At 66.5% G+C, this 56,998-nt stretch carries 51 protein-coding genes and 1 other RNA gene (1 of these 52 cut by a window edge); 31 read left to right on the forward strand and 21 right to left on the reverse strand.

Annotated features, from left to right (window positions below):
* Positions 1–221 precede the first annotated feature (221 nt).
* Both hemL and thiE read right to left on the reverse strand, forming a co-directional pair.
* Positions 222–1,511, reverse strand: a complete 1,290-nt coding sequence (gene hemL / locus CR919_RS15630; protein WP_099820801.1) for a glutamate-1-semialdehyde 2,1-aminomutase — start codon at positions 1,509–1,511, stop codon at positions 222–224.
* Positions 1,512–1,526: 15 nt separating this feature from the next.
* A complete protein-coding gene (gene thiE, locus CR919_RS15635) occupies positions 1,527–2,162 on the reverse strand; it encodes a thiamine phosphate synthase (protein ID WP_099820802.1) in 636 nt (211 codons plus the stop codon).
* 34 nt (positions 2,163–2,196) lie between these two features.
* Here thiE and CR919_RS15640 point away from each other — a divergent pair, with 34 nt between their 5' ends.
* Positions 2,197–2,421 carry a rubredoxin gene (locus CR919_RS15640; protein WP_099820803.1) on the forward strand — a complete coding sequence of 75 codons (225 nt, stop codon included), beginning with the start codon at positions 2,197–2,199 and terminating at the stop codon, positions 2,419–2,421.
* Positions 2,422–2,480: 59 nt separating this feature from the next.
* On the opposite strand, the gene CR919_RS15645 is transcribed toward CR919_RS15640, so the two are convergent.
* From CR919_RS15645 to CR919_RS15680, 8 genes are all read right to left on the reverse strand, one after another.
* Positions 2,481–3,326, reverse strand: a complete 846-nt coding sequence (locus CR919_RS15645) for a SirB1 family protein (RefSeq protein WP_099820804.1) — start codon at positions 3,324–3,326, stop codon at positions 2,481–2,483.
* A 317-nt stretch (positions 3,327–3,643) separates the two neighbouring features.
* Positions 3,644–4,090 (reverse strand): DUF192 domain-containing protein, encoded by a 447-nt coding sequence (locus tag CR919_RS15650; RefSeq protein ID WP_099820805.1) that lies wholly within the window; start codon positions 4,088–4,090, stop codon positions 3,644–3,646.
* Positions 4,091–4,110: 20 nt separating this feature from the next.
* The gene (gene rpiA / locus CR919_RS15655; protein WP_099820806.1) at positions 4,111–4,758 is read right to left on the reverse strand and encodes a ribose-5-phosphate isomerase RpiA; all 648 of its coding nucleotides are present in this window, start codon (positions 4,756–4,758) and stop codon (positions 4,111–4,113) included.
* A gap of 24 nt (positions 4,759–4,782) precedes the next feature.
* A complete protein-coding gene (locus tag CR919_RS15660) occupies positions 4,783–5,262 on the reverse strand; it encodes an EVE domain-containing protein (RefSeq protein ID WP_089236678.1) in 480 nt (159 codons plus the stop codon).
* On the reverse strand, positions 5,259–5,852 hold the full coding sequence (locus CR919_RS15665) for a 5-formyltetrahydrofolate cyclo-ligase (protein WP_099820807.1): 594 nt from the start codon (positions 5,850–5,852) through the stop codon (positions 5,259–5,261). Before CR919_RS15665 ends, CR919_RS15660 begins: the two co-directional genes overlap by 4 nt.
* 83 nt (positions 5,853–5,935) lie before the next feature.
* A non-coding RNA gene (ssrS, locus tag CR919_RS15670) (6S RNA) lies at positions 5,936–6,121 on the reverse strand.
* Positions 6,122–6,218: 97 nt separating this feature from the next.
* A complete protein-coding gene (locus CR919_RS15675; protein ID WP_025874199.1) occupies positions 6,219–6,515 on the reverse strand; it encodes a cell division protein ZapA in 297 nt (98 codons plus the stop codon).
* Positions 6,512–6,733, reverse strand: a complete 222-nt coding sequence (locus CR919_RS15680) for a TIGR02449 family protein (RefSeq protein WP_025874200.1) — start codon at positions 6,731–6,733, stop codon at positions 6,512–6,514. The genes CR919_RS15675 and CR919_RS15680 overlap by 4 nt, the downstream gene beginning before the upstream one ends.
* A gap of 153 nt (positions 6,734–6,886) precedes the next feature.
* On the opposite strand from CR919_RS15680, the gene CR919_RS15685 reads away from it, so the two are divergent.
* Both CR919_RS15685 and CR919_RS15690 read left to right on the forward strand, forming a co-directional pair.
* Positions 6,887–7,435 (forward strand): YecA family protein, encoded by a 549-nt coding sequence (locus tag CR919_RS15685; RefSeq protein WP_089236676.1) that lies wholly within the window; start codon positions 6,887–6,889, stop codon positions 7,433–7,435.
* Complete coding sequence (locus CR919_RS15690) at positions 7,435–8,763, forward strand: aminopeptidase P N-terminal domain-containing protein (RefSeq protein WP_165787278.1); 1,329 nt, start codon at positions 7,435–7,437, stop codon at positions 8,761–8,763. The genes CR919_RS15685 and CR919_RS15690 overlap by 1 nt, the downstream gene beginning before the upstream one ends.
* A gap of 543 nt (positions 8,764–9,306) precedes the next feature.
* Here CR919_RS15690 and pepQ read toward each other — a convergent pair.
* From pepQ to rph, 7 genes are all read right to left on the reverse strand, one after another.
* Positions 9,307–10,638, reverse strand: coding sequence for a Xaa-Pro dipeptidase (gene pepQ, locus CR919_RS15695; RefSeq protein ID WP_099820808.1), 1,332 nt, complete (start codon positions 10,636–10,638; stop codon positions 9,307–9,309).
* A 75-nt stretch (positions 10,639–10,713) separates the two neighbouring features.
* Positions 10,714–11,088 carry a PilZ domain-containing protein gene (locus tag CR919_RS15700; RefSeq protein ID WP_099820809.1) on the reverse strand — a complete coding sequence of 125 codons (375 nt, stop codon included), beginning with the start codon at positions 11,086–11,088 and terminating at the stop codon, positions 10,714–10,716.
* On the reverse strand, positions 11,085–13,361 hold the full coding sequence (locus CR919_RS15705) for a DUF1631 family protein (protein WP_099820810.1): 2,277 nt from the start codon (positions 13,359–13,361) through the stop codon (positions 11,085–11,087). The genes CR919_RS15700 and CR919_RS15705 overlap by 4 nt, the downstream gene beginning before the upstream one ends.
* Before the next feature lie 120 nt (positions 13,362–13,481).
* Complete coding sequence (hemW, locus tag CR919_RS15710; RefSeq protein WP_165787281.1) at positions 13,482–14,708, reverse strand: radical SAM family heme chaperone HemW; 1,227 nt, start codon at positions 14,706–14,708, stop codon at positions 13,482–13,484.
* Between the two features lie 58 nt (positions 14,709–14,766).
* The gene (gene rdgB, locus CR919_RS15715; protein WP_099820811.1) at positions 14,767–15,363 is read right to left on the reverse strand and encodes an RdgB/HAM1 family non-canonical purine NTP pyrophosphatase; all 597 of its coding nucleotides are present in this window, start codon (positions 15,361–15,363) and stop codon (positions 14,767–14,769) included.
* Positions 15,363–15,749 carry a VOC family protein gene (locus tag CR919_RS15720; RefSeq protein ID WP_099820812.1) on the reverse strand — a complete coding sequence of 129 codons (387 nt, stop codon included), beginning with the start codon at positions 15,747–15,749 and terminating at the stop codon, positions 15,363–15,365. Before CR919_RS15720 ends, rdgB begins: the two co-directional genes overlap by 1 nt.
* The gene (rph, locus tag CR919_RS15725; RefSeq protein WP_025874210.1) at positions 15,746–16,471 is read right to left on the reverse strand and encodes a ribonuclease PH; all 726 of its coding nucleotides are present in this window, start codon (positions 16,469–16,471) and stop codon (positions 15,746–15,748) included. Before rph ends, CR919_RS15720 begins: the two co-directional genes overlap by 4 nt.
* 122 nt (positions 16,472–16,593) lie before the next feature.
* Between rph and CR919_RS15730 the strand changes: the two genes are divergently transcribed.
* The 6 genes from CR919_RS15730 to recG all read left to right on the forward strand — a co-directional run bounded on the left by CR919_RS15730 (position 16,594) and on the right by recG (position 23,492).
* Complete coding sequence (locus CR919_RS15730; RefSeq protein ID WP_099820813.1) at positions 16,594–17,454, forward strand: YicC/YloC family endoribonuclease; 861 nt, start codon at positions 16,594–16,596, stop codon at positions 17,452–17,454.
* The gene (gene gmk, locus CR919_RS15735) at positions 17,451–18,113 is read left to right on the forward strand and encodes a guanylate kinase (RefSeq protein WP_033831917.1); all 663 of its coding nucleotides are present in this window, start codon (positions 17,451–17,453) and stop codon (positions 18,111–18,113) included. The genes CR919_RS15730 and gmk overlap by 4 nt, the downstream gene beginning before the upstream one ends.
* Positions 18,114–18,223: 110 nt before the next feature.
* Positions 18,224–18,523, forward strand: coding sequence for a DNA-directed RNA polymerase subunit omega (gene rpoZ, locus CR919_RS15740; protein ID WP_005410877.1), 300 nt, complete (start codon positions 18,224–18,226; stop codon positions 18,521–18,523).
* Between the two features lie 106 nt (positions 18,524–18,629).
* On the forward strand, positions 18,630–20,792 hold the full coding sequence (locus CR919_RS15745) for a bifunctional (p)ppGpp synthetase/guanosine-3',5'-bis(diphosphate) 3'-pyrophosphohydrolase (protein ID WP_025874213.1): 2,163 nt from the start codon (positions 18,630–18,632) through the stop codon (positions 20,790–20,792).
* Positions 20,793–20,986: 194 nt separating this feature from the next.
* The gene (locus CR919_RS15750) at positions 20,987–21,373 is read left to right on the forward strand and encodes a RidA family protein (protein WP_025874214.1); all 387 of its coding nucleotides are present in this window, start codon (positions 20,987–20,989) and stop codon (positions 21,371–21,373) included.
* Positions 21,374–21,380: 7 nt separating this feature from the next.
* Complete coding sequence (recG, locus tag CR919_RS15755; RefSeq protein WP_099820814.1) at positions 21,381–23,492, forward strand: ATP-dependent DNA helicase RecG; 2,112 nt, start codon at positions 21,381–21,383, stop codon at positions 23,490–23,492.
* A 183-nt stretch (positions 23,493–23,675) separates the two neighbouring features.
* On the opposite strand, the gene CR919_RS15760 is transcribed toward recG, so the two are convergent.
* Complete coding sequence (locus tag CR919_RS15760; RefSeq protein ID WP_099820815.1) at positions 23,676–24,086, reverse strand: hypothetical protein; 411 nt, start codon at positions 24,084–24,086, stop codon at positions 23,676–23,678.
* Positions 24,087–24,836: 750 nt separating this feature from the next.
* On the opposite strand from CR919_RS15760, the gene CR919_RS15765 reads away from it, so the two are divergent.
* From CR919_RS15765 to CR919_RS15780, 4 genes are all read left to right on the forward strand, one after another.
* On the forward strand, positions 24,837–25,775 hold the full coding sequence (locus tag CR919_RS15765) for a nucleoside hydrolase (RefSeq protein ID WP_099820816.1): 939 nt from the start codon (positions 24,837–24,839) through the stop codon (positions 25,773–25,775).
* 87 nt (positions 25,776–25,862) lie between these two features.
* Positions 25,863–26,105: a type B 50S ribosomal protein L31 gene (locus tag CR919_RS15770; RefSeq protein ID WP_010484049.1), complete on the forward strand. Its 243-nt coding sequence runs from the start codon at positions 25,863–25,865 to the stop codon at positions 26,103–26,105.
* A 296-nt stretch (positions 26,106–26,401) separates the two neighbouring features.
* Entirely contained in the window at positions 26,402–27,679 is a 1,278-nt protein-coding gene (locus CR919_RS15775; RefSeq protein ID WP_033831906.1) for a citrate synthase, read from the forward strand.
* Between the two features lie 267 nt (positions 27,680–27,946).
* On the forward strand, positions 27,947–29,041 hold the full coding sequence (locus CR919_RS15780; RefSeq protein ID WP_099820817.1) for a hypothetical protein: 1,095 nt from the start codon (positions 27,947–27,949) through the stop codon (positions 29,039–29,041).
* Between the two features lie 237 nt (positions 29,042–29,278).
* On the opposite strand, the gene CR919_RS15785 is transcribed toward CR919_RS15780, so the two are convergent.
* Complete coding sequence (locus CR919_RS15785) at positions 29,279–30,052, reverse strand: helix-turn-helix transcriptional regulator (protein WP_099820818.1); 774 nt, start codon at positions 30,050–30,052, stop codon at positions 29,279–29,281.
* A 93-nt stretch (positions 30,053–30,145) separates the two neighbouring features.
* On the opposite strand from CR919_RS15785, the gene CR919_RS15790 reads away from it, so the two are divergent.
* The 8 genes from CR919_RS15790 (at position 30,146) to CR919_RS15825 (ending at position 42,693) form a co-directional block, all read left to right on the forward strand.
* Entirely contained in the window at positions 30,146–30,913 is a 768-nt protein-coding gene (locus CR919_RS15790) for an alpha/beta hydrolase (RefSeq protein WP_099820819.1), read from the forward strand.
* A gap of 109 nt (positions 30,914–31,022) precedes the next feature.
* Complete coding sequence (locus CR919_RS15795; RefSeq protein WP_099820899.1) at positions 31,023–31,388, forward strand: NirD/YgiW/YdeI family stress tolerance protein; 366 nt, start codon at positions 31,023–31,025, stop codon at positions 31,386–31,388.
* 292 nt (positions 31,389–31,680) lie between these two features.
* Positions 31,681–32,187, forward strand: coding sequence for a CS1 type fimbrial major subunit (locus CR919_RS15800; protein WP_099820820.1), 507 nt, complete (start codon positions 31,681–31,683; stop codon positions 32,185–32,187).
* A 51-nt stretch (positions 32,188–32,238) separates the two neighbouring features.
* Positions 32,239–34,962, forward strand: a complete 2,724-nt coding sequence (locus CR919_RS15805) for a TcfC E-set like domain-containing protein (RefSeq protein WP_099820821.1) — start codon at positions 32,239–32,241, stop codon at positions 34,960–34,962.
* Between the two features lie 221 nt (positions 34,963–35,183).
* Positions 35,184–36,092 carry a CfaE/CblD family pilus tip adhesin gene (locus CR919_RS21440; protein WP_343124862.1) on the forward strand — a complete coding sequence of 303 codons (909 nt, stop codon included), beginning with the start codon at positions 35,184–35,186 and terminating at the stop codon, positions 36,090–36,092.
* Between the two features lie 17 nt (positions 36,093–36,109).
* Complete coding sequence (locus CR919_RS15815; protein ID WP_099820822.1) at positions 36,110–36,817, forward strand: pilus assembly protein; 708 nt, start codon at positions 36,110–36,112, stop codon at positions 36,815–36,817.
* Between the two features lie 62 nt (positions 36,818–36,879).
* Entirely contained in the window at positions 36,880–41,886 is a 5,007-nt protein-coding gene (locus tag CR919_RS15820) for an ESPR-type extended signal peptide-containing protein (protein WP_099820823.1), read from the forward strand.
* Positions 41,887–41,955: 69 nt separating this feature from the next.
* Positions 41,956–42,693 (forward strand): hypothetical protein, encoded by a 738-nt coding sequence (locus CR919_RS15825; protein ID WP_099820824.1) that lies wholly within the window; start codon positions 41,956–41,958, stop codon positions 42,691–42,693.
* Between the two features lie 76 nt (positions 42,694–42,769).
* Here the strand turns inward: CR919_RS15825 and CR919_RS15830 are convergent, their stop codons facing one another.
* Complete coding sequence (locus CR919_RS15830; RefSeq protein ID WP_099820825.1) at positions 42,770–43,414, reverse strand: hypothetical protein; 645 nt, start codon at positions 43,412–43,414, stop codon at positions 42,770–42,772.
* A gap of 234 nt (positions 43,415–43,648) precedes the next feature.
* A complete protein-coding gene (locus CR919_RS15835; RefSeq protein WP_099820826.1) occupies positions 43,649–46,075 on the reverse strand; it encodes a penicillin-binding protein 1A in 2,427 nt (808 codons plus the stop codon).
* 217 nt (positions 46,076–46,292) lie between these two features.
* Between CR919_RS15835 and CR919_RS15840 the strand changes: the two genes are divergently transcribed.
* From CR919_RS15840 to CR919_RS15885, 10 genes are all read left to right on the forward strand, one after another.
* On the forward strand, positions 46,293–47,351 hold the full coding sequence (locus CR919_RS15840; protein ID WP_032951624.1) for a pilus assembly protein PilM: 1,059 nt from the start codon (positions 46,293–46,295) through the stop codon (positions 47,349–47,351).
* On the forward strand, positions 47,351–48,247 hold the full coding sequence (locus CR919_RS15845; RefSeq protein WP_099820827.1) for a PilN domain-containing protein: 897 nt from the start codon (positions 47,351–47,353) through the stop codon (positions 48,245–48,247). Before CR919_RS15840 ends, CR919_RS15845 begins: the two co-directional genes overlap by 1 nt.
* Positions 48,244–48,900 carry a type 4a pilus biogenesis protein PilO gene (gene pilO / locus CR919_RS15850; RefSeq protein ID WP_099820828.1) on the forward strand — a complete coding sequence of 219 codons (657 nt, stop codon included), beginning with the start codon at positions 48,244–48,246 and terminating at the stop codon, positions 48,898–48,900. Before CR919_RS15845 ends, pilO begins: the two co-directional genes overlap by 4 nt.
* Positions 48,897–49,433 carry a pilus assembly protein PilP gene (locus CR919_RS15855; RefSeq protein ID WP_170919634.1) on the forward strand — a complete coding sequence of 179 codons (537 nt, stop codon included), beginning with the start codon at positions 48,897–48,899 and terminating at the stop codon, positions 49,431–49,433. The genes pilO and CR919_RS15855 overlap by 4 nt, the downstream gene beginning before the upstream one ends.
* Positions 49,434–49,454: 21 nt before the next feature.
* Positions 49,455–51,440 (forward strand): type IV pilus secretin PilQ family protein, encoded by a 1,986-nt coding sequence (locus CR919_RS15860; RefSeq protein ID WP_099820829.1) that lies wholly within the window; start codon positions 49,455–49,457, stop codon positions 51,438–51,440.
* Positions 51,441–51,770: 330 nt separating this feature from the next.
* Complete coding sequence (locus CR919_RS15865; protein ID WP_099820830.1) at positions 51,771–52,796, forward strand: MoxR family ATPase; 1,026 nt, start codon at positions 51,771–51,773, stop codon at positions 52,794–52,796.
* Between the two features lie 8 nt (positions 52,797–52,804).
* Positions 52,805–53,734 (forward strand): DUF58 domain-containing protein, encoded by a 930-nt coding sequence (locus CR919_RS15870; protein WP_099820831.1) that lies wholly within the window; start codon positions 52,805–52,807, stop codon positions 53,732–53,734.
* Positions 53,731–54,180 carry a DUF4381 domain-containing protein gene (locus tag CR919_RS15875; RefSeq protein ID WP_099820832.1) on the forward strand — a complete coding sequence of 150 codons (450 nt, stop codon included), beginning with the start codon at positions 53,731–53,733 and terminating at the stop codon, positions 54,178–54,180. Before CR919_RS15870 ends, CR919_RS15875 begins: the two co-directional genes overlap by 4 nt.
* Positions 54,177–55,181: a VWA domain-containing protein gene (locus tag CR919_RS15880; protein WP_099820833.1), complete on the forward strand. Its 1,005-nt coding sequence runs from the start codon at positions 54,177–54,179 to the stop codon at positions 55,179–55,181. Before CR919_RS15875 ends, CR919_RS15880 begins: the two co-directional genes overlap by 4 nt.
* Positions 55,178–56,998: the 5' portion of a tetratricopeptide repeat protein gene (locus tag CR919_RS15885; RefSeq protein ID WP_243380251.1), read on the forward strand. Its footprint extends 39 nt past the window's final position; the window shows 1,821 of its 1,860 coding nt (coding positions 1–1,821); its start codon is at positions 55,178–55,180; its stop codon lies off the right edge, out of view. Before CR919_RS15880 ends, CR919_RS15885 begins: the two co-directional genes overlap by 4 nt.

A 56,998-nucleotide genomic window follows, 5' to 3' on the forward strand; every position in this document is an offset into this window, starting at 1 on the left:
AGAAAGCTGGCCAAGATCGCCTGGGGCGTCTTCAAGAGCGGTCGGGACTTTGATCCATCCATGCTGAAAGTGGGTCAAGCCTGCTTCCAGCAGGCTTGACCACAAACATAGGATCTCGGCTCTACAGGTGGAACGCCGCACGCAGCCTGGTAGATCCACGCCATGCGTGGATGCCGTGCCACCGCAATGCCAACCAAGGTTGGCATCTACCGGGCGTGGGCTCAGCCCTTGGCCGCCTTGAACGCCACGCGCGCCGCTGCCAGCGTCGCTTCGATCACCGCATCATCGTGGGCGCTGGACAGGAAGCCGGCTTCGTACGCCGACGGTGCCAGGAACACGCCCTGGTCCAGCATCGCGTGGAAGAAGCGGTTGAACGCCGGGATGTCGCAGGCCGTGGCTTGGGCATAGGTCTCCACCTTTTCGCTGGTGAAGAACAGCCCGAACATCGCGCCCACCTGGGTGGTGGTCACCGCCACGCCAGCATCGGCGGCGGCCGCTTCCAGGCCCGCACACAGGCGTGCGGCGCGCGCGCTCAGATCGTCGTGGAAACCCGGCTGTTGGATCAGCTCCAGCATGGCCAGGCCGGCGGCCATCGCCACCGGATTGCCGCTGAGCGTGCCGGCCTGGTAGATCGGGCCAGCGGGGGCGATCTGCTGCATCAGCTCGCGACGGCCACCGTAGGCACCCACCGGCATGCCGCCACCGATGATCTTGCCGAAGGTGGTCAGGTCCGGGGTGATGCCGTAGTACGCCTGCGCACCGCCCAGGGCAACGCGGAAACCGGTCATCACTTCGTCGAAGATCAGCAGGGCGCCGTACTGCGTGCACAGCGCGCGCAGGTGCTGCAGGTAGCCCTCGCGCGGCGGAATGCAGTTGGCGTTGCCCACCACCGGTTCGATGATCAGGCCGGCGACCTCGCTGCCGCGTGCCTCGAACAGGGCGGTGGCCGCCTCGAAGTCGTTGTAGGGCAGGGTCAGGGTCAGTTCGCTCAGGCCGGCCGGCACGCCGGGCGAGGTCGGCACGCCCAGGGTCAGCATGCCGCTGCCGGCCTTGACCAGGAACGAGTCGCCGTGGCCGTGATAGCAGCCTTCGAACTTGACGATGCAGTTGCGGCCGGTGGCACCGCGCGCCAGGCGGATCGCCGACAGGGTGGCCTCGGTACCTGAGTTGACCATGCGCACCATCTCGCACGACGGCACCAGGCGGGTGATGGTCTCGGCCATGGTCACTTCCGCTGCGCACGGCGCACCGAAGGACAGGCCGTTGTCGATTGCCTTCTTCACCGCCTGGCGTACGGCGGTGTGGTTGTGGCCGACGATCATCGGGCCCCACGAACCCACGTAGTCGATGTAGCGGTTGCCGTCGACGTCGTACAGGTAGGCGCCGTCGGCGCGCTCGACGAAGAAGGGTTCGCCGCCGACCGACTTGAACGCGCGCACCGGTGAGTTGACGCCGCCAGGCAGCAATGCCTGGGCGCGGGAGAACAGGGCGTGGGACTGGTCGTGGTTCATGGGGTTTCCTGGGTATTACTGCGGCGTATCGAAACGGGCGAGGTAGGCGCGCTGGGTCGCGACCGGGTCCTGCGCGGCGTAGATGCCGCTGACCACGGCCAGCAGATCGGCGCCGGCATCGATGATGGGACCGACATTGTCCGGGCTGAGGCCGCCAATCGCCACCCGCGGCACGCCCAGTGCGGCGCTTTGCCGCAGCAGGTCGGTGTGGGCGCGGCTGCTGGTGACCTTGGTGGTGGTGGGGAAGAACGCGCCGAAGGCCACGTAGCTGGCGCCGGCAGCCACGGCGCGCTCGGCGTTGGCGAGCTGGTCGTAGCAGGAGGCACCGATGATGGCGTCGGGGCCGAGCAGGCTGCGGGCGGCTGAGATGTCGCCGTCGGTGCCGCCCAGGTGCACGCCGGCCGCGCCGATGGCCTGGGCCAGCGCCGGGTCGTCGTTGACGATCAGCGGCACGCCATGGGCGGCGCACAAGGCCTGCAGGGCCGTGGCCTGTTCCCGCCGCAGGGCATCGCTGGCGGTCTTGTTGCGGTACTGCAGCCAGGTGGCACCGGCAGCCAGCAGCGGCGCGGTGCGCGCCAGCAGGCGAGCGGTATCGGGTTCATCCGGGGTGATCAGGTAGACGCCGCGGGGCGTCGGGGAAGCAGAAGTCATCGATGGCTACCGGTGAGTGGACCGCGATGGGACAATGGCGGCCCGTGAATCCAGCCTTGATTATCCGATGAGCGAAGCCACCCCCACCACCCTGCGTACCTGGATGTGCGTGGTCTGCGGATTCCTGTACCGCGAAGCGGATGGGCTGCCGGAAGAGGGCATCGCCCCGGGCACGCGCTGGGAAGACATTCCCGAGACCTGGACGTGCCCGGATTGCGGCGTGACCAAGGACGATTTCGAGATGGTCGAGATCGATTGAGGGAGGTGCCGCCAGGCCCTCCTGTGGGTGTGGACCGTTGGTCCACACACCCGACAACCTCAATGCAGCCGCGGTGCCGGCCCGCCGAGGTCGATCAGCTTCTCGCGCAGCCATTGCGCGTCGCTGGCCTCGGGATTGCGCTTCAGGTACCGGCCCAGGTCGGTGCGGGCGCCGGCCAGGTAGTCCAGCTGCAGATAGGCCAGGCCGCGATCACGCAGCGCATCGTCCTGTTCGGGGGCGAGCTTGAGCAGGCGGTCGGCACTGCGCGCGGCACGATCCCACTCGCTGGCCTCGGCATAGACCCCATGCAGGTTGCGCAGCATGCGGATCAGGATCGCGCGGCTCGGTGCAGGATCGAGGATCTGCGCCAGCACCTGGTCGTCGGGCATCTGCCCGCCCAGGTGCGACTTGGCGCGCTCGCGCAGTTCGTCCACGTCCAGCGGGCGGCCACCGTTGAACGGGTCCATCACCAGCACGCCATCGTCGACCGGCAGGCGCACCAGGAAATGACCGGGGAATGACACGCCGTCCAGCGGAATGCCCAGCCGTCGCGCCACTTCCATCTGCACCAGCGCCAGCGAGATCGGATTGCCCAGACGGCGCTCGAACACCTGGTTGAGGTAGCTGTTGCGCGGGTCGTAATACTCCTGGTGGTCGCCGCTGTAGCCCAGCTCATCGAACAGATGCCGGTTGATGGCCGCCATCTTCAGCGGACTGTGCTCGATGCTGTCCACCTCGGCGCGCAGGTGCTCGACGTGGCTCTGCACCAGCGCATCGTAGGTCGACGGCTGCAGATCGGGATATTCATCGCGCGCGATCAGCAGCGCGGTCGGCAGCAATGGCAGCGCCTCGTCGTCGAAGGCGGCCAGTGCATCCCAGTCGGGGAGTGTGATCCGGTCCTGCATGTCCACAGACTGGCGGCAATCGTGGGCGGTTTCAAGCAGTGCTGCGTGAATTCATCACGTCATCGTCCTTCCATCCACGCATGGCGTGGATCTACCGTGTCGACCCAGGTCGACACCCACCAACAGCAGCGGGAAACTGTCAGAGGTGGGGCGGTGTGGGCTTGCAGGACCGCAGGCGCCATGGATGGCGCCTACGAGCCCCCAGGGATGGGTTTACGGCGTGTCCTGCAAGCCCACATCGCCCCGCCATCCCTCGGTCGCCCAGATGTTGCACTTGATGTCGATTCGGCGGGTGCCGGGCGCAGCCCGGCCGACCCCTACTTCTCGATGCCCGGGCCGAAGATCAGCTCGGTCCCATCCTTCAGCTTGAGCTTCTCCGCCTGGCCGGCATTGAGCTCCAGCACGAAGCGCGCCGGACCGCCGCTGGGGTAGGGCGGGCACATGTCGCCGGCCGAGCACGGCGGCACGTCGCGCTGCTGGCTCACCAGCTTGCGCTCGCTGTCGAAGTACAGGATGTCCAGCGCGATCTTGGTGTTCTTCATCCAGTACGCCTGCATTTCCTCGCGGTCATGCACGAACAGCATGCCGTGGTCCTCGGCCATCTGGTCGCGGAACATCAACCCACGCGCACGGGTTTCATCGTTGGTGGCCAGTTCAACGTCATAGCGTGCGCCGCCCAGTTCCACCCAGTGGCGGGCGGCATCGGTGGCGCAGCCGGTCAGGGCCAGAAGCGGAAGCATCAACAGGGAGCGCAGCAACGACATCGTAGGGTCCTTCGAAAGGGTCAGAGCACGATCGGCGGCTCGCCGCCGACGATCACCACATCGGCACGGCGGCGCGCGAACAGGCCGACACAGACTACGCCCGGCAGCTGGTTGAGCTCGCGCTCCAGCTTTTCCGGGTCGGTGATCTGCAGGTTGTGGATGTCCAGGATCTGGTTGCCGTTGTCGGTCACCACGCCTTCGCGCCAGGTCGGCTGGCCGCCGGTCATGTCGCGGATCTGGCGGGCGACCAGGCTGCGTGCCATCGGGATCACTTCCACCGGTAGCGGGAACCTGCCCAGCACCGGCACCTGCTTGCTCGGGTCGACGATGCAGACGAAGCGCTCGCTGGCCTCGGCGATGATCTTCTCGCGCGTGAGTGCAGCGCCGCCGCCCTTGATCAGGCACTTGTTGGCATCGCACTCGTCGGCGCCATCCACGTACAGCGACAGGGTGCCGGTATGGTTCAGTTCGATCACCTCGATGCCATGCTGCTTCAGGCGCGCGGTGCTCTGCTCGGAACTGGATACCGCACCCTTGATGCGATGCTGGATGCGGGCCAGCGCATCGATGAAATAGGCGACGGTGGAACCGGTACCGACACCGACGATCATGCCGTCTTCGACGTACTCGATGGCCTTTTCGGCGGCCAGGCGCTTGGCTTCAGACATTGCGGGGAGCTCTCAGGCAGGGAATCAGGATTTCTTTTCCAGCGACAGCAGCAGCTTCCACTGCGTGGCGGTCACCGGGAACACCGACAGGCGGTTGCCCTTGGCAACCAGCGGGAAGCCTTCGCCGAGTTCCTCGGCATGCAGCTTGATCTCGTCCAGCGCGATCACCTGCTTCAGCTTGCGGTCGAAGGCCACGTCCACCAGCATCCAGCGCGGGTTCTCGCGCGTGCTCTTGGGGTCGTGGTAGTCGGATTTCGGATCGAACTGGGTGTCATCCGGGTAGGCCGCGCTGGCCACCGTGGCCAGGCCGACGATGCCGGGCACCTTGGTATTGGAGTGGTAGAACAGGATGCCGTCGCCGACCTGCATGCCATCGCGCATGAAATTGCGCGCCTGGTAGTTGCGCACGCCGTTCCAGGGTTCAACCTTGACCTTGGCCAGGTCATCGATGGAAAAGGCGTCCGGTTCGGACTTCATCAGCCAGTAGCGCTTGCGGGCGGTCATGCGTTCACGGGGGCAGCGGAAGGGAGCAGGGTGCCGGCTTCAGTGCAGATCGCATCCACCGCCACGTCCCAGGACGCAACCGGCAAGGACTCGACCTGCTGCACCGAGAATGCCGCGCCGACCAGCCAGGGTGGCGCCGGCCGATCATGGCGGAAGGCGAAGCTGCGATCATACCAGCCGCCTCCCATTCCCAGCCGCCGGCACTGGGCGTCGAAGCCCACCAGCGGCGTCACCACCAGGGCCATCTGCGCCGGTTCCAGGGTGTCTTCGATGGCGATGTCCGGTTCGGGGATGCCGTAACGGTTGCTGGTCAACGGCTGGCCGGGGCGCCAGGGCGCGAAGCGCAGCACGTCGCCGTGCAGCACGGGCAGGCAGTAGCGCAGCGTGTCGGGCAGTTGCAGCTGCCAGCGGTGCAGGGCGATCTCGCCATCCAGCGCCCAGTAGCCGGCCACGGCGCCTTCGCGCGGGGCGAACGGCAGCGCGAGCAGCGCATCGGCCAGCGATTCGGCAGCGGCAATACGGGCGGGGGCGGAAAGGTCGCGGCGGCGTTGCCGCAGGTCGTGGCGCAGGGCCTGTCGCGGGTCGGTCATGGCAGCGTGCGGCAAGGATCAGCCGTCATTGTGCCGGAAAGAACAAGGGCGACGCCCGAAGACGCCGCCCTTGCTGGAATATTGCATTCTCCGCAATGTCGATGCATGCGAAACGACCTTGAACCCGGGGGCTCAAGTGGGAACGCTGGAGAACCATCGGGCTTCCCGCTACGAGGCGGACCTGCACTCCCGGCGCTGTCGCGCTCCCGGTGTCGTTCTTAAGGGACAAGGCGAATGTTTGCACATGCCGTCGAGTACCGCAGAGAACGCGTGGCCATTATAGCTACCGCGGGTGATCTGGATAGGCCGTTCGTCGGCAACAGTGCGTGCCAATTCAGAAAAGAGAAGGCGCAATACGCGCCTTTCTCACGTGCTGCTGTCGATTGCCCGGTCCAGACGCCGGTTCAGGTCGGCCAGGGTCTGTTGCAGGGCAACCGCCTGGCGGGCGTTCTCGTCGCGCAGCAGCTGCAGCTCGTGCGCCAGATTGAGCGCTGCCAGCACCGCGATGCGGTCGACCGCGGCCATCCGGTTGCTGCCACGGATCTCGCGCATGCGCGCATCCAGCAGGCGGGCGGCCGCCATCAGGCTGTCGCGTTCATCACCACCGACGCCGACCGTGTATTCACGGTCGAGGATACGGACGCTGACCGGTTCGGCACTCATGTGTGCTGCTCCAGGGACTTGAGCCGGGTGATCATCGCTTCCACCCGCGACCGCGCCTGTTCGTTCTTGGCCAGCAGCGTCGAGCGCTCGGCCACCAGCTGTTCCTGCTGGTGGCGCAGGCTGCGGTTCTCCTCGGCCAGCCGCTGGTTGCGGTCGAGCAACGCCTCCACACGGGCGGCGAAGGCCTGCAACTGGGCAAGGGGATCGGCGGGTTCCATGCCCGCACGATAGGCAAGCCGGGTCAGGGCGGTCAAGCACTGTCGCAGCAGGGCCTGACGGCCACGAAGCGCAGGCGGACAGATTGCTACACTACCCGGCTCACGGGCGCGCGCGTGCGCGCTCCGCAGTTTCCCTTCCGAACGAGCCGCACGATGACCGAACTTCCCTCCGTCGACGACGTTACCCGCGCCAGCCAGGAACTGGGCCTGGGCGCCACTGCTGCCGAGCTGCATGGCGGGCTGTGCGGCTGGCTGGCCGCCGGCGGTGCCCCCGGCAACGACTGGCCGGCGCGCGTGCTGGCCGACGACAATCTGCCGCAGGTGGCTGCCGACAGTGCGCTGGCGCAGTTGCTGGAGGCCACCATCAAGCAGCTGGAAGACCGTGACTTCGCCTTCGAGCTGCTGTTGACCGACAGCAGTGACGTGGCCGCGCAGGCGGACGCCATGTTCAGCTGGACCCGTTCCTTCCTGGGCGGCTTCGGCCTTGGCAGCGGCGGCCACCGGCCGACCCTGTCCGAAGAAGGCGAGGAGGCGCTGAACGACCTGGCCAGCCTGGCCCGCGCCTCGAGCGAGGACTTCGAAGCCGGCGGTGATGATGACGACGAAGCCCTGTCGGAGATCGAAGAATTCATCCGCGTGGCGGTGCTGCTGCTGCACGGTGACGTGGTGCTGGCCGCGCGCCATCGGCAGCGCCTGAACTGATGGATATCAAGCAGCGCACCGGCATCGCTGCCGGCGAGTACAAGCGTCGCCGCCGGCAACTGATGGACATGGCGGGCGAAGACGCGATCCTGGTGCTGCCGGCGGCATCGGAGAAGGTGCGCAGCCTCGATACCCATTATCCGTACCGCCAGGATTCGGATTTCCAGTACCTGACCGGCTTCCCGGAGCCGGAAGCGGTGCTGGTGCTGATTCCCGGCCGCCGCCACGGCGAAGCCATCCTGTTCTGCCGCGAGCGTGATCCCGAGCGCGAAGCCTGGGATGGGGGGCGCGCCGGCCAGGACGGCGCCGTGGCCCAGTTCGCGATGGACGATGCCTACCCGATTACCGATCTGGACGACATCCTGCCGGGCCTGCTGGAAGGGCGGTCGCGGGTGTACTACCACTTCGGCCGCGATGCGGATTTCGACCTGAAGCTGATCGGCTGGGTGAACCGCGTACGTTCGCAGGTGCGCCGCGGTGCGCAGCCGCCGCATGAGTTCCTGGAACTGGGCCATCTGCTGCACGAGCAGCGGTTGTTCAAGTCCGGTGCCGAGGTGGCGTTGATGCAGCGCGCGGCCGACATCAGCGTGCTGTCGCACCGTGCCGCCATGCAGGCCGCGAAGGCCGGCATTCACGAGTACGAACTGCAGGCCGAGCTGGAGCGGGTGTTCCGCGCCAACGACGCGGTGCCTGCGTACTGCAGCATCGTCGGTGCCGGCCGCAACGCCTGCATCCTGCATTACCGCGACAACAACGCACGCTCGCGCGACGGCGAACTGGTGTTGATCGATGCCGGTGCCGAGTATCGCGGCTATGCCAGCGACATCACCCGCACGTTCCCGGTCAACGGTCGTTTCAGCGCCGAGCAGCGCGCGCTGCATGATCTGGTGGGCGCGGCGCAGGCGGCGGCACTGGCCCAGGCCAAGCCCGGCGTGGCGTACGAAATGGGCCATCTGGCGGCGGTGCAGACTCTTACCGAGGGGTTGCTGCAACTGGGCCTGTTGAAGGGCACGCTGGAAAAGAATCTCACCGAAGGCTTGTACCAGCGTTTCTACCGGCACAAGACCGGGCACTGGATCGGGCTGGATGTGCACGACGTAGGCGACTACCGCCTGGCCGGCGATTCGCGCCTGCTGGAGCCGGGCATGGCCTTCACCATCGAGCCGGGGCTGTACATCGGCGTGGACGACACGACGGTGGAACCGCGTTGGCGCGGCATCGGCATCCGTACCGAAGATGACGTTCTGATCACCGACGACGGACATCGGGTGTTGACCGAAGGCTTGGAACGCAGCGCCGACGAGATCGAAGCGTTGATGGCGGGGTAAGAGGGTTTTCGGCAGGGCTTGCAGCCCTGCACCTGCAGAGGCAACAGCTGGAGCAACAGCAACGGCAGCATTCTGTGGGATGGCGGGGTACTGTGGGTTTGCGGGGACGCCGTGAACCCGTCCATGGGGGCTTGGTCGCGGCATCCATGCCGCTCACACCCCGCAAACCCACAGTACCCCGCCTTCGACAGTTTCCCGCGACCTGCGGCGTGGATGACGCGCTTCTGTAGAGCCGAGCCATGCTCGGCTTACGCGCGAAGCGCGGGGGTTTTCAGGCGAAAAGCAGCCGAGCATGGCTCGGCTCTACAAAGGCGCGGAAGACGCGAGCGAGCGCAGCGAACGACCCGCTTTTGCTTTTCTTTCTTTCTTCCGTGGCTGGCCGCGCACGGAAACTGTCAGAGGCGGGGCGGGTTGGGTTCGCGGGGGTGTCCGCGGCATGGATGCCGCGGCCAAGCCTCCAGGGATGGATTCACGGCGTCCCCCGCGAATCCAGCCCGTCCCGCCAAGCGCGGCTTTTGATCTAGGCGACCAACCACGAGGGGCTCAGCCGTTCGCCGCCGCAAACACCGGCCGCGTCAGATTGTCCGCCTCGCCATCAGTGCACAGCACTTCGTCTTCGATGCGGATGCCGCCGTATGGACGGAAGAAATCCACGCGCTCCCAGTTGATCGCATCGCCATGGCCGGCAGCCTTCACTTCGTTCAACAGCATGTCGATGAAGTACAGGCCCGGCTCGATCGTCACCACCATGCCCGGTTCCAGCACGCGGGTCAGGCGCAGGTACGGATGGCCGGCCGGGCGCTCGATGCGGCCGCCTTCGTCGCTGGCAGCGAAACCGGCGACGTCGTGCACCTGCAGGCCGATCAGATGACCGATGCCATGCGGGAAGAACGCGGCGCTGACGCCGGTTTCCAGCGCGGTCTGCGGCGACACCTTGATCACGCCGAAGTCCTTCAGCACGCCCATCAGCGACAGATGCGCATCAACATGCAGCTGCTTGTAGTCGAAGCCCGGGCGCACGGCCGCGCACATCTGCTGCTGCGCGGCATCGACGGCTTCGATCATCGCCGCGAACTCGTCATGGCCGGCGGCGGCGTAGGTGCGGGTAATGTCGCTGGCATAACCGTACGCACTGGCGCCGGCGTCGATCAGGAAGCTGCGCAGCGGCTGCGGTGCCCTGCGGCCCAGTTCGGTGTAATGCAGCACCGCCGCATGTTCGTTAAGGGCCACGATGTTGCCGTACGGTAGTTCAGTGGCGTCCTGTCCCACGGCCTGGCAATACGCCATGTGGATGCTGAACTCGTCGGCGCCGTTGCGGAACGCCGCTTCGGCCGCGCGATGGCCGCGCACGCCCAGCACCTGCGCCTGGCGCATCAGTGCGATTTCATACGGCGTCTTGCTGCCGCGATGCCATTCCAGGTAGTTCACCACCGGCGCCGGATTGTTGGGCACATACGCGCCCAGCGCGCTCTGCGGCTCGCCCAGGATCGCGCAGCGCGCTGGATCGGATGGCAGCAGCGCCAGCGCCTCTTCGGGCGTGCGGATGATGTGGATGTCGAAGTGGTCGACCCACCAGCCGCTCGGGGCGTCCGGTACTACATGCCAGTAATCGAACGGCTGGTGGAAGATCACCGCCGGACGCTTGCCCGGGGTGAACACGATCCAGCTGTTGGGCAGCCGGGTCAGCGGCAGCCAGGCCTTGAAATGCGGGTTGACCGCGTACGGGTAATCACGGTCGTCGAAGACCTGGTAGTGCAGGGTGCCGCTGGGCACCACCAGATGGTCGAAGCCGCCGCGCGCCAGCGCCTGCTCGGCGCGTCGGCACAGCACGGCCAGGTGGTCGGGATACAGGGCGCCGGGGTCTTGCTGGATCATTGCGGGGGCTCGACACGGAAAACGGCCCTAGATTCTGCCGGATACCGACGCAATCCGCTGTGCCGGAACCGGCACTCAGCCCGTCGAAACCGGTGTCTCGTCGCTGTCTTCGCCGATCCACCGGCGCAGCAGCTGCCGATGCTCGCGTGACAGCGTCAGGAAGCGGAAGCCTGCCCAGCTCTGGCCGGGCGCATGCGCCGGTTCGCTCCACAGCAGGTGTACGCCGACGTCGATCAGCTCGCTGCGACCCTCGGCCGAGGGCAACGGGAAGCGCAACTGATACAGCGCATCGTCGCGCAGCGGGGCGCTGGCCAGCATCAGCATGCCGGTCTCGGACACGTTGCCCAGGCGTCCAACCACGCAGTCGCGCATCTGGTCGGTCACCGGCACCAGGTCGGAGACCTGCCGGCGCGGCGCGCGGCGGGTATCAACGGGCGGTTGTGTACTCATGCGTTGGGCTCCTGCTGGCGGCGTGTGGCAAGTGCGCGCAGCGCGCTCAGGCTCGCCTGCCAGGCGCGGTCGACCAGCCGGCCCTTGTCTTCGGTAACCAGCTGCGCGCGCCCGGCACTCATCTGCCGGGCCAGCGTATCCAGCGTGGTTTCGCCGATCTTCTGTCCACGTGCGTTGACGAACAGCACATGGCCGGTCAGCAGGCTGTACCAGGACAGGCGCTGGCGGCGCAGGGCGCCTTCGCCATCATCGATATCGAACCAGCTGCCGAAGGGCAGCGCGCACAGCTGCTGGTAGCAGGTCTCCTCGGCCTCGCTGCGCGGTGCGGCATCATCTGCCAGCGCTTGCGTGCCCGCATGCTCGCCCAGACGTGCATGGGCCTTCAGGCGCGCGCTGAGTTCGGTGCGCGAGGTGCTTTCGTCTTCACCGCCCGGCGTGGACAGGCGACGGGCGACGGCGGCTGCCTCTTCTGCGTGGTAGCCGACCTGCAGCAGGGCCGATTCAACCTCGGTGGCCAGCGGAGCATCGGTCGCGCTGCTTTCGCTGGCGGCGCCGGCAGTGATCGCCGCGATGCGTTCGGTCTGCTGCAGGCGCTCCTGCCACTGCGGCGAATCTTCGCCGTGGCGCAGGCGGGTCAGCGTCAATGCGTCCGCCCAGGCCTGGCGCAGCAGTGTCTGCACGAAGCGTGGCGGTTCCTGCGTGTCGCAGCACTGGTCGATCTGTGCATTGGCCTGGCGTCGCGCAAGTTCCAGCCGCTCCTTGCCGCGCGCGGCTTCCACATGGCGGCGTTCGGCCAGTTCGGCGCGATGCGCGGCGGCACGCTGGTGCTGCTGTATCTCTTCGTTGGCGGCGGCAAAGGCCTCGGGCGTGCGCGCATCCTGGCCGAGCAGGCCTTGCACGCTCTGCGCCAGCCGTTGCAGCAGCTGCGGATCGACATCGTCATCGCCAAGCCAGCTGGCGCCGGCTTCAGCGACATGGTTGAGCAGTTCGCGTGCCGGGTGTTCGTCGCGCACGAAGAACCCGGGATCGGCCATCGCTGCGCGCGCCAAGGGTACCTGCAGGCGCGCAAGCAGGGCGGCCGGCACCGGGTCCGGTCGTTGCTGCTGCTGTACCTGCTGCAGCAGCAGGCGCAGCAGATCGAGATTGTCACGGTCGTGGCTGCCGAGGTTGGCCTGCGCACCATGTTCGCTGCGCAGCTGGGCGACAACGGCGGCCTGCAGATCGGTCATGGCGCTGGCGGCGCTGGCCTGGCCCTGCAGGCGCGCCAGTACGGCATCCACTGCCGCACTGGGCAGGGCTGGCGGATCCACCGCTGGCTGCGGGGCCTGCCGCGCCTGTTGCAGCATCTCGTGCAGGACGCTGCTGGCCGGTACCGTCAGCCCGGCCGACGCGCCGGGCGCAGCCGCATCGGCGAAGGCGTCCTGCATCAGCGTCGACCACGAGCCGGCCGGTGCCGAGCCGCCCCAACCGGTCATCGGCGTGGGCACGCGCGGTGACGGACGTCCACTGCGGCCGCTGCCGACCGACTGGGTGATGATCCGGCGGGTGCTGGAAGAACGCGCCAGGTACGGGGTGTAGACCAGCCCCGGCAGGATGCCGTGCTGTGCCAGCAGCGCATTGGCGCGGTCGAGCACATCGCCCAGCCGCTCCAGCACCTGCCGCTCGAAACTGCGGTACAGCGCCATCTGCACTTCGGCGCTGAGGGCATCCTGTTCGGCCAGCTTGCGCACCATCGCGCACAGGGCCTGCGGTGCCAGGGGCAGGGTATCGGCTTCAAAGGCCGGTGCACCGGCAATAACCCCCAGGCGCTGGCCGAGCAGGTTCAAGGCGTTGGCCGAACGCAGCGTTTCCCGGCGCACCATTTCGGTCAGCAGCAGGTCGCGGTCGACTTCGTGCTCGGCCACCAGGGTCAACCCCAGCATGCCGGGCAACGGTGGTGGGGTGGTGGTGGCCATGACCGGTGTGATCGGTTCCCGCAGCCGCGCCAGCGCATCGGCCAGCGCATCGAGCATGCGGTCGCTGAAGTGGCCGGCGAACGCATGCAGCTGGCCGCGCTGTGCCAGTAGGTCAGCCTGCTGTTGCGGGTTGCGGGCATGGTCGGCGTCATGCAGCAGGGTCTGCTCCAGCGCTTCCACGGTCAGGATCAGCGGTGCCGTCAGGGCCTGGTGGCACAGGCCGATCAACGCGCCCAGCAGCTCGCGCACGCGCGGCGGCAGGTCGGCCGCGGCCAGGCGGGCAGTGTCGGCACTGGAGAGGGAGAAGACAGCAGACATCGGCGAGGGGGTCCGGATTCCCGCGGATCGATCTTGGAATCTACCGTGTCGGCCGGTGAAGGCGCTACTTTAGCGATCGATTCATTCAGCGCGGCCTTCCCTGGCTGCGCCGCAGGCGGATCATTCTTCCAGGAACAGGCTGACCACATCGTTGGTGAAGCGCCGGCCGAGCTCGGTCGGTTGCACGTACCCGCCCGCCACCACCAGCCAGCCGCGCTGCACCGCTTCGGCCAATGCAACGTCCAGCACGCTGCGCGCCAGCCCGGTCCGCGATTCGAAGTCGCGCAGGCTGAAGCCTTCGTGCAGGCGCAGCAGGTTGAGCATGTATTCGAAGGGCAGGCGATCGGCGGCGATCACCTCGTCGCCACCGAACGATGCGGCGGTGCCTGCGGTATCCATGAACGTCTGCGGGTGCTTGTGCTTCCAGCGCCGCAGCACATGCTCCTCGGCACCGGAACTGATCTTGCCGTGTGCGCCGGCGCCGATACCGAGGTAGTCACCGAAACGCCAGTAATTCAGGTTGTGCGCGCTCTGCCGACCGGGGCGGGCGTAGGCACTTACCTCGTACTGGCCGAAACCGGCCTGCGCCAGCAGCGCCTGACAGTGTTCCTGCATGTCCCAGGCATTGTCTTCATCGGGGATGCCCTGCGGCGGCCGCGCGAAGAACACGGTGTTCGGTTCCAGAGTCAGCTGGTAGTGCGAGATGTGGGTCGGCTGCAACGCGAACGCGCGTTGCAGGTCGGCCTCGGCACCGGCCAGGGTCTGTTCCGGCAGGGCGTACATCAGGTCGATGTTGAAATTGTCGTAGCCCGCGTCCTGCGCCATCTTCACCGCGCGCTCGGCCTCGCCACTGTCGTGGATGCGGCCCAGGCGCTTGAGCATCGCATCATCGAAACTCTGGATGCCGAAGCTGAGCCGGTTCACCCCGGCCGCACGGTAGCGGTCGAAGCGACCATGCTCGGCGGTGCCCGGGTTGGTTTCCAGCGTGATCTCGGCATTGGGCGCGAAGCGAAGGCGGGCGCTGGCCTGCTGCAGGAAGCGGTCGATGGCTTCCGGCGGGAACAGGCTGGGCGTGCCACCACCGAAGAACACGCTGCTGACCACCCGGCCCCAGACCAGCGGCAGGTCCTGGTCGAGGTCGCGCACCAATGCATCGATGTAGGCATCGAAGGGCAGTTCGCCCTTGGCCTGGTGCGAGTTGAAATCGCAGTACGGGCACTTGCGCACGCACCACGGCAGATGCACGTACAGCGCCAGCGGCGGCGGCACCAGACGCGGCGGGGTGCCGTGGTCGCAGGACTCGCCGGGCAGGTGGTTGCAGTGGTCGTGGTCGTGGTCGTGCGGCATGGCAGTCATCGGTAGTGCCGGCCGCGGGCCGGCTTCCCTGTGTTGATCGGGTGGGGTATCAGAGCCAGGCCGCGAGCTGCTGCTTGAGCTGCTGCAGGGCGATGGCACGATGGCTGATGGCATTCTTCAACGCCGGTTCCATTTCCGCAGCGGTCAGGCCGTGGGCAGTATCCAGGAACACCGGGTTGTAGCCGAAGCCGTTGCTGCCGCGCAGTTCGCGGATGATCTGCCCTTCCCAGCGGCCTTCGCAGATCAGCGGCTGCGGGTCGGTGGCGTGCCGCAGCAGCACGATCACCGCATAGAAGCGGGCGCTGCGCTGGCCATCAGCGATGTCGGCCATCGCGTCCAGCAGCTTGGCGTTGTTGGCCGCTGCATTGGTCGGATGGCCCGCATAGCGCGCGCTGTACAGACCCGGCGCACCGCCGAGGGCGTCGACGATCAGCCCCGAATCATCGGCCAGCGCCGGCAGGCCGGTCGCTTCGCAGGCGGCGCGCGCCTTCAGCAGCGCGTTCTCGACGAAGGTCAGGCCGGTCTCCTCCACATCGCCCAGGCCCAGTTCGGCGGCCGAGGTGATCTGCAGCGGCAGGTCGGCGAGGATTTCCTGCATTTCCACCAGCTTGCCAGCGTTGTGGCTGGCCAGGACAAGCTTCTTCATCAGCGGGGCTCCAGCAGGTCCCAGGTGTTGCCGTACAGGTCGCGGAACACCGCGACGGTGGCGTAGGGTTCTTCGCGCGGTTCTTCCAGGAATTCGACACCGGCGGCCAGCATCGCCGCGTGGTCGCGGCGGAAGTCGTCGGTGTTGAGGAAGAAGCCGACGCGGCCGCCGGTCTGGTTGCCGATGCGGCTGCGCTGCTCGTCGTTGCTGGCGCGGGCCAGCAGCAGGGCGGCGGCGCTGCCATCGGTCGGCCCGACCACCACCCAGCGCTTGCTGCCCTGGTCGATGTCATCCAGCAGCTGGAAGCCGAGCTTGCCGGTGTACCAGGCGATGGCTTCGTCGTAATCGGCCACCACGAGGGTGGTCAGGGCAAGGCGCCGGTTCATGCCGACAGCGCCGCCTGCTGCGCGGCCAGCAGCTCGGTCACGCCCTTTTCGGCCAGGCCCAGCAGCGCATCCAGTTCGTCACGGCGGAAGGCATGGCCTTCGGCGGTGCCCTGCAGTTCGATGAAACCGCCGCCGTCGTTCATCACCACGTTCATGTCGGTGTCGCAGTCGCTGTCTTCGGCGTAATCCAGGTCCAGCACCGGGGTGCCGCGGTAGACGCCGACCGACACCGCCGCCACCGCGCCGAGGATCGGGTTGCGCTTGATGTCGCCGCGCTTCATCAGCACGTTCACCGCGTCGACCAGGGCCACATAGGCGCCGGTGATGGCAGCGGTGCGGGTGCCGCCGTCGGCCTGCAGCACGTCGCAGTCCAGGGTGATGGTGCGTTCGCCCAGTGCGTTGCGGTCCACGCAGGCGCGCAGGCTGCGGCCGATCAGGCGCTGGATCTCCAGCGTGCGGCCGCCCTGCTTGCCGCGTGCGGCTTCGCGGTCGCTGCGGGTGTGGGTGGCGCGCGGCAGCATGCCGTACTCGGCGGTCACCCAGCCTTCGCCTTTGCCACGCAGGAAGCCCGGCACCCGGTTCTCGATGCTGGCCGTGCACAGCACGCGGGTTTCACCGAAGCAGACCAGCACCGAACCTTCGGCGTGGCGGGTGAAACCGCGCTGGATGACGACCGGGCGCAGCTGATCGGGCTGACGGCCACTGGGGCGGAAATCGGACATGGGGCAGGTTCCGTAGGAAAAGGGAGTACGCCACCATCCCCGCGGCCTTCACGGGGCGGGGAAAGGGGCTCAAAAGAGACCGCTAGGGTACCATTCCCCCTTTGCAAGCACCGGAAACATCCATGATTCGAAGCATGACGGCCTATGCCGGCGGCGAGCGCTCCACTACGTGGGGAACGCTGGGCTGCGAGCTGCGCTCGGTCAACCACCGGTTCCTGGAAGTGGGTACCCGCCTGCCCGAGGAACTGCGCGCATTGGAACCGCAGCTGCGCGAGCGCATTTCCGCGCGCCTGAGCCGTGGCAAGCTGGATCTGGTGATGCGCCTGCGCGCGCCGGAATCGGCCGCCAGCCTGCAGGTCAACGAGGTGCTGCTGGGCCAGCTGGGCCAGCTGGCACACCGGCTGACCTCCGATTTCCCCAACCTGCAGGTCAGCTTCACCGACCTGCTGCAGTTGCCGGGTGTGACCCAGGGCGAGGCCACCGATGCCGCGGCCCTGCAGGTTGAAGCACTGGCGCTGCTGGACCAGGTGCTGGACGGCTTCATCGCCGCCCGCGAGCGTGAAGGCAATACGCTGGCCACCGCCATCGCCGAGCGCGTGGATTCCATCGAGCGCATCGCCGCCGAGGTCCGCACGCTGATTCCGGCCATTCGCGACGGCCAGCGCGCCAAGCTGGCCGCCCGCCTGGCCGACCTGCCGCATCCGGTCGACCCGGGCCGCGCCGAGCAGGAGCTGGTGATGTGGCTGCAGAAGCTGGACGTGGACGAGGAGCTGGACCGGCTGTCCAGCCACATCGTCGAGATCCGCCGCGTGCTGAAGCAGCGCGAGCCGGTCGGCCGCCGCCTGGACTTCCTGCTGCAGGAGTTCAACCGCGAGGCCAACACGCTGGGCTCGAAGTCGGTGGACAGCCGCACGTCCAATGCCGCCGTCGAGCTGAAGGTGCTGATCGACCAGATCCGCGAGCAGGTGCAGAACATCGAATGAGCATTTCCACGCCCCCGGCCGCGATCGCACGCGGCACGCTGTACATCGTTGCCGCGCCCTCCGGCGCCGGCAAGAGCAGCATCGTCAACGCCACCCTGGCGCGCGACCCGCAGATCGCGCTGTCGATCTCGTTCACCTCACGGGCCATGCGCCCGGGTGAAGTGAACGGCCAGCACTACCACTTCGTCAGCGCGGAGAAGTTCGAGGAGATGATCGCCGCCGGCGACTTCTTCGAACATGCCTGGGTGCATGGCGACTGGAAGGGCACCGCCCGGCAGTCGGTGGAGCCGCAGCTGAACGCCGGCCAGGACGTGCTGCTGGAGATCGACTGGCAGGGCGCGCAGCAGGTGCGCCAGCTGGTGCCGGGCACGGTGACGGTGTTCATCCTGCCGCCGTCCAAGCAGGCCCTGCAGGACCGCATGCGCAAGCGCGGCCAGGACAGCGAGGCGGTCATCGCCCAGCGCCTGGGCGCCGCCCGCGATGAAATGCTGCACTTCAACGAGTTCGACTACGTCATCGTCAATGAAGTGTTCGACACCGCCGTGGACGAACTGTGTGCGATCTTCACCGCCAGCCGCCTGCGCCGGGACGCCCAGAAGGTCCGCCATGCCGGCCTGATCCAGGCCCTGTTGACCCCGGATGCGAGTTCAACTGATTGATTCCTAAAGGGTCCGGTGGGGGTTGGCTTGATTTTGTCCAGCCCCTGCCAGTACACTCCGTCCCCTTTCCCTCATTCGACTGAGCGGCCGACCGGTCGCCGGGAGCCCGTATGGCCCGCATTACCGTAGAAGATTGCCTGGAAGTCGTTAACAACCGTTTCGAGCTGGTGATGATGGCCTCCAAGCGCGCCCGTCAGCTCGCCAATGGCGTGCAGGCCACGCTGGACAACAGCGAGACCGAGGATAAGCCGACCGTGCTGGCACTGCGCGAGATCGCTGCCCGCAAGATCGACAACGCGCTGATCGACGAAGTCGAGAAGGCAGAGCGTGAGCGCGCCGAGCGCGAAGCGCTGGAGTGGGCCGCCGCGGAAGTGGTCGCCGACGAAGACATGTCCAAGAACGACGATTGATCGCATCGATCATCGTCTTCGCTGGATACGCCGAACAGCCCGCCCCGTGCGGGCTGTTTCGCATTCAGGGTTTGCCGTAAACGTCGCGCTGGCATAGGCTTTGGCCATGAACCCAGGCCCCACTGCCAAGGTCGCCGCAGTCCCCGCTGCCGCCGTACCCGATTACGTCCTCCAGCTCGAACGCGCCGCCCACTATCTGCCGCCCGAGCAGCTGCCGCTGCTGCGCCGCGCGTGGGAAGTCGGTGCCTCCGCGCACGCTGGGCAGACGCGCAAGTCGGGCGAGCCCTACATCACCCATCCGGTGGCCGTGGCCCAGGTGCTGGCCGAGCTCGGCCTGGACGTGGAAGCGCTGATCGCCGCGATCCTGCACGACACCATCGAAGACACCCCGCTGACCCGCGAGGCGCTGTCGGCCGAGTTCGGTGAAGCCGTGGCCGAGCTGGTGGACGGTGTCACCAAGCTGGACAAGCTGAAGTTCCGCGACCGCCAGGAAGCGGCCGCCGAGAGCTTCCGCAAGATGCTGCTGGCGATGTCACGCGACCTGCGCGTGATCATGATCAAGCTGGCCGACCGCCTGCACAACATGCGCACGCTGGGCGCGCAGAGCCGCGAAGCGCGGGGCCGCATCGCCCGCGAGACGCTGGAGATCTACGCCCCGATCGCGCAGCGGCTGGGCATGAGCCTGGTCAAGAGCGAACTGCAGAACCTCGGCTTCAAGGCGCTGTACCCGTGGCGCCATGCGATCCTGGAAAAGCACATCCGCAGCCAGCCGGTGGTGCGCCGCGAGGCCTTGGCGCAGGTGGAGGTGCAGTTGTCGCAGCGCCTGGCCAAGGAGGGCATCGAGCACCGCCTGGTCAGCCGCATCAAGACCCCGTGGAGCATCTACAACAAGATGCGCGACGAGAACAAATCCTTCGACCAGGTGATGGACGTGTTCGGCTTCCGCCTGGTCGTGCGCGGCGTGCCGCAGTGCTACCACTCGCTGGGCGCAGTGCATGCCGCATTCAAACCGCTGGATGGGCGCTTCCGCGATTTCATCGCGATCCCCAAGGCCAACGGTTACCAGTCGCTGCACACGGTGCTGTTCGGCCCGTATGGTTCGCCGATCGAAGTGCAGATCCGCACCGAAGAGATGGACCTGATCGCCGAGCGCGGCGTGGCGGCGCACTGGACCTACAAGTTCGGCGGTGACTCGCCCAACAGCGCGCAGAGCCGCGCGCACGCCTGGATCGTCGAACTGATCGATTCGCAGCGTGCCGCTGGTTCGTCGCTGGAGTTCCTCGACAACGTCAAGGTCGACCTGTTCCCGGACGAGGTCTACCTGTTCACGCCGAAGGGCAAGATCCTGGCGCTGCCGCGCAATTCCACCGCGCTCGACTTCGCCTACGCCGTGCATACCGATGTCGGCAACATGGCGGTGGCCTCGCGCGTGGACAAGAAACTGGTGCCACTGCGCACCAAGCTGGTGTCGGGGCAGTCGGTGGAGATCATCACCGCACGCTCGGCCACGCCCAAGCCGCAGTGGCTGGAGTTCGTCGTCACCAGCAAGGCACGCACCGCCATCCGTCACCAGCTCAAGCAGCTGGAGCACGAAGATGCCGTGCAGCTGGGCCATCGCATGCTGGACCGCGCGCTGGAGGCCATGGACAGCTCGCTGGAGCGCCTGCCCAAGGGCCGCCTGGATGCCTTCCTGGCCGAACACCGGTTCCCACGCCTGGAGGCCCTGCTGGCCGAAGTCGCGCTGGGCAACTGGATGCCGACCCAGGCCGCGCAGGCACTGATGGCCTACGCCGAACTGCGCGGCGGCGCGCATTCGCGCCACAGCTCGCAGGAAAAGATCCTGATCAACGGCAGCGAGCGTGGCGTGGTCACCTTCGCCGGCTGCTGCCAGCCGATTCCGGGCGACGACATCATGGGCTACCACACCGCCGGCAAGGGCATCGTGGTGCACCGCATGGACTGCCCGAACCTGGCAGAGCTGCGCAAGTCGCCCGAGCGCTGGGTGCTGATCGGCTGGGATACCACCGTATCCGGCGACTACGACACCTCGCTGGTGGTCGAAGTGGAGAACGGTACCGGCGTGCTCGCGCAGCTGGCCGCGGCGATCGCGCAGAGCCATTCCAACATCGAGCGCGTGGATTACCTGGACCGCGACTTCAACGCCGCGGTGCTGGCGTTCAACATCCAGGTACGCGACCGCAACCACCTGGCTGAAGTGATGCGTCGCCTGCGCCGCCTGTCGGTCGTGCAGGCGGTTCGCCGGCAATAGCTCCACGCCATGCGTGGATGATTCCCGGTAGCGCCGGGCCATGCCCGGCGAGCGCGCAGCGCGGCATGAATCAAATGCCGCCGGGCATGGCCCGGCGCTACCGAAGCGGCGCGGTAGATCCACGCCATGCGTGGATGCACCCCCCACCCGGTACAATCACCGCTCTGTTTTCCCCCAACGCACCGGAGCGACCCATGTCCCGCCAGATCATCAACACCGAAAAGGCCCCGGCCGCCATCGGCCCGTACTCGCAGGCCGTGCGCGCCGGCAACACCGTGTATTTCTCCGGCCAGATTCCGCTCGATCCGGCCACCGGCGACATCGTCGGCGTGGGTGACGTCGAAGCACAGGCCCGTCGCGCCTTCGACAACCTCAAGGCCGTGGCCGAAGCCGCTGGCGGTTCGCTGGACAAGGTCGTGCGCCTCGGCCTGTACCTGACCGACCTGGCCGAATTCGCCAAGGTCAACGCCGTGATGCAGGACTATTTCCAGGCCCCGTTCCCGGCCCGTTCCACCATCGAAGTCTCCGGCCTGCCGAAGGGCGCCAACTTCGAGGTCGACGCGGTGATGGTCATCGACTGACCGCCACGTGGCACGCAAGGCGGCGGTCACCCCGGCACTGGCACCGTCCGGTGAAGCATCGCTTGCGATGCTTGCCGGCGTCGGTCCGGCCGTGGCCGCCAAGCTGCAGGCGCGTGGCCTGGCCACCCTGCAGGATCTGTGGCTGCACCTGCCGCTGCGCTATGAAGACCGCACCCGGCTGACCCGCATCGAAGACCTGCGCAACGGCATTCCGGCGCAGGTGGAAGTGCGGGTGGTCGCCGTCGAGCGCGGCATGCGCTACCGGCCGATGCTGAAGGTGGCGGTGGAGGACGAAGGGCAGGGCACTCTGGTGCTGCGCTTCTTCCATTTCCGCCAGCAGCAGGTCGGCCAGTTCGCGGTCGGCAACCGGCTGCGCTGCTTCGGTACGCCCAAGCCGGGGCACCTGGGGTTGGAGATCGTCCATCCCAGTTACCAGGTGCTGGGGCGCAATGACGATCCCGATCTCGGCGACCGCCTCGACCCGGTGTATCCCACCGTCGAAGGCGTCGGCCCGATGACGATGCGCAAGCTGATCGGCCAGGCACTTGATCGCCTTCCGGAAGAAAGCACGCTGGAACTGTTGCCGACAGGCTGGCTCGATGGCCTCGGCCTGCCATCACTGCGAAGTGCGCTGCTGACCGTTCATCAGCCGCCGCCGGATGCAGACCTGGCCGCGCTCGCTGCCGGCACCCATCCGGCGCAGCGCCGGCTGGCGATGGAAGAACTGCTGGCCCACCACCTCAGCCTGCGTCGCCAGCGCATTGCGCTGCAGGCGCATCACGCGCCGCCGCTGGCCGGCCCCGGCAAGCTGGCCAAGGCGCTGCTGAAGCAGCTGCCATTCGCACTGACCGGTGCGCAGGCGCGCGTGTTCAAGCAGATCCGCGAAGACCTCGCGCGCCCCAGCCCGATGCTGCGGCTGGTGCAGGGCGATGTCGGCTCGGGCAAGACCGTGGTGGCCGCGTTGGCGGCGATGCTGGCGGTGGAGCAGGGCAAGCAGGTTGCACTGGCTGCCCCCACCGAACTGCTGGCCGAGCAACATCTGAACAACCTGCGCGGCTGGCTGGAGCCGTTGGGCGTGCGCATTGCCTGGCTGGCCGGCAAGGTCACCGGCAAGGCGCGCGCGAAGGTGATGGAACAGGTCGCCAACGGCGAAGCGCAGGTGGTGGTGGGTACCCACGCGCTGATGCAGGAAGCGGTGGTGTTCCAGGATCTGGCCCTGGCCATCGTCGATGAGCAGCATCGCTTCGGCGTGCACCAGCGGCTTGCGCTGCGCGACAAGGGCAAGGGCGGCAACAACGTGCCACACCAGCTGGTGATGACCGCCACGCCGATTCCGCGCACGCTGGCGATGTCCGAGTATGCCGATCTGGATGTATCGGCCATCGACGAACTGCCGCCGGGCCGCACGCCGGTGCAGACCGTTGCACTCAACAATGATCGTCGCCCCGAACTGATCGAGCGCATCGCCCTGGCATGCCAGGAAGGGCGGCAGGTCTATTGGGTATGCACGCTCATCGAAGAAAGCGAAGAGCTGGATGCCACGCCCGCGCAGGCCACCTACGAATCGCTGCAGGCGCTGCTGCCTGGCGTGCGCGTGGGGCTGGTGCATGGCCGGCTGAAAGCGGCCGAGAAACTGGCGACGATGGTCGCGTTCAAGGCGGGTGACATTGACCTGCTGGTCGCCACCACCGTGATCGAAGTCGGCGTGGATGTACCCAACGCTTCACTGATGGTGATCGAGAATGCCGAGCGCCTGGGTCTGGCCCAGCTGCACCAGCTGCGCGGCCGCGTCGGCCGTGGTTCGGCGGTGTCGCGCTGCGTGCTGCTGTATCAAGCGCCGCTTTCGCAGATGGCGCGCGAACGCCTGCAGACCATGCGCGAGACCAACGACGGTTTCGTCATCGCCGAGAAGGATCTGGAACTGCGCGGTCCGGGCGAACTGCTGGGCACCCGCCAGACCGGTCTGGCCGGTTTCCGCATCGCCGATCTTGCGCGCGATGCGGGCCTGCTGCCGGGTGTGCATGAGTTGGCCGAACGCCTGCTGGCGCAGCAACCGGCGCTTGCAGATCGCGTGGTGCAGCGCTGGATCGGCACCGCCGTGCGTTACGCCTCGGCCTGACCGGTTGGGGGCGGATCCCCTTGCCGAGCAAAGGGCTCTGACCCCGCAAGGGCCAGGACATCCGCCGCGGACTGGTAGAGCCGAGCCCATGCTCGGCTGCTGTTCGCGCTGCGCGCGTGAGTCGAGCATGGCTCGACTCCACAACAGCCTATCCACGCATGGCGTGGATCTACTGGGCATTTGCTAGACGGCCGGCAACTGCGTACCCATGTATTCGGACAAACCACGGCAGGCCAGCAGCAGTCCTTCGCGGATGTCATCGCCTATCTGCTGCACTTCTTCGCCGTCCACGCGCACGCGCTCACTGGCGTGCAGCATCTCCAGCAGCAGGATCAGCCCGGCATTGGCGCGGTCGATGCGGGCCAGCGCCACACGTTGGCCAGGTGTATGCCAGCGGCTCGGCCACGGCTGACCATCGGCACCTTCGCCCTGGCGGATGCGCTTGAGGCAACCCAGCAGGGTGAAGCCGTTGTCCGTAGGGCCGGTCGCAGGGGCGGACAGCGTGGTTTCCAGCGCCTGCGCCAGTTCATCGGGGATGCTGGCGGCGGCATCGCCCAGCGTGGCGAACAGGAAGGGATAGCGGGATGCGGTCATGTCGTCAGTCCTTGTGCGCAAGGCAAGAGGCCACCCACGCGAAGGCGAGGGTGGCGGACGGTGAGTGGTTCCAATACCGGTGACTACCTTGCGGACGCCGGCGGGCACGAGGCCCCCACGCACCGCCCGCCATAGAACGCACGGACGGATTGCCTGCCGGACGCCACGCAGAAACACGCGCGCAACGCCGGCAGGCAAGCGTAAACAACAAGGCAGTCAAACGGGATTGGAAGCCCGTGCCATCCGTTGTCGATGGCCTCTCATGATGTCCACGACAGCCCTCGTCGCTTCAATGAGAATCATTGGAAAAGTCGAAAACGCTGCAATTGCAGCGTGGCCCTGCAAGCGCAGGCCGATTACGTCATCTTTCCCGATCCCTCCGACATCCATCCACGCATGGCGTGGATCTACTGTGTCGACCAAGGTCGACACCTACCAACAGCTGCAGGGTCGACACCCACCAAGAGCAGGACGCCGTTCCGACAGATCGCAGAAAACTGTCGAAGGCGGGGTGGGTCCGGTTGCGGGGGCGTGAGCCGCATGGATGCGGCGACCGAGCTTACAGGGACGTACTTGCAGCGTCCCCCGCCACCGGACCCACCCCGCCATCCCAAGGAATCCCAGCTTTTGCCGTTGCCGTTGCTCCGGCCTCTGCGGGTGCAGGGCGCCGCCCTGCCGAACCCGAACCCCCATACTTGCAACGGTCATCTTCCCGGTCCACACTTCGTTGCCGATCTGAAGACGGCAACGATGACCAAGAAGATCCCGCTGTTGATCGATACCGACCCCGGTGTCGACGACGCACTGGCCCTGCTGATGGCCTTCGCCGATGAACGGCATGACGTGGTCGCCCTGACCATCGCCGCCGGCAACGTAGGCCTGCAGTACACCGTCCGCAACGCCCTCAAGCTCTGCGACATCGTCGGCCGCGCCGACGTGCCGGTGTTTGCCGGCAGCCCCGATCCGCTGCTGCATCCGTCCGTTGACGCCGCCCACGTGCATGGCCGTGACGGCTATGGCGACGTGGACCTGCCGCCGCCCAGCCGCCAGGCCGACGCCGAGCACGCAGCGCTGGCGATCCTGCGTTTGTCGCACCAGCATGCCGGCGAACTGATGCTGGTGATGCTCGGCCCGCTGACCAACCTGGCGCTGGCGCTGAAGCTTGACCCGACGCTGCCCCAGCGCATCAAGCGCATCGTGGTGATGGGTGGCGCAGTCACCTGCCACGGCAACATCACCCCCGCTGCCGAATTCAACATCGCCTTCGATCCGGAAGCCGCGCATGTGGTGTTCACCGCGTTCCCGCACCTGCTGGTGTCGGACTGGGAAGCCACCGTTGCCCACGGCCTGCCGCTGGCCGAAGCCGAGCAGTGGCTGGGCGCCGATTCCGATCGCGCGCGCTTCTACGAGCTGATTTCGCGCAAGACCCGTGGCCTGTCCGAAGACAGCAAGGGCGGGCGCTGGTACACCGCCGATGCGCTGGCCATGGCCTGGGCGCTGAACCCGGAAGGGCAGCTGCAGGTCGAGTCGCGGCCGCTGAATGTGGAGCTGAACGGTACGTTCAGCCGTGGCGCCACCATCGTCGACTGGAACCGCCAGACCGGCCAGCCGGACAACTGCGATCTGCTGATGGCCTACGACCAGGGGCGTTTCGAGGCCCTGGTACGCCAGGCCCTGGGTGCGGACTGAGATCCGCCCCGCGCACTGGTTGCCCCGGGCGGCAACCAGTGCTTATAATGCCGCTCTTGACCACCAGCCCATTTACGGTGTGAGCCCATGAAGGCCGATATCCATCCGAACTACCGCGACGTCGTCTTCCATGACGTCACCTCCGATTTCAAGATCCTGACCCGCTCGACCATGGCGACGAAGGAAACCATCAAGTGGGAAGACGGCAACGACTACCCGCTGGTGAAGGTTGAAATTTCCTCGGCTTCGCATCCGTTCTACACGGGCAAGCACAAGGTCATCGACACCTCGGGCCGTATCGACAAGTTCCAGAAGCGCTACGCGCGCTGATACGTCGTACCCGGTTCGAACCGACGGCCGCGCTCTGCGCGGCCGTTTGTTTTTGTCCGGCGCCTGCCCAACGGGCGTTTGGATGGACGGAACACTGCGTCCTTGTGACAACGCGTTTGCCGATCCCGGCCGCTCGCTGGCAGGCTGTCGGCTGCCTGTCGTCTACGACTTCTGTCTAGCGCCCGGCAAATGCTGCTGTGCGATAATGACCTGATCCCCGGCACAGGCCGAGGACGTCATTCACGTGCCTGACCAATGCGCTTGGGCAGGCGCCTTCCCATGAAGGAGCGCACACAGTGTCCGATCTTGATCAGGTCACGCTCAACGCCGGCGATAAGTCGGTCGTTCTGCCCGTCATCAAACCCACCCTCGGCAACGACTGCGTCGACATCGCGAAGCTGACCAAGGAAACGGGGTATTTCACCTACGATTCCGGTTTCACCGCGACGGCCAGCTGCAAGTCCGCCATCACCTACATCGACGGCGACAAGGGCGTGCTGCTGTATCGCGGCTACCCGATCGAGCAGCTGTCGGAGAAGTCGAGCTACGTCGAAGTGGCCTACCTGCTGATCAACGGCGAGCGCCCGAGCGCCGAGCAGCTGAAGGCCTTCACCGACGAGCTGGCGGCCGAAGCCAACGTCGATGCGTCGATCAACACCCTGATCGGCAGCTTCGCCAAGGATGCCCATCCGATGGCCATCCTGACCGCCGCCATCGCGCAGCTGTCGGGCATCTACCACGCCTCGCTGGACCTGTCCGACGCCGAACAGCGCCGCCAGGCCGCCGTGCGCCTGATCGCCAAGGTGCCGACCCTGTCGGCGCTGATCTACCGCCACGGCAAGGGCCTGCCGGCCAACAAGCCGGACACCTCGCTGGACTACGTCAGCCGCTTCCTGAAGCAGACCTTCGAGTCGGCCGATGGCAAGTACGAACTGAACCAGGACGTGGTCAAGGCGCTGGACCTGCTGTTCATCCTGCACGCCGACCATGAGCAGAACGCGTCGACCTCGACCGTGCGCCTGGTCGGTTCGACCGGTGCCAACCCGTACGCGTCGGTCGCCGCTGGCGTCACCGCGCTGTGGGGTCCGGCCCACGGCGGTGCCAACGAAGCCGTGCTGAAGATGCTGGAAGAGATCGGTTCGGCCGACAACGTCGAATCGGCCGTGCTCAAGGCCAAGGACAAGACCTCCGGCTTCCGCCTGATGGGCTTCGGCCACCGCGTGTACAAGAACTTCGATCCGCGCGCGAAGGTCATCGGTGAGATGACCGGCAAGGTGCTCAAGCAGCTGGGCGTGCAGGATCCGCTGCTGGACGTGGCCGTGAAGCTGGAACAGGCCGCGCTGCAGGACGAGTACTTCGTCGCCCGCAAGCTGTACCCGAACGTCGATTTCTACAGCGGCATCATCTACAAGGCGCTGCAGATCCCGACCGAAATGTTCACCGTCATGTTCGCCCTGGGCCGTACTTCCGGCTGGGTCTCGCATTGGCTGGAACAGCAGGTCGACCCGGAAATGAAGATCGGCCGTCCGCGCCAGGTCTACACCGGTCACGACGTGCGCGACTACCAGGGCTGATCGCTCTGCGTAGTTTGTGCTGAAGACGCCCCGCGATTGCGGGGCGTTTTTTTTTGCTTCTGGTAGATGCCAACCTTGGTTGGCAAGCTTGGGACATCCGCAGAAAACCATCCACGCATGGCGTGGATCTACTGCGCCCCGGCTGTTGGCACGATGTCCGCCACGCCAAGGGCGCGTGATTCAAGGGTCTCATCAGCTTCACAAGCGCTCGCGCAGCCTCAGGACACCAACTGCACCCGCAGCACCTGATACGGAGCGTTCGACCCCATGAGTACCCGATTCGACCCACCCGAGCGCGGCCCGCTTGGTCCCGACGTTGCCACTGTCGTCACCACCCCCATCGTGCCGCCCACCAGCGAAAGCGCGGTCTCCTGGGGCGCCATTTTCGCCGGCGCCGTTGCCGCCGCTGCACTCTCCCTCATCCTGCTCATCCTGGGTGTAGGCCTTGGTCTGTCCTCGGTATCGCCGTGGTCGTTCGAGGGCGTTTCCAAGGAAACCTTCGGCTGGACCAGCGTCGCGTGGCTCACCTTCACCGCGCTGGCCGCTTCCGGTCTGGGCGGCTATCTGGCTGGCCGCCTGCGCACCAAGTGGACGCAGATCCACGGCGATGAAACCTACTTCCGCGATACCGCGCACGGCTTTGTGTCCTGGGCCGTGGCCACGCTGCTCACTGCCGGTCTGCTGACCTCGGCCATCGGTGGCGTGCTGGGCGCCGGCGCAAAGGTGGCCGGTGCCACCGCAGGCGCCGCGGTCTCCACTGCAGGCGTTGCTGCTGCCGGTGTCGGCACGGCGGCTGCCGGCGGTCAGGAAGGCGACCTCAACTACTGGGTGGATTCGCTGTTCCGCAACGCCACCCCGCCGGGCCCGGACGCCGCCGGTGCACCTCCGGCTCCGCCGGCACCGGGCGCAGCACCGGGCAATGGCCCGATGGACCCTGCCGCACCGCCGCCGCCTGCCGCCAGCGTTGGCCCACGTGACGCGCGCACGGCCCCGCCGCCGCCACGTCCGATGCCGGGCAATGGCCCGATGGGTGACCGCCGCGAAGTCCGTGCCGAAGTGAACCGCATCATCGTCAACAGTCTGCAGGGAAATGGCCTGGACCCGGCCGATACCCAGTACCTGTCGCAGCTGATCGCGCGCGAGACGGGCATGAGCCCGGCCGAAGCGCAGGCCCGTGTGACCGACGTGCAGACCCGGATGCGTGCTGCACTGGAAAAGGCCAAGACCACCGCCAAGCAGGCTGCCGACGATGCCCGCAAGGCCACGGCGTATGCCGCGCTGTGGCTGTTCATCACCCTGCTGATCGGCGCGTTCTTCGCCAGCCTCAGCGCCACCTGGGGCGGCCGTCGCCGCGACCTCTAATTCGTATCTGATGCAAGGAGACCTGCCATGAAGACGCTTCTGCTCTGGTTCCTGGGCGTACCGATTCCGTTGTTGATCCTGTACGCGATCTTCTTCTGAGAGCGTGCTGTTGAGTAAGACCCATCAGGCCGCCGCAAGGCGGCCTGATGCCATCCGGTTGCGCATAAGCATGTGTAGCGTCGAGCCATGCTCGACCCATGCGCGAAGCGCGCACGGCAGCCAGACGCAGGCCTGGTGCTACGCCTCCGCGTACCGGCTCGGCGAACATCCCAGCACACGCCGGAAGGCCGCAGAAAACGCACTGGGGCTTGCATAGCCCAGGTCCAGCGCGACACGCGTCACCGCCTGGCCCTGTCCCAGCCGCTCGATGGCCACCAGCAGGCACACCTGTTGCCGCCACTCGGCAAAACCCACCCCGGTATCGGCGCGGAACAGGCGCGTGAACGTGCGCCGGCTCATGCCCGCGTCGGCGGCAACGTCATCAAGGCGGGCTGCCAGCGAGGGTGTATCGAACAGGGCACGACAGACACGTGCAAGGCGTGCATCGGCAGGTAGCGGTGCATGCAGGGAAAGGGCCGGCATCGATGCGATTTCCGCCACCAGCAACTGCATCACTTTGCCTGCACGCCCGTCTTCGTCGTACAGCGGAGGCAGGTCCACCGCCGCCTCCAGCAGCTGCTGCAGCAGCGCAGAGACCGCGTACACCCGGCAGTGCTCCGGCAGCGCCACTGCGTCGGCCGCCTCGGCGGAGAGAAAGGCGTTGAGCATCGTTACCGGCCCCCGCATGGTCATCTCATGCGCCAGGCCTGCAGGCACCCAGCAGGCGCGCCGTGGCGGAACCAGCCAGCGCCCCTGCGGCGTGGCCACACTGATGGTGCCGCGCGCTGCAAACGCGAACTGCCCGCGCCGGTGGGCATGGCGGGGAAACGTGAACTCGGCGTCGTAGTCGTTCGAGGTGACCACGACATCGCGTGGCAGGTCTTCGTAGGGGTCAAGCAGCGAGTCGCGCATGGCCCGGATTCTATAGCGATTGACCCGTCATCGACGGTGCCAGTGAGGTGCGCTGCCTAGCATCGGGGATTCCCCCAACCGCACTGGAATCCCATGGCCAATACCTTTCATCGCGTGGGGCACGGATCACACCCTGTCCTGGTCCTGCACGGCTGGTTCGGCGACGCGCATGCGTTCGAGCCGATCGAGCCCTGGCTGTCGCGCGACGACTTCAGCTACCTCTTCATGGACTGTCGTGGCTACGGCGGCATGCGCGATGCGGCCGGCGCGTACACCATCGACGAGATTGCATCCGACGCACTGGATCTGATGACTGCCCTCGGCCACGAACGCTTCAGCGTGGCAGGTCATTCGATGGGCGGCATGGCCATTGAACGCATGGCGGTGCTTGCGCCGGAACGGGTGCGCGGCATGGTGGCCATTGCGCCGGTGCCCTGCGGCGGCATTGCCTACGACGCCGCGACGCGAGGCCTGCTTGAAGCCGCAGCCGGGGACGTAAGCATCCGTCGGACCATCATCGATCGCAGTACCGGCGGACGGCTGCCGGCGCAATGGCTTGACTGGAAGGCTGCGTACTCGGCGGCACATGCTTCACCTGCGGCATTTGCCGCCTATCTTCCAGCGTGGGCGGATACCGATTTCAGCAATGAGATCGTCGGCACTCATCGGTTGAAGGTGCTGGTAGGTGGCCACGATCCCACCTTCAACCGTGCACTGATGGAGCGCACCTGTCTGCGCCGTTACCGGCAGGCCACGATGGAGGTTCTGGAGGAGGCCGGGCACTACCCGATGAACGAGACGCCGCTGGCCCTGGTGGCGGCCATGGAATCGTTCCTGAAAGACGCGTCGGGTCCGGAATGAATGGTTTTTGACATGGGATGTCGTTTTCACATCTTTTCGGAGTTATTGCATGGGCATCACATTCGAGGCGATAGAACCTGAAGGCACTCATCCCTGCATGGAGAACACCATGAACCGACGGCTCACCCTCGCGCTCTTTGCTACCTCCTTGAGCCTGCTCAGCGCTGGGGCCTTTGCCCAGTACACCGGCCCGGGCGCCACCAGTGCCGTCACCACGGTGGCCGAAGCACGCGACCAGCGTGACGACCAGCCGGTGGTGCTGCAGGGCACGCTGGTGGCCAAGATCGGACACGAGCGCTACCGCTTCAAGGACGCCACCGGCGAAATCGATGTGGAAATCGACGACAAGGATCTGCCCAGCCACCAGGCCGTCAGCGCGACCACCGTGGTGGAGCTGCACGGTGAAGTGGACACGCACCGCTTCAAGCCCACCGACATCGACGTGGATCATGTGCGGATCGTCAGCACGCGTTGAGGCGACGGCACGGCACACAGGCGACGAGCACGGCTCGACTCGGCAAAGTGCATGCCGCGCAATGAGGGTTGTTGCAAAGGCCGGATGAGGAAATTTGCATAACCCTCAAACATTGAACGCCTTCAAGGAATCTCCTTAACGTTCAGTTATTTAGGAAAGCTTGAATGGCCGGCGCGGGGTAGGCATACCTACCATTCTCTCGTCGGCCGCATCCACCTCTGCGGACGGCGCTTCCCTCCCTTTCTCCTTGGGGAGGGGAGCTTTCATATCCCCCTGTCCGAGAGAGACACACATGCACGCCATTCTGAAGAAGGCCACGCTCGCTGCAGCGTTGGCCACCGTTTCGCTGTCCGCCCATGCCTTCGACGCCGACATCAAGGTCTGGGCCAGCGTCGACCCGACCCTGGCCATGCTGAAGGCCGACGGCACCGCGCTCGATTCGGTGGTGAACCTGGTCCACAACCCGGTCAACGGCCTGGTGCCGTGGTCGCAGCAGGTGCGTATCTACTCCAACGATATCGACCAGGACATCGAAGTGCGCGTCGGCAGCGCGCCGCAGCTGCTGCACACCTCGGGCGCTGGCGCCCCGGTGCCGCTGACCGTCAGCCTCAACGGCAAGGCATTGACCGTGGCCGCGCAGGACTTCCTTGCCTCCGACCTGTTCGATGGCGCGCTGCCGGGCGCATCGATTCCGATGCCGCTGCGTATCGCGCAGACCAACCAGGCGCCGATCACTGCCGGTGGCCAGTACGAAGGCATCGTCACCATCGCCATGCAGCAGAAGACCACCAGCCCGTAAGGCGCCCGCGCCGGCCCGCATGCCGGGCCGGCCGCTTCCGGTAACACCCCCATGAAATCTCCCGCACCCGCCGTCACCCGGCTGGCGGTCGCGCTCGCCCTGTCGTTGGCCACGCCCCTGGTCGCGGCGCGCGGCGTTCCTGCCGGTTTCGAGGATCTGGTCGAAGGCCAGACCGAACAACTTGAGGTGCGCCTGTTCGGTCGTTCGACCGGGCTGGTGCCGGTGCGCGTGACCCTGGAACACGTGCAGCTGGAGGCCCCGGCCGAGGCGCTGCAGGCATTGCAGCTGCCCGCCGAGTCACAGGCCGCGTTGTTGCCAGCACTGTCACAGCCGCTGCCGCGCAACAGTCACCTGGCCTGCCGCTACGGTGGCGCCAGCGCCGGTTGCGGGTACATCGATCCCCCCGAGGAGCCCACCGCCGTGCGCGCGCTGTATGACGAAGGCGAGGGCGCCGTGCGCCTGTTCGTCGCCCGCCAATGGATTCCCGGCGAACCGGCCGCCGAGCGTTACCACGAGGTCAGCGCCAATGCCGAAAACGCCTTTCTGCACCAGCACACGTTCAATGTCAGTGGCGGTCGTGGCTACCAGTCGCTGGCCGCACAGGGCATGGGCGCGCTGGGCGTGTTCCAGCGCGGGCACCTGTCCGCCGACTGGACCTTCAGCCAGCAGCACTACCGCGGTGGCCGTGCCCGCCGTGATTTCCAGCTGGACAACACCTACTACCGTCATGACCTGGGGCAGCAGCACTACCTGCAGGCCGGGCGCATGGACCGCCGCAACCTGAGCAGCCCGCAGGGCGGCACCTTCAGTTTCAGCATGCTGCCGATGGACCGCTTCCAGGGCCTGCGCCTGGGCACCACGCAGGCCTACGTGGATTCCGCCGCCGCCGTACAGGCCACGCCGCTCACCGTGCTGCTGGCACGCGATGCACGCGTGGATGCCTTCGACGGCGAGCGCCTGCTGCAGACCTTCTACCTGCAGGCGGGCATCAACCAGCTCGACACGCGCCGGTTCCCGCTGGGCAACTACACCATCACCCTGCGCATCTACGAAGACGGCGTGCTGGTGCGCAGCGAGGACGCGCCGTTCGACAAGGGCGGCGACTGGACCGACAGCAGCGTGCAGTGGTTCCTGCAGGGTGGCCGCCGCAACGAGCGCCGCAGCGACCGCTTCGACGGCGAGCTGGCGGCGATGGGCGGCGTGCGCGTGCCGATGTCGCGCAACGTGGCGGTGACGGCCGGCCTCGCCGACCTGGGCGGTTTCAGCTATGGCGAACTGCGGCTGGACCTGCGCCATGTGTTCGCCACCCAGGAGATCCGCGGCACGTTCAGCGGCATGCACGGCAGTGATGGCAGCCGTGGCCAGCAGCATCAGCTTTCGTATCGTCGCCGCGCCTCGTGGAATGTGTACCACCAGCGCATGCGTGGCCGCGCCTGCCAGTTCGAGGACGATGCGCGCGACCGGCTCGGTTGTGCTGATTCGCTCAGCGCCTCGATGGCGCTGCCGGTGGCCGGCGGCAATGCCTATCTGGCCTACACCCGTCGCCAGACCTGGCGCGCAGGCACCGTGCAGCCGGGGCTGGGGGATGATCCGCTGGCCGGGCTCGACCCGCTGTTGCCGCCGTGGATTCCACAGCCCACGCGCGTGCCGCAGCTCAGCCACACCTGGCAGGCCAGCTACAGCCGCAGCCAGCGCTGGGGCGAGTTCAGTGTCTCCAGCCGCATCGGCGTGTGGCACCAGACCAGTGGCGGCGGCCTGCGCGATGGTCGTGACCGCGGCATCTATTTCAACGTCAGCCTCAACCGCCTGCAGCGCGGTGATCGCGGCAGTTCGCAGCGGCGTTACGGTGTGGACGTGCGCCAGCCGCAGCACGCGCGGCCTGACGTCAACTACAGCGCCGGCCAGACCCTGCGCCAGGAATACGAAGACCAGTACCGCGAAGTGTCCGGCGAACTACGCGGCAACAACAACGAACGCTACAGCGCCACGCTGAGCGGGCAGCTGCAGAACCGCATCGGCCAGACCGGCGCTACGGTCTCGCGCTATCAGCACCAGGGTGGCAATGAGGTGGCGTACAGCGCCACGCACAGTTCCGGCCTGGCCATCGGCTCGCGCGGGCTGTACTGGGGCGCAGGCGTGGGCGCCGATGCCGGGCTGGCGGTGCAGGTGGATGGCACCGACGACCTGGACCTGACCGGCGTGGCCGCCGAACTGCAGGTAGGCGGGCTGCGCCGACAGCGCCTGAAGCTGGGCGAACGTCGCCTGCTGCCGATTTCCGCCTACCAATCGCACCGCGCCGAGGTGCAGGACGCCAGCGCACTGGACAGCATCGCGGCCGTGCGCGTGAGCGGTGTGGGCGGGGCGCGCCCGCTGTTCCTCTCGCCTGGGCGCCTGGTGCGCATGCCGGTGCCGATTGAAGTGACCTACACCTTCATCGGCAACGCCCACGACATCGCCGGAGCACCGCTGCGCGGCGCCCGCATTCTCAACGCGCCGGTGCCCGGCACCGGCAGCAATGGAGGCTTCGTGGCCGACTTTCCACGACGCGAGAAGACCCTGTACCTGCTGCAGGACGACCGGCTGCTGCACTGTCCGCTGCAGGTGCGCGAGCGACGCAGCGTGGTGATGCTGGTGGGCACCGTGCAGTGCGAGCCATTGGCCGTGGCGCAGCTGCCGGCCGACATCCGCCATCAGGCACGGGTGACGCGACTGCTGCAGGAGCAGGCATTGATTGCCGCCACGCCGCAGACCGCGGCCGCGGGAGGTGCGCAGTGAGCCGGCGCGTGTGGTGGGTGATGGCGGTGCTGTGTGCGCTGGTCGTGTTGGCGCCAAGGGCGATGGCGCAGCGACCGCCTGATCAAGATCCGATTGATATCAGTCAGGACATCAGCATGGCTTGGGACCGCTCATCGATACCAGGCGACATCGAACTGCTGCCACGGCGGACGCTCCTAGCCTACGAGAGGGCGCTGACTCTGTCATATGGGCAGCTATACATGACGTGCTCCTCAAACTCTAACTCGTCTTCAGGAAGATGCCCGGAGTCAGATACGGGGGAACTGCCGTCAGGGAAGAGTAGTGCGATTCCGCTTCGCTTCACTGAGCAGCGGAGTGGAATGGAGATTGATGTCGAAGCGCGTGGCGACCTGTTTCGCATTGCAGCAACTCCTGCATGTGAGTCGGACTACTGGGCCACGACACCCAGGCCACTATGGTCTTCAAGTGCTCCAGAGTGCAACTTCCTGATGCCCGCAGGAACTGGCGCCGAAATTCGCATACCGGCATCCGAACTGGAGAAGTTGGTTGCGGGTCGATGGACGGCACGTCTGGTACTTGCGTTAAGGAAACCTCCACATCAGCAGCTCGCGACCTACTCGTTCAAGTTCGACTTCACCATCACCGACTACAACGCAGTCTCCATCTACTTCCCGCTCTTCGATCAGGTTACTCCACACGTCGGCCTGAACCTGCAGTACGACCCGCTTGCACAGACCGTCGGCGGCCGAACCCAACTCGACATGTGCCTGTATGACGGACTGGGCTCGCAGAGCCAGTACCTGGGCGTCACCGTGCGCGACAGTGGACCACGCCCCCCAGGACCGTCGGGCTACTCGGTCTGGCACACCGATGGTGGCAGCGATGCCACGCAGCGCGTGGACTACACCGTCACCCTCGATCACAACGGCAGCGCTCTGCCCATGCGCAACGGCGTGGAGCAGCAGCTGCACGGCATCGACACCGCAAAGCTGCGCCTGGTGCTGCTGCCCGGCATGACCCAGCCGGTGTTCTGCGTGCCCACGCCACTGGTGCTGGAAACCCCTCGCGTGCCGGTCAGCAGCAAGCGCCCCGGCTACTACGACGGCGATCTCAAGGTGGAACTGCGCGTTCCCACTGCCACGCCCTGATTCCCACGGAGCCCCCGATGAAGCCTCTCATTCGCTGCCTGCTTCCCTTGTCGCTGCTGATGGCGGTGCCTGCCCACGCCAACCTCACGGTGCATCCAATGCGCACGTCGGTGGACGTGAAGAAGGGCGCACAGATCCGCATCTATTCGCAGTCCACCCAGCCGCAGTACGTGCAGGCCTCGATCAAGCGCATCGTCGACCCGGCCGGTGCAGAAGAACACGAGGTTGAGGTCGAGCCTGGCGAAGCAGCCATCGCCATCACGCCCGGCAAGTTCGCGCTGGCCGGTGGTGGCAATCGACTGATCCGGGTGATTCCGCTGCAGCCGGTCGAAAAGGAAACCGCCTACCGCGTCTACTTCGAAGGCGTGCGTGGCCCCGAAGGCGTTGAGCACGCAGGCGAGGGTGAGCGCGCACAGGCCAATGTCGGCGTCAGCCTGGTCTGGGGCGCGCTGGTCAATGTGCTGCCCGCGCAGCCGGCCATGGCGATGCAGGTGGAAGGAAACCGCCTGCGCAACACCGGCACGGTGCGTGTCGGCATCACCAGCATTGCTGATTGCGATGGCGCGCGCTGCACCGCGCACGACGTGTCGCAAAGCCTGTATCCCGGCAGTGCATTGGAACTGCCTTTCCCCGTGCAGCCCGGGCACACGCTGCAACTGCGTTACCGCCTCACCCGCGATGGTCATCGCGAACACGTACAGACCCTGGCGCCCAGCGCCGGGTGATCACCAGCCCCGCCGGGTTCTCTGGTGGGGCATCTCTTCGCACCCTCAGTTAAGGAGATTCAATGAATCGCATATATCGTCGTCTGTGGAATCGAGCCCGGCAGTGCTGGGTAGTGGCCAGCGAACTTACCTCCTCACGTTGCCGGTTGTCGCAGTCTGGGCCGCGGACAAGCGCTCTTCTGCTGATGATGTTGGCGTCGCCCGTCATGGCAGATGAAGCGACTGCTGACGGGGACGAGGCATGGTCACAGTGGCTGATGCTGAACTCGCTAGCACACACGGGCTGGTCGCCGCTCTCGAATACTGGGGTGCAGGGCGTAATCAAGGGGCAGGTGTATGGCAACACGACGGCCAGCAACTGGAGCATTGTGACCGCAGCTGAAACAATGGCACTAGGGGGCGAGGCGGGTGCAAACGGCTATGGCAGCTTGGCGGCGGGGATCAAGAGCCGCGCCAACGGAAAGCACGGCGTAACTCTGGGAAACTTCGCCGAGGGACACGGTGATAACAGTACTTCGATCGGATTCAGTGCAAGGGTGATTAACGGAGGCTACGGTACGGCTGTTGGTGCCATGACCGAAGCTAAGGGAACTGGTGCCACTGCGCTGGGAAACAATGCCAAGGCTCGCACCGAGAACTCCATTGCCGTGGGAAGTGGGTCCATGACTGACGCCGGGGCAGGCATCTCAAAGATTGCTATCGGCGGCAATGCGTACGCAGGAACCGGCGGATTCACCGGCGCGATCGCAATCGGTGGTGAATCCAACTCCGGCTACGACGGGGTGGCGCTCGGCTACGGTGCGAAGGCCGAGAAATCCGGCAGCCTTGCATTGGGATCCCATTCGTTGGCCAGTGAATCCAATACCGTCTCGGTGGGCAATGGCAGCACCAAGCGGCGTATCGTGAATGTGGCCGATGCACGCCTGTCGACAACCAGTACTGACGCGGTGACAGGCAAGCAGTTGAATGCCACGAACACGAATGTAGCCAGCGCGCAGACGGCCGCCGCCGCGGCGAAGACCGCCGCCACCGCCGCCCAGTCCACGGCCAATACGGCAAACACCAACGCCACCACAGCACTGAACAAGGCCAATGCAGTCAGCGGCCTGGTCAGCCAGGTATCGGCCAGCGGCAATGTACGCCTGGGCGGTGAGAACACCGGCACCGTGCTGGACGTGCGCAACAAGTCCAATGCCAACCGCCGGCTCACCGGGCTGGCAGATGCCGCGCTGACCACCTCCAGTACCGAGGCGGTCACGGGCAAGCAGCTCACTGCAACCAACGCCAATGTCAGCAAGGCGCAGGTAGCGGCTGATGCAGTGACTGCGCGGCTGAATGCCAGTGCCGTGGCACTGGGCGCGGGCGCTGTGGCAGAGCAGGTGAGCTATGGCATCAGCACGGCACTGGGCAACAACGCCAAGGCCTACAACGGCAAGAGCGTCGCCATGGGCGCGGACGCTCGCGCGACGGTGGATGACGCGGGCAACAAGATCAGTGGCAACGGAGGGGTGTCGATCGGTGCTGGCACCCGCAGCGGCAACGGTGCGGTGGCGCTTGGGCTGGATGCTGTCGCAACGGGTGATCGAGGTGTTGCCGTCGGTCATGAGGCGTCCGGCAAAGGCACGCACGCAACGGCTCTAGGCTTCCAGAGCAACGCGTCGGCCAACCAGGCCACGGCCGTTGGGCGCGGAGCCGTTGCCAGCAGCCTGTATGCCTCGGCCGTAGGCAATCAGGCGAGTGCCACGGCGCAGAGCGCATTGGCCCTCGGTGATCGCGCCAGTGCGACACATGCGGGCGCGGTTGCGCTCGGCAATGGCTCAGCCACGACTGCAACCGATCAGGTCTCGGTGGGCAACGGCTCGTTGAAGCGCAAAGTGGTCAACGTGGCCGATGGCGCCTTGAGTACGTCCAGCAGTGAAGCGGTGACTGGCAAGCAGCTGCATGCCACCAATACCAGCATGGCGGCGGTGAAGGTGACTGCAGACGGCGCGCAGGCGCGGGTGGCGGTACTGGATGGCCTGGTGGGGCAGGTGTCGGCAAGCGGCAACGTGCGGCTGGGCGCAGACAACACCGGCACCGTCGTCGACGTTGCCAACAAGGCCGGTACCAAGCGCAGGCTGCAGAATCTTGCCAATGGCGTGCTCAGCACGTCCAGCACGGATGCAGTGACCGGGCAGCAGCTCAATGCCACCAACAGCGAAGTGACCAGCGTGCGCACGACGGCAACTGCAGCGAAGACAGCGGCCGACGCCGCCCGTGGCGTGGCCGATGGCGCTGTGCAGAAGGCTGATGCCTTGGGCGGACTAGTGGGTCAGGTATCTGCCAGTGGCAATGTCCGCCTGGGTGCAGAAAACACTGGGACCATCGTGGATGTCGCGAACAAGAGCGGTGGCAAGCGACGCATCTACAACATCGCCAACGGCACGCTTGGCGCGGGCAGCACGGATGCGGTGACCGGGCAGCAGCTGTTTGCAACCAACGCCTTGGTGGAGACGCAGCGACAGGCCTTGGCCGGGCATGCGCAGCAGCTGACGGATCACGACGGACGTATCGCTGACAACCGGGTCGAGGTCGATGCGCTGCGTGCGGACTTCGACAACTTCGATCCGGATCTGGATGGTGTGGTGAAGTTCAGTGCTGACCGCCGGTTGGTGGACATGGAGGGCGCCCGCGTATCGGGTGTGGCCGCGGGGGATATCAGTTCTGCGACCAGTACGGATGCGGTGAATGGTGGGCAGTTGTTTGCTACGAACCAGAAGATCTCGGCACTGGAAGGGGCCGGTAGGTTCATTGCTGTAGGTGCTGGTGGCGATCAGGAGAAGGCGTCGGCGGGAAGATTCTCTGTAGCCATCGGAGATTCTGCATCGGCGTCCGTCTCTGGTGAGGGAGGAGTCGCGGTTGGGGGCTACGCCGTTGCGGGTGGTACCAACTCTGTCGCAATAGGGCGAGCTGCTTCGGTTCGTGACGGTGCGACCGGCGCCTTCGCACTCGGAGTCAGGTCATTGGTGGAGGCTGAAGGGGGGCTTGCAGTTGGTGCTGAAAGCCGCGTGCAGTATGGGGCGCTTGACAGCGTGGCTATTGGTAGCCGCTCCTTGGCGTCGGAAGAGTTTACTGTTTCATTCGGTCATGACGATCTTCAGCGTCGGCTTGTTAACGTCGGTAGAGGCATCGGCGATTCCGATGCAGTGACCATCAGCCAGCTTGCCGAATCCGTATCAGGGCTGGGTGGTGGCGCAGGTCTGGATGGGAATGGATCTTTCATCTCCCCGACCTATGGCGTACAGGGCAGTACGCAGAATAATGTCGGAGACGCCCTCGCTGCACTCGACGGTGCAGTGGTCAGGTCAGATAGTCGTGTAGAGAGCATCGAAGGCCAGTTGCGCGCGACGTTCCAGCAGTCACCCTCGATCCGGGCGGATGGAGTTGGGCAGCTGAATCTGGCAGGCGCGCAAGGCATGGTTCTGTCGAATCTGGCCGATGGGCGTATTGCCGCAGGTAGCCGTGATGCGGTGACGGGTAGTCAGCTGTACGGAGCGAAGCAGGAGATCGCGCGGAACAGGAGTGATCTCGACGCACTCCGCGACGCAGCAAACTCCGACGTTGCCGTTGCCGTTGCCGCCAGCGCTGGTGGCGTAATCGACTTCGGTGGCGCGAACCTTACAGGTGTAGCCGATGGGAGGCTGTTGCCCGAGGGCAAGGATGTTGTGAACGGGGGGCAGTTGTATGCAACCAATTCCAGAGTCGTAAGTTTGGAAGAGCGCACAGAAATGCTAGCGGTCGGATCGGAACTGCATAGGGAGCGCGCTGAGGCGGGAATCTACGGTGTTGCTCTCGGTAATGGCGCTCAGGCTTCGATGGATTCTGAAGGTGGGACTGCAGTTGGCAGCTATACAAGCGCGCTAGGGAAGAACTCTGTTGCCCTGGGGCGTGGCGCGTATGTCAGTTCTTTCGCGGAAAACGGATATGCGCTGGGCGCAGGTGCGAGAGTAGACCAGAGCGGGGGAGTTGCATTGGGAAGCTATGCAATCGTCACGGAGGATGCTTTGGAGTCCGTCGCTCTCGGCGCCTATTCATATGCTTCAGAAAGGGGAGTGATTTCCTTTGGCAATGATTCGCTCAAGCGTAGATTGACCAATGTCGCTCATGGGGTCGCTCAGCATGACGCAGCCACCATCGGCCAGCTCCGCGGCGCCCTATTCACACTCGGCGGAAACATCGACGCCAACGGCAACGTCACCACCCCCGGCTTCACCGTCCAGGGCCAGCACCAGAGCACCGTCAACGACGCACTCACCACGCTGGACTCCGCCGTAGTCACCACCGGCTCCCGCATGGACCGCGTCGAAACCCAGCTCCGCTCGGTCTTCCAGGAAGCCCCTTCCACGCGCAGCGACGGCACCCACCAGCTCACCCTGGCGGGCGCCAACGGCATGGTCATCTCCAACGTGGCCAACGGCCTGATTGCCGCCGGCAGCCGCGAGGCGGTCAACGGTGGCCAGCTGCACGCCGTGCAGCAGCAGCTCAATGGCCGCATGGATGGTCTGGAGCAGCGCGTGGATGGCCAGCCGCAGTCGCGTGCGGTGGCTACCGCTTCCGCTGCGCCGACCGAACAGGTCACGCCGACGCCGGAAGCCAGTGATTCGCCGCAGGTGGCCTCGGCAGGCGAGGGCACGTCGCCTACGCCGCAGCCGAAGTCGAAGCAGGACGACACGCCGTCGCCCGCGCCGCAGGTCGATACCGCTGAACTGGAGAAGATGCTGGCCCGCGCCAATGAGTACACCGATGGCGCCATCAGCAACTTCGAGCGTCGCCTGGACAAGATGGACAAGCGCTTCAACCGCATGGCGGCGATGAGCAGTGCGCAGACGGCCATGGCCATGAACACCGCTGGCCTGGCCACCTACAACCGCCTCGGCGCGGGCGTGGGCTACGCCGAGGGCGAGTCGGCCATGGCGGTGGGCTACCAGCGCGTACTCAACGACAAGGGCTCAGCCACCTTCAGCCTCAATGGTGCGTTCACTAACAGCGGTGAACGCACCATGGGCGTGGGTGTGGGCATCGGCTGGTAAGCCATGACGCCCCGGCGTGGTGCGCGTAACGAGCCCCGCCGCGCCGGGGCCATTGCAGAGGAAATTGCGATGTACAACTTCATGAGCCGCTTCATGACCTACCGGCGCTACTACGTCTGGCGCGCCCGCATCCGCTACGTCACCCACGACATGGATACGTGGACGCTGGCATGTCTGCTGCTGATGATCTGCATGGGGCTGATGGTGTGGGGGTTCTGGCGCGTGCTGAACGTGCCGCAGCCGCGCATCCACCCGCAGGCCGCGGCCGTGCGGGTGGAAGTGCTGACCGATGAGGCGATCCATCGCATCGTGCTGGTGCGCCACGGCGGCACGACGCCGGGTGATCCCTTCTACAGTGCCGCGGAGATCCGCGGCAGCACCCAGCGCACGTTGCGGGTGCGGCAGACACTGCAGGACCCGGTGGCGATGAAGCTGCAGGCGGACATGTACGCCGACATCGCCGACTACATCAACGCGACCGGTGCGTGCATGCCTTTTCCCTGCCGGCGGGTGAGTTTCCGCATCGAACAGCTGCAGCGGTCGGGGCGCGAGAGCGCCGTACGCAACAAGGCCCTGGCCGAGATCCTGCAGGTGCCGTGGTACCTGGTGCCGAACCTTGATGGCGAACGCATGCGTGTACGCAGTGGTTGGGCGGATGATTTCCAGGATGTGTATTCGCACGCCTGGAACCTGCATGACCTGCAGAAGATGCACGCACGCATGATGGCCGAGTATCCGCATCGTGCCGCAGTGCCGTGGTTGGCGCGATTGGCCACCCCGTCCGAGGAACAGCTGATCTTCCAATAGCGCCGAGCGGTGCTCGGCTGCTCTCCGCGCAGATCGCGGCAGCGCTGAGCCGAGCATGGGCTCGGCTCTGCACCGGTCACCCGCCGATGTAGGCGGTGATCTCCATCTCGGCCAGCAGCTGCCGCAGCTGCGTGGCCGACGCCCGGCGCATGGGTTTTTCATCCACCGGCGACAGCGGTGCCTGGCGCAGGGCGTCATAGGGCAGCACCGCGAGGTCGAAGGTCAGTTCTTCGGCACTGAACACCCACACCGGCACGTCCAGGTTGCGCTCGCGGTCCAGCCGCAGGCGTCGCGTACGCGATTCGGCGGGAATGCGATGCTCCTCCAGGAAGCGATGCACGGCCTCCGGGTCGTCACTGTGCAGGTGCAGCTGTACGGGGCTGTTGGCATCAGCAGTGCCATCCAGCACGGGCCCGGCCAGGCGCGGCGAGAAGCCGTGCAGGAACTCCAGCGCACGCAACGCGGACTCGCGCCGCCGCTGCAGTTCGTTGCCGTGTTGTGGGCCGGCGAACAGCCGCTGGTATTCGCGCAGCGCCTGTTCGATCTCGACGTTGCGGGGCAGCGAGGCATCGTCGTGGATGCCAAGACGGCTGGCAGCCTTGAGCTTGGCCTGGTGGAAGTCGCGGATTCCGCCTTCGGCCATCAGCCGGGCGGCTTCGTGGGCGAGGCGATGACGCCGTTCGCGGGTCTGGCTGGCAGCATGCTGGTGAGCGCGGTGCATGCGATGACTCCCTGTTGCGACCTGGCTACAGACTAGCGCAGGCATGTGACATCTGCGTGGGTATTTCACGGAGGTGCCAACGAGGGTTGGCGTTTACCCGAGCAAGAGGGTGCCGTTGATGCTGTAGAGCCGAGCCTATGCTCGGCTGCTCTACCGCGGGCTACCGGAGCCGAGCATGGGCTCGGCTCTACAAAGGGCAGTGCCAACCAAGGTTGGCACCTACCAAGCCTGGCCTCAGAAGATATCGAACGCGGCCGCGTCGGCCTGCGGGGTGCTCTGCAGGTTGAGGTCGTAGTCGGTCAGGCGGTCCATGTCTTCCACCTTCACCCACTCCACCGCACCGTTGAGGGTGGCCTGGACCATGCCGCTCGGCGGTTCGTTCTGCGCGATCGGGGTGTCCTTCAGCGCGGTGCGCATGTAGTCGATCCAGATCGGCAGGGCCGCCTTGCCACCGTATTCGCGGTAGCCCAGCGAACGGAAGTCGTCGCGGCCCACCCACACGGTGGTCACATACGGGCCACCGAAGCCGGAGAACCAGGCGTCGCGGTGGTCATTGGTGGAGCCGGTCTTGCCGCCCACGTCCTCGCGGCCGAGCACCTTGGCCTGCGCGCCGGTACCGCGCTGGACCACGTCGCGCATCATCGACACCAGCTGGTAGGCAGTACGGGCGTCGATCGCACGCGGTGCGGTACGCGCGTCCGGATTGGCCGGTGCGGCCGGCGTTTCGGTCTTGGCTTCCGCCTTGGCGGCGGCGGTGGCGTCGACCTTGGGGGCCGGGGCGCCGAAGTTGAAGCCGTCCACCACCTGGTTCACCGGCTGGTCGCTGCTGCCGGCGCAGTCGCGGCAGGCCATCGCCGGGTTTTCCTTGAACACCAGGTTGCCATCGCGGTCGTTGACCTGGTCGATCAGCCAGGTGTCCACGCGCGAGCCGCCGTTGGCGAACACGGCATAGCCGCGGGCCACCGACAGCGGGGTCAGCGAGGCGGTACCCAGCGACATCGACAGGTTCGGCGGCAGCTCGGATTCGGCAAAGCCGAACTGGCTGATGTACTTGCGCGCGTAGTCCACGCCCATGCCATCAAGCAGGCGCACCGAGACCAGGTTGCGCGACTGCACCAGCGCTTCACGCAGGCGCATCGGGCCACGGAAGCCACCACCGTCGTTCTGCGGCGCCCAGGTCTTGCCGCGGCGGTCGCGGAACACGACCGGGGCGTCGAGCACGATCGAGGCCGGGTTGTAACCCTTGTCGAAGGCGGCCGCATAGACGAACGGCTTGAAGCTCGAACCCGGCTGGCGACGGGCCTGGGTGGCACGGTTGAACTTGTTGCCGGAGAAGCTGAAGCCACCGACCAGCGCCTTCAGTGCGCCGCTGTGGGCGTCCAGCGAGACCAGCGCGGACTGGCCGCGCGGCAGCTGGTCGAGCAGCCACTCGCCTTCCTTGGCACCGGCGCGCACGCGCACGATGTCGCCGCGCTGTAACAGCTTGGCCGGGCTCTTGTTGGCCCACTTGGCGGCACCAGCCGGCAGCACGATCTCGCTGCGGTTGGCCAGCACTACGGTGGCACTGCCGTCGGCGCCGGTGCTGGCGACGATCGCCGGCAGCAGGCCGGACTGGCCGAACATGCCGCGCAGGTGCTCGGCCAGTGCAGCGGCGTCATCGCCGGCACCCAGCTGTACCTGCTTCTCCACGCCGTGCCAGCCGTGGCGATGGTCGTACAGCAGCAGGCCGTCGCGCACCGACAGGTTGGCCGCGGTCTGCAGGGTCGAATCGATCGTGGTGGTGACGTGGTAACCCTTGTTGACCACGTCGCCGCCGAAGCGGGCGATCATTTCCTGGCGTACCAGCTCGGCCACGTACGGGGCATCGACCTGCACCGGCGGCTCGTGCGCGGTGGCGTGCATCGGCACGCCCTTGGCCGCGTCGGCCTCGGCCTGGCTGACGAACTTCAGGTCGGCCATGCGCTGCAGCACATAGTTGTCACGGCGCTGACGGGCGCGCTCCGGGTTGGAGATCGGGTTGCCCGAGGACGGGAACTTGGGGATGCCGGCCAGCGAGGCCATCTCGTCCAGGTCCAGCTCGCCCAGCTTCTTGCCGTAGTAGAACTCGGCAGCAGCGGCCACGCCGTAGGCGCGGTTGCCGAAGAAACTCTTGTTCAGGTACAGCTCGAAGATCTCGTCCTTGCTCAGCTCGGACTCGATCTTGCGCGCCAGCAGGATCTCGGCCAGCTTGCGGGTATAGCTGTACTCGGAGCTGAGGAAGAACTGGCGGGCCACCTGCTGGGTGATGGTGGAGCCACCGGGCACGCGCTTGTCGTTGGTGGTGGCCAGCAGCCACACCGCGCGACCGATGCCCTTGTAGTCCACGCCGCCGTGCTCGTAGAAGCGGGCATCCTCGGTCGCCAGGAACGCCTGCTTCAGCTTCTCCGGTACGTCCTTCATGGTGATGGGGGTACGCCGGGTCTCACCGAACACCGCCATCAGCTTGCCATCGGCAGCGTAGACGTACATCGGCTCCTGCATTTCCACGTCGCGCAGGGTCTGCACGTCGGGAAGCTTGGAAGAAACGGCGTAGTACAGGCCGCCAACGGCGGCCGCTCCGACCAGCGCCAGGACCAGGACAACAAGAAAGATCCAGCGCAGCCAGCGGCGGAGACGGGTCATCGGTGTCAGATTCCGATTGCGAATTTCGTGGTCGCAGAGTATAGATTACGCAAGGTGGCGGCTGGGGCCGGCACTGGGGAGTGCAAGGGGACGCCAGGGGCTGCGTGTTCATCCTGTGAGGGATGTCACAGCAGGGCGGTTGCCATTTGCTAAGAATACGTTATTAATGCGCGGACGCAGCTCTTGCGTCCAAGTGCCCGTCGGCAGGGGAGAAACCGTGGGGCTCATCCCAAAAAGTCAGTCGCCACTCATTGGCGTCGACATCAGTTCGACTGCGGTAAAGCTGTTGCAGCTTTCCCGTAGCGGCAATCGTTTCCGTGTGGAACATTATGCCGTGGAACCGCTGCCGCCGAACGCGGTGGTGGAGAAGAACATCGTCGAAGTGGAGGCCGTGGGAGAGGCCATCCGCCGGGCGATGAACCGTTCCGGCAGCAAGGCCAAGCTGGCCGCTGCGGCCGTGGCCGGTTCGGCGGTGATCACCAAGGTGATCCCGATGCCGGCCGACCTGGACGAGAACGACATGGAAGCCCAGATCGAGCTGGAAGCGGTCAACTACATTCCGTATCCGATCGAGGAAGTGAACCTGGACTTCGAGGTGATCGGGGCGATCCCGAACAACCCGGAAATGGTCCAGGTGCTGCTGGCTGCCTCGCGTTCGGAAAATGTGGAACTGCGCCAGTCCGCACTGGAACTGGGTGGCCTGCAGGCCAAGGTGATGGACGTGGAGGCCTTCGCGGTCGAGAACGCCTTCGCCCTGGTGGCCAGCGAGCTGCCGGTTTCGGCCGAGGGCGTGGTTGCGCTGGTCGATATCGGCGCCACCATGACCACCCTCAACGTACTGCGTGGTGGCCGCAGCCTGTACAGCCGCGAACAGGTGTTCGGTGGCAAGCAGCTGACCGACGAGATCATGCGCCGCTATGGCCTGAGCTACGAGGAAGCCGGTCTGGCCAAGCGCCAGGGCGGGCTGCCGGAAAGCTACGAGATGGAAGTGCTGGAGCCGTTCAAGGAAGCCACGGTGCAGCAGATCAGCCGTCTGCTGCAGTTCTTCTACGCCGGCAGCGAATTCAACCGGGTCGATCACATCGTGCTGGCTGGCGGCTGTGCCGCCCTTGCAGGCCTGCCGGAGATGGTCGAGGAACAGCTGGGCGTGCCGACCGTGGTCGCCAACCCGCTGGCACAGATGACCCTGGGGCCGAAGGTGCAGGCGCACGCGCTGGCCCAGGACGCCCCCGCGCTGATGATCGCGACCGGTCTGGCGCTGAGGAGCTTTGACTGATGGCACGCATCAATCTATTGCCCTGGCGCGCCGAACGGCGCAAGCAACGCCAGCGCGAGTTCGGCGTCATGCTGGGCATGGCCGCGCTGGGTGGCCTGCTGCTGTCGCTGTTGATCTGGTTCTACTACGACATGCAGGTCAGCGGGCAGAACGATCGCAACGCTTACCTGCAGACCGAGATCGACAAGGTCAAGGAGCAGAACAAGGAAATCGATCGCCTCGATGAGCAGAAGAACCGATTGCTGGCCCGCAAGGCGGTGATCGAGCAGCTGCAGGCGAAGCGCTCGCAGATGGTCCACCTGTTCGATGCGCTGGTCCGCACCATTCCCGATGGCGTGGTGCTGACCGCCCTGCAGCAGGAAGGCGACGTGCTGACCCTGGAGGGCCGCACCCAGTCCAACGCCCGGGTCTCGGCCTACATGCGCAACCTCGAAGTCTCCGGCTGGATGACCAATCCGGAGCTGGCGATCATCGAGGCGCGTGAGCCGGACAAGGACAAGGACGGGCGCGCGACCGGTCCGGTAGCCGACATCAAGGCATTGCCGTACGTGTTCAAGGTCAAGGTCAAGCTGCCCGCGCAGAGCGAGGAAGCGGCGACCACGCCGGGCCTGAACCCTGATGGCAGCGTGGCCAGCACCGCACCAGCGGCACCGACGGTCGCACCGCTCAGTGCCGGGCCCGACGCCGCGGCGCCTGCCGCTGCCGCACCACAGCCGGGGACGGCTACGGCACCGGCGGCCACGCCTGCAATGGCTCCGGCACAGGCCCCGGCACCGGCGGCAACGCCTGCGCCCGCCAAGCCTGCACCGGCCGCACCGGCCACCAAGCCTGAGGGCAGCCGCCTGGCGCAGCCACCGCAGGCCTTCCACGCCCCGCTGCAGGGGGATCGCGCATGAGCAAGAAAGTCGACATCAAGAACCTCGATTTCAACGACATCGGCAACTGGCCGAGGAACGCGAAGATCGTGTTCTGCTCGCTGATCGCCCTGGTGATCATGTTCGTGCTGTGGATGCTGCTGATCAGCGGCAAGCGCGAAGAACTGGCTGGACTGGAATCGCGGGAAACCGAGCTGCGTGCCGAGTTCACCAAGGAACAGGAACGCGCAGTCAACCTGGAACCGTTGAAGCAGCAGCTGGCACAGATGGAGCAGGTCCTGCAGCAGATGCTGCGGCAGCTGCCCAGCAAGACCGAGATGCCGGACCTGATCATCGACATCTCGCAGACCGCGCTGTCCAGCGGCCTGGCCAACGAGCTGTTCGAGCCTGAGCAGGAGCAGATTAAGGAGTTCTACGCCGAGAAGCCGATCAAGCTGCGGATGGTGGGTAGTTACCACCAGTTCGGTGCCTTCGTCAGCGGCGTGGCCTCGTTGCCGCGGGTGGTGATCCTGACCATGCACGACATCAACCTCAAGCCGAAGGACAAGACCGGCGGCAACATCCGGGCCGGTGCTTTGGAACTGTCCGGTACGGTCAAGACCTACCGTTACCTGGATGAGGCCGAGGTCGAGGAACAGCAGAAGGCTGAAGCGGGCAAGGAGGCGAAGAAGTGATCCGTTCCTTCATTGCACGTGGTGGCATGGCGTTGACGGTGCTGCTGCTGGCCGCCTGTGGCCGCGGCGTGACCAGCACGCCGGGTGATGCACCCAACCTGGAAAAGTGGGTCGAAAGCGAGCGTGCGCGACCGGCGCAGCCGCTGGAGCCGCTACCGGTGATGCAGCAGTTCGAGACCTTCGAGTATTCCGCGCAGGGCATGCGCGATCCGTTCACCGATGCCTGGACCAATCCGCAGCAGGGGAATGGGGGGCTGCGGCCAGACCCGAACCGGCGCAAGGAGCCGATGGAAGGCTTCCCGCTGGACGCGCTGGACATGGTCGGCACCATCGGAACAGGCGCCGGCACCGTGGCGCTGGTGATGGGGCCGGACAAGGTGACCTATCGGGTGCGTCCCGGCGGTTACCTGGGGCAGAGCGACGGGCGGGTCACCGCGGTCTTCGAAGACCGCGTGGAGCTGATCGAACTGGTGCCGGATGGCGCGGGTGGCTGGCTGGAACGTCCAGCAACGCTCGCGCTGGAAGATCAATGATCGTTTACTGGGGATAGCACGATGACCTTTCACCAAGCCAAGGGGCTGCGTCCCATCCGGCGCACTACCTTGAACCGCATCAGCGCGCTGGGAGTCGCGTTGATGCTGGCCTGCGCTCCGGCGCTGGCCGCCGCACCGTCGGAAAAGCCGACCGGCACGGCGCTGGCGGCCACGCCGGCCGCTGCACCGGCAGGCCTGTCGGTCGCACGCATCGATTTCAAGCGTGGCGATGACGGCGCGGGCCGCCTGATCCTGCAGTTCGACGGCCAGGGCGCCATGCCCGACCTGCGCAGCCAGGGCAACAGCGTGGTGGTCGATGTCGGCAACGCGCGCCTGCCGGCCAACCTGCAGAAGCCGATGAACGTCACCGACTTCGCCACCCCGGTGCAGCGCATCGACGCCAAGCCGTCCGGCGCCGGCACCCAGCTGGTGCTGAGCACGGGCGGTCCGGTCGAGTCGCTGGCCTACCAGAGTGGCAACGAGTATGTGGTGGAGATCAGTCCGCGGCAGGCGCAGGCCGCCGTTGGCGCAGTCACTGCCGGCAGCGTGACCCAGGCCGCCAAGGGCGTGCCGCAGCGCGGCTATGCCGGCAAGCCGGTGACCTTCAACTTCCAGGACGTGCCCGTGCGCACCGTGCTGCAGTTGATCGCCGAAGAGTCGAATCTGAACGTGGTGGCCTCCGACTCGGTACAGGGCAATGTGACCCTGCGCCTGGTCAACGTGCCGTGGGACCAGGCACTGGATATCGTGCTGCGTGCCAAGGGCCTGGACAAGCGTCGTGACGGCAGCGTGGTGTGGGTTGCGCCGCAGTCCGAGCTGGCCAAGTTCGAGCAGGAGAAGGAAGACGCGCGCATCGCCATCGAAAACCGCGAAGACCTGGTGACCGACTACGTCCAGATCAACTACCACAGCGCCACGCAGATCTTCAAAGCACTGACCGAGGCCAAGGGCATCGGTGGCGGTGGTGGTGGTGGCGGCGGTGGTGGTGGTGGTGGTGGTGGCGGCAGTTCGCAGGAAGAAAGTGGCTTCCTGTCGGGCCGCGGCCGCATCGTCGCCGACGAGCGCACCAACACACTGATGATCAGCGACATTCCGAAGAAGATCGCGCGCATGCGCGAGTTGATCAGTGTCATCGACCGCCCGGTCGACCAGGTACTGATCGAAGCGCGCATCGTCATCGCCACCGACACGTTCGCTCGCGAGCTGGGCGCCAAGTTTGGTATCAGCGGCAGCCGTGACAACGTGTACTTCAGCGGTGACCTCGATGCCAACGCCAAGACCCGCCAGTCGCAGGTGGACGCAACCAGCGCGAACGCGAAGGCCGAGCGCGACTGGATCGCCGGTGGCCGCGTGGGTCCGCCGCCGGTTTCGGTCGGTTCGGCCATCACCCGCGGCCTGAACTGGAACCTGCCGGTTGCAACGGCCAGTAATCCAGGTTCGCTGGCGCTGTCGATCCTCAATGCCGGCTATCTGCTTGACGTGGAATTGTCCGCCATGCAGGAAGAATCGCGTGGTGAAGTGATTTCCAATCCGCGGGTGGTGACCACCAATCAGCGCGAGGCGCTGATCAAGCAGGGCAAGGAAATCGGCTATGTCACCATCAGTGGCGGCGGCGCCGGTGGCGTGGCCACCCCGAACGTCCAGTTCAAGGAAGTGGTTCTGGAACTGAAGGTCACCCCGACCATCACCAACGACAACCGCGTGTTCCTCAACATGGCGGTGAAGAAGGATGAGGTCGACCAGCTGATCCAGCTGCAGGGCTACGGCACGGTGCCGTCCATCAACCGCCGCGAGGTCAATACCGCCGTGCTGGTGGAAGATGGCCAGACCGTGGTGATCGGTGGCGTCTACGAGTTCACCGACCGCAACAGTGTCAGCAAGGTACCGTTCCTGGGCGATGTGCCGTTCCTCGGCAACCTGTTCAAGAAGCGTGGCCGCAACAAGGACAAAGCCGAACTGCTGGTGTTCGTGACCCCGAAGGTCCTGCGCGTGGCCCGCCAGAACTGAGGCGTTTCACCTGCTGCATCCGACCGGGGCCGCCATGTGCGGCCCCGCGTCGTTTGCCCAGGTAGATCCACGCCATGCGTGGATGGGCGCAATGGATCCACGCCACGTCCTCAAGTAGATCCACGCCATGCGTGGATGGGCGAGTAGATCCACGCCACGTCCCTCCAGTAGATCCACGCCATGCGTGGATGGGCGAGTAGATCCACGCCACGTCCCTCCAGTAGATCCACGCCATGCGTGGAGGCTGTTCAGCCGTTCTTGATGCCAGCAGCCGGACGGCCTGCGATGATGTGGGGAACCCGAGCCATCCTGCGCCGGTCAAAGGCCCCCATGAACCTGCCTCCGCCGATGCCCGAATCCGTTTCTCCGCCGCCTGCCCCCATCACCTCGCGCCTGCATGCGGCCTTCAGCGACCTGCGCGATGCACTGTCAGCCGAGATCGTCGGTCAGGCGGCGTTGGTCGAACGCCTGCTGATCGCCTTGCTGGCCGATGGCCACCTGCTGGTGGAAGGCGCTCCGGGCCTGGCCAAGACCACGGCCATCCGCGCCTTGGCGGCACGGTTGGAAGCAGACTTCGCGCGGGTGCAGTTCACCCCGGATCTGTTGCCTTCCGACCTGACCGGTACCGAGATCTGGCGCCCGCAGGAAGGGCGCTTCGAGTTCGTGCCGGGGCCGATCTTCCACCCGATCCTGCTGGCCGACGAAATCAACCGCGCGCCCGCCAAAGTGCAGTCCGCGCTGCTGGAAGCGATGGGCGAACGCCAGGTGACCGTCGGCCGTCACACCTACGCGCTGCCCTCTTTGTTCCTGGTGATGGCCACGCAGAACCCGATCGAGCAGGAAGGCACCTTCCCGCTGCCGGAAGCACAGCTGGATCGTTTCCTGATGCACGTACGCATCGGTTATCCGGACCAGACGGCCGAGTCGGAAATCCTGCGGCTGGCCCGCGAGCGTGCCCGAGGTGCGCTTGGTGAAACCGCAGTGGCGCCGGAAAAGCTGCCGATGCAGGATGTCTTCGATGCGCGCCGCGAGGTGCTGGAACTGCACATGGCCCCCGCGCTGGAGCGCTACCTGATCGAACTGGTGCTGGCCTCGCGCGACCCTTCGCGCTACGACGCCTCGCTGGGGCGCCGCATCGCGTGGGGCGCCAGCCCCCGTGGCTCCATCGCACTGGAGCGGTGCGCGCGGGCGCGGGCGTGGTTGGCAGGGCGTGATTTCGTCACCCCTGACGACGTGCGCGCCGTGGCGGCCGATGTGCTGCGCCATCGGGTCCTGCCCAGCTATGAAGCCATCGCCGAAGGTTGGGATGGCGAACGCCTGGTACAGGAACTGCTGGCCCGGGTACCGGCACCCTGAGTGCGCGCATGACCGGCACGCCCAACGGACCTGCTCCGAGCACCAGTGATGGCGATGGTCTGCGCCCACAGCTGGCCGAGCTGGTGGCATTGCGCCGCCTGGCGCAGCGCCCGCCGCCGCCTCGTCGAGGGCGCGCGGGCAGCGCAGGCCAGGCGCCGTCGCCGCTGCGCGGACGAGGCATGGAATATGCCGAATCACGCGAGTACGTGGCGGGCGACGACGCGCGCCACATCGACTGGCGCGTCACTGCGCGCACCGGTCGCACGCACACCAAACTGTTCCAGGCAGAACGCGAGCGGGTCACCCTGATCGTTGCCGATACGTCGCCTGCGCTGTATTTCGGCACCCGCGTTCGCTTCAAGTCGGTGCAGGCGGCGCGTGCCGGCGCCATCGCGGCATGGTCTGCGCAGCGTCGCGGCGACCGCATCGGTGCATTGCGCGGCAGTGATCGTGAGGCACCGATCGCACCGGCCGGCGGTGCCCGTGGGGTACTGCGTGTACTTGATGCACTCACGCGCTGGTACGCGCAGCCACCGGCCGATGACCTCGGCCTGGAGCGCGCGCTGGACCATGCTGGGCGCGTGCTGCGCCCCGGCGCGCGGATGCTGGTGCTGGCCGGCCCGCTGCAGGCGATCCGCATTCCGCCAGCGCGCTGGAGCGCACTGGCCCAGCACCATGACCTGAGTCTGCTGCTGCTGGTCGATCCGCTCGAGCTGCAGCCGCCGGCGGCCCCCTTGCAGTTTCTCGCCGCACAGCAGCGCATCGGCCTGGACCTGCGCCGCAGCGATGTACAGGCGCACTGGCAGGCGCATTTCGTCGAACCCCTGCAGCAGCTGCGCAGCCAGCTCGCCGCGCGTCGCGTCGATGTGCAGGTGCTTTCCACCGATGCGGCCAGCGATGCCTGGCTGGCACCGGCAGCGACGGAGGTGCCGGCATGAGTGCCTCCCTGCCACTGCGTGATGTGCAGTTGCCGGCTTCGCCCTCGTGGTGGCCGCCGGCTCCCGGATGGCTGATGCTGATCGCCCTGATCCTGCTGGTGCTGGTGATCGTTGCTGCGGTGGCCTGGCGTCGCCGTCGCCGCCGGCAACAGTGGCTGCGTCTGTTCGATCAGGAGATCGCTGCTGTGACCGGCGAACCGTCGGAACTGGCCGCCATCGCCAGCCTGCTGCGGCGTGCGGCGCGTCAGGCACGCCCCGGCAGCGAAGCGCTGCGCGATGATGCGTGGTGGCAGTATGTCGATCCCAACGACACCCTTCCGGCTGCGCAGCGCAACCTGCTGGCCGAGGGGGCCTATCGTCCCCATGTGGATGCCGCCGCCGTGGCCGATGTGCGCGCGTGGGCGCGGGCGCGCTACCTGGCGTTGCTGCAGGAGCGCCGTCGATGAGCGCGCTGTCAGCTTACTGGCCCTGGCCGGATCTGCAGCTGGCGTGGCCGCTGGCGCTGCTGGCACTGCCGTTGCCGATCCTGATGTACGCGTGGAAACGGCGTGCCGATCCTGGCGCTGCGCTGCGCGTGCCTTACGCCGCTGCCGAACTGGAAGCACTGGCGGGCGGCGGCCGCGTCGGGGTTTCCTGGTTGCGCAGCGGCTTGCTTTGGTTGGGCTGGCTGGCGCTGTGCGTGGCGATGGCGCGACCGCAGCAACTGGGTGAGGCGATCACCCCGCCACAGGAAGGCCGGCAGATGATGCTGGCGATGGATGTATCCGGCAGCATGAGCGAGCCGGACATGGTGCTTGGCGCACAGCCGGTCGAGCGTCTGACGGCTGCCAAGGCGGTGCTGGCTGATTTCCTCGATCGTCGTGCCGGCGATCGCGTCGGCCTGCTGGTGTTCGGCGATCGTGCCTACACACTCACGCCGTTGACCGCGGATCTGTCCAGCGTCCGCGATCAACTGCGCGACAGCGTGGTCGGCCTGGCCGGGCGTGAGACGGCCATTGGTGATGCCATCGCGCTGGCGGTCAAACGCCTGCGCAGTCAGCCCGAAGGGCAGCGTGTACTGATCCTGCTGACCGACGGCGTCAGCAACGCCGGTGTGCTGGAACCGCTGCGCGCGGCCGAGCTGGCACGTGCCGAAGGCGTGCGCGTGCACACCGTGGCCTTTGGCAGCGACGGTAGTGCGCGGTTCTTCGGTATTCCCGTGGCCGCCGACCGCGACCCGGTGGACGAGGCAACGCTGCGCAGGATCGCCGAGATGACCGGTGGTCGCTTCTTCCGTGCGCGTGACACCGACCAGCTGGCCGGCATCTATGCCGAACTGGACAGGCTGGAGCCGATCGCCGCGAAGGGGCCGACACTGCGTCCGCGCAACGAGCGCTATGCGTGGCCGTTGGCTGTCGCGTTGCTGCTGGGCGCGTTGGCGTGGGTATGGCCGGAGCGTCGCCGATGAGCGCCACCTTGCTGAAAATGCCCGACTGGAGCGCGTTCGATTGGAGCGCGCTGCATTTCCTGCGTCCGGACTGGTTGTGGATGCTGGCGGCATTGCCGCTGATCGTGGCGGTGGCCGTGTACCGGCAACGGCGCAGCGATGCCTGGCGGCAGGCGGTCGATGCCCATCTGTTGTCGCATTTGCTGGCTGGAGAGGGGAAGCGACGCGCGCGCCTGCCCTGGGCGTTGCTGCTGGGCTGGACCCTGGCTGCACTGGCGATGGCTGGACCCAGCTGGCGGCAGCAGGCGCAGCCGGTCTATCAGGCCAGCGCGCCGCTGGTGGTGGTGCTGGATCTGTCCAGCCGCATCACCGCGACCGACCTTCCTCCCTCGCGCCTGCTGCAGGCGCGGGCGAAGATCGGTGCGTTGCTGCGCGCCCGTCAAGGCGGGCAGGTAGGCCTGGTGGTCTATGCCGAAGACGCCTATACCGTGGCGCCGTTGACCGACGACGCGGCCAACGTGGCGCTGTACCTGGACGCGCTGGCGCCGGAGGTGATGCCGCGTGATGGCCAGCGCGCCGACCGTGGCATCGACTGGGCGGTGCGGTTGCTGCGCCAGACCGGTGCCCTGCGCGGCCAGATTCTCCTGGTCAGCGACCAGGCCGACAGCGAAGCGGTGCTTGCGGCAACGCAGGCGCGTGGTCTCGGCCTGCAGGTGTCGGTGCTGGGTCTGGGCACGCCGTCCGGCGCCGCCTACCGCGATGGTCAAGGCCAGATCGCACAGGCCGCGCTGGATGAAACCAGCCTGCGTGCCGTCGCCACCGCAGGCGGCGGGCGTTACCAGCGCATCGCCAGCGATGATCGCGATCTGCAGGCATTGGATGTGCTGGATGCCAGCGATGGCGGCGCATTGCAGCGGCCGGGGCAGGCCCGGCAATGGCAGGACGAAGGCTATTGGTTGTTGCCGCCGGTGATGCTGCTGGCACTGCTGGCATTCCGTCGTCGCGCGGTACTGGCAGCGGTCCTGGCCGTGGGTCTTCTGCCCTTGAGCGGGCAGCTGCAGGCGCAGCCGCGAGCGCCGACAGCTGCACAGACACCTGCACCGGCAGCGGGCACGTTGTGGGAACGTGCCGACCAGCGTGAGCACGCGCGCCTGGCCGCGGGCGTGCAGGCCTACCGTCAAGGTGATTTCGCTACTGCCCGCAAGCAGTTCGAAGGCATCGACAGCGATGCCGGCTGGTACAACCTCGGCAACGTGCTTGCCCGCCAGGGTGACTACGACGGCGCCATCGCCGCCTACGACAAGGCCCTGACGCGCCACCCGCAGATGGCCGACGCCGTCGCCAACCGCGCCGTGGTCGACGCTGCGCGCAAGCGCAAGCCGCCGTCGAACAACAGCCAGGGGCAGGGCAAGGGGCAGCAGAAGCCGCAGCAGAAGCCGCAGCAGGGCCAGCAGCAGAATCAACCGGGCCAGCAAGGCCAACAAGGTCAGCAGAATCAGCCGCAACAGGGCCAGCAGAATCCGCAACAAGGCCAACAAGGCCAGCGGCAACCGCAGGGCCAACAAGGCCAGCAGAATCCGACGTCTGCAGGCTCCGGCCAGCAGGGTGCGAAGCCGCCACCGCCGCAGGCGTCCGACGCGCAGGCCCAGGCGCAGGCCGATGCCCAGCAGCGTCAGCGCATGCAGCAGGCCCTGCAGCAGGCGCGTGCTGGCGACGCCGGCAAGACGGCAGTGCGCGGCGATGGCGGCACGCCGCAACAGCGCGAGGAGCAGCAGGCCGTGGAGGCCTGGATGCGGCGCGTACCGGATGATCCGGGGGCACTGCTGCGGGCCAAGTTC

It is taken from the genome of Stenotrophomonas sp. LMG 10879 (assembly GCF_002750935.1).
In the GTDB taxonomy this organism is placed as follows: Bacteria; Pseudomonadota; Gammaproteobacteria; order Xanthomonadales; family Xanthomonadaceae; genus Stenotrophomonas; species Stenotrophomonas lactitubi_B.

Excerpts from the sequence above, each read along its gene's own strand:
- hemL (WP_099820801.1), bottom strand. The coding sequence starts at position 1,511 with ATGAACCACGACCAGTCCCACGCCCTGTTCTCCCGCGCCCAGGCATTG.
- thiE (WP_099820802.1), bottom strand. The coding sequence starts at position 2,162 with ATGACTTCTGCTTCCCCGACGCCCCGCGGCGTCTACCTGATCACCCCG.
- CR919_RS15640 (WP_099820803.1), top strand. The coding sequence starts at position 2,197 with ATGGCGGCCCGTGAATCCAGCCTTGATTATCCGATGAGCGAAGCCACC.
- CR919_RS15645 (WP_099820804.1), bottom strand. The coding sequence starts at position 3,326 with ATGCAGGACCGGATCACACTCCCCGACTGGGATGCACTGGCCGCCTTC.
- CR919_RS15650 (WP_099820805.1), bottom strand. The coding sequence starts at position 4,090 with ATGTCGTTGCTGCGCTCCCTGTTGATGCTTCCGCTTCTGGCCCTGACC.
- rpiA (WP_099820806.1), bottom strand. The coding sequence starts at position 4,758 with ATGTCTGAAGCCAAGCGCCTGGCCGCCGAAAAGGCCATCGAGTACGTC.
- CR919_RS15660 (WP_089236678.1), bottom strand. The coding sequence starts at position 5,262 with ATGACCGCCCGCAAGCGCTACTGGCTGATGAAGTCCGAACCGGACGCC.
- CR919_RS15665 (WP_099820807.1), bottom strand. The coding sequence starts at position 5,852 with ATGACCGACCCGCGACAGGCCCTGCGCCACGACCTGCGGCAACGCCGC.
- CR919_RS15675 (WP_025874199.1), bottom strand. The coding sequence starts at position 6,515 with ATGAGTGCCGAACCGGTCAGCGTCCGTATCCTCGACCGTGAATACACG.
- CR919_RS15680 (WP_025874200.1), bottom strand. The coding sequence starts at position 6,733 with ATGGAACCCGCCGATCCCCTTGCCCAGTTGCAGGCCTTCGCCGCCCGT.
- CR919_RS15685 (WP_089236676.1), top strand. The coding sequence starts at position 6,887 with ATGACCGAACTTCCCTCCGTCGACGACGTTACCCGCGCCAGCCAGGAA.
- CR919_RS15690 (WP_165787278.1), top strand. The coding sequence starts at position 7,435 with ATGGATATCAAGCAGCGCACCGGCATCGCTGCCGGCGAGTACAAGCGT.
- pepQ (WP_099820808.1), bottom strand. The coding sequence starts at position 10,638 with ATGATCCAGCAAGACCCCGGCGCCCTGTATCCCGACCACCTGGCCGTG.
- CR919_RS15700 (WP_099820809.1), bottom strand. The coding sequence starts at position 11,088 with ATGAGTACACAACCGCCCGTTGATACCCGCCGCGCGCCGCGCCGGCAG.
- CR919_RS15705 (WP_099820810.1), bottom strand. The coding sequence starts at position 13,361 with ATGTCTGCTGTCTTCTCCCTCTCCAGTGCCGACACTGCCCGCCTGGCC.
- hemW (WP_165787281.1), bottom strand. The coding sequence starts at position 14,708 with ATGCCGCACGACCACGACCACGACCACTGCAACCACCTGCCCGGCGAG.
- rdgB (WP_099820811.1), bottom strand. The coding sequence starts at position 15,363 with ATGAAGAAGCTTGTCCTGGCCAGCCACAACGCTGGCAAGCTGGTGGAA.
- CR919_RS15720 (WP_099820812.1), bottom strand. The coding sequence starts at position 15,749 with ATGAACCGGCGCCTTGCCCTGACCACCCTCGTGGTGGCCGATTACGAC.
- rph (WP_025874210.1), bottom strand. The coding sequence starts at position 16,471 with ATGTCCGATTTCCGCCCCAGTGGCCGTCAGCCCGATCAGCTGCGCCCG.
- CR919_RS15730 (WP_099820813.1), top strand. The coding sequence starts at position 16,594 with ATGATTCGAAGCATGACGGCCTATGCCGGCGGCGAGCGCTCCACTACG.
- gmk (WP_033831917.1), top strand. The coding sequence starts at position 17,451 with ATGAGCATTTCCACGCCCCCGGCCGCGATCGCACGCGGCACGCTGTAC.
- rpoZ (WP_005410877.1), top strand. The coding sequence starts at position 18,224 with ATGGCCCGCATTACCGTAGAAGATTGCCTGGAAGTCGTTAACAACCGT.
- CR919_RS15745 (WP_025874213.1), top strand. The coding sequence starts at position 18,630 with ATGAACCCAGGCCCCACTGCCAAGGTCGCCGCAGTCCCCGCTGCCGCC.
- CR919_RS15750 (WP_025874214.1), top strand. The coding sequence starts at position 20,987 with ATGTCCCGCCAGATCATCAACACCGAAAAGGCCCCGGCCGCCATCGGC.
- CR919_RS15760 (WP_099820815.1), bottom strand. The coding sequence starts at position 24,086 with ATGACCGCATCCCGCTATCCCTTCCTGTTCGCCACGCTGGGCGATGCC.
- CR919_RS15765 (WP_099820816.1), top strand. The coding sequence starts at position 24,837 with ATGACCAAGAAGATCCCGCTGTTGATCGATACCGACCCCGGTGTCGAC.
- CR919_RS15770 (WP_010484049.1), top strand. The coding sequence starts at position 25,863 with ATGAAGGCCGATATCCATCCGAACTACCGCGACGTCGTCTTCCATGAC.
- CR919_RS15780 (WP_099820817.1), top strand. The coding sequence starts at position 27,947 with ATGAGTACCCGATTCGACCCACCCGAGCGCGGCCCGCTTGGTCCCGAC.
- CR919_RS15785 (WP_099820818.1), bottom strand. The coding sequence starts at position 30,052 with ATGCGCGACTCGCTGCTTGACCCCTACGAAGACCTGCCACGCGATGTC.
- CR919_RS15790 (WP_099820819.1), top strand. The coding sequence starts at position 30,146 with ATGGCCAATACCTTTCATCGCGTGGGGCACGGATCACACCCTGTCCTG.
- CR919_RS15795 (WP_099820899.1), top strand. The coding sequence starts at position 31,023 with ATGAACCGACGGCTCACCCTCGCGCTCTTTGCTACCTCCTTGAGCCTG.
- CR919_RS15800 (WP_099820820.1), top strand. The coding sequence starts at position 31,681 with ATGCACGCCATTCTGAAGAAGGCCACGCTCGCTGCAGCGTTGGCCACC.
- CR919_RS15805 (WP_099820821.1), top strand. The coding sequence starts at position 32,239 with ATGAAATCTCCCGCACCCGCCGTCACCCGGCTGGCGGTCGCGCTCGCC.
- CR919_RS21440 (WP_343124862.1), top strand. The coding sequence starts at position 35,184 with ATGACGTGCTCCTCAAACTCTAACTCGTCTTCAGGAAGATGCCCGGAG.
- CR919_RS15815 (WP_099820822.1), top strand. The coding sequence starts at position 36,110 with ATGAAGCCTCTCATTCGCTGCCTGCTTCCCTTGTCGCTGCTGATGGCG.
- CR919_RS15820 (WP_099820823.1), top strand. The coding sequence starts at position 36,880 with ATGAATCGCATATATCGTCGTCTGTGGAATCGAGCCCGGCAGTGCTGG.
- CR919_RS15825 (WP_099820824.1), top strand. The coding sequence starts at position 41,956 with ATGTACAACTTCATGAGCCGCTTCATGACCTACCGGCGCTACTACGTC.
- CR919_RS15830 (WP_099820825.1), bottom strand. The coding sequence starts at position 43,414 with ATGCACCGCGCTCACCAGCATGCTGCCAGCCAGACCCGCGAACGGCGT.
- CR919_RS15835 (WP_099820826.1), bottom strand. The coding sequence starts at position 46,075 with ATGACCCGTCTCCGCCGCTGGCTGCGCTGGATCTTTCTTGTTGTCCTG.
- CR919_RS15845 (WP_099820827.1), top strand. The coding sequence starts at position 47,351 with ATGGCACGCATCAATCTATTGCCCTGGCGCGCCGAACGGCGCAAGCAA.
- pilO (WP_099820828.1), top strand. The coding sequence starts at position 48,244 with ATGAGCAAGAAAGTCGACATCAAGAACCTCGATTTCAACGACATCGGC.
- CR919_RS15860 (WP_099820829.1), top strand. The coding sequence starts at position 49,455 with ATGACCTTTCACCAAGCCAAGGGGCTGCGTCCCATCCGGCGCACTACC.
- CR919_RS15865 (WP_099820830.1), top strand. The coding sequence starts at position 51,771 with ATGAACCTGCCTCCGCCGATGCCCGAATCCGTTTCTCCGCCGCCTGCC.
- CR919_RS15870 (WP_099820831.1), top strand. The coding sequence starts at position 52,805 with ATGACCGGCACGCCCAACGGACCTGCTCCGAGCACCAGTGATGGCGAT.
- CR919_RS15875 (WP_099820832.1), top strand. The coding sequence starts at position 53,731 with ATGAGTGCCTCCCTGCCACTGCGTGATGTGCAGTTGCCGGCTTCGCCC.
- CR919_RS15880 (WP_099820833.1), top strand. The coding sequence starts at position 54,177 with ATGAGCGCGCTGTCAGCTTACTGGCCCTGGCCGGATCTGCAGCTGGCG.